Source organism: Cupriavidus sp., from assembly GCF_057315035.1.
This window is the reverse complement of the sequence record NZ_DBHKYV010000046.1, coordinates 1-57,178: the sequence shown is the minus strand read 5'-3', so window position 1 is coordinate 57,178 and position 57,178 is coordinate 1. Positions and strand designations below refer to the sequence as shown.

General features: G+C 63.9%; 52 protein-coding genes and 1 pseudogene (1 of these 53 cut by a window edge). 43 read left to right on the top strand and 10 right to left on the bottom strand.

Annotated elements, in window-relative coordinates:
- The 8 genes from ACO550_RS34205 to ACO550_RS34170 form a co-directional block, all read left to right on the top strand.
- Positions 1-402, top strand: partial view of a mandelate racemase/muconate lactonizing enzyme family protein gene (locus ACO550_RS34205; protein WP_485995097.1) — the 3' portion only. It extends 783 nt beyond the left edge of the window; 402 of the gene's 1,185 nt are visible here — the last part of the coding sequence; the start codon falls outside the window, past its left edge; the stop codon is at positions 400-402.
- A 77-nt stretch (positions 403-479) separates the two neighbouring features.
- Entirely contained in the window at positions 480-1,469 is a 990-nt protein-coding gene (locus tag ACO550_RS34200; protein WP_315596858.1) for a tripartite tricarboxylate transporter substrate-binding protein, read from the top strand.
- A gap of 130 nt (positions 1,470-1,599) precedes the next feature.
- On the top strand, positions 1,600-3,063 hold the full coding sequence (locus ACO550_RS34195; RefSeq protein ID WP_315596859.1) for an aldehyde dehydrogenase family protein: 1,464 nt from the start codon (positions 1,600-1,602) through the stop codon (positions 3,061-3,063).
- A gap of 60 nt (positions 3,064-3,123) precedes the next feature.
- On the top strand, positions 3,124-4,095 hold the full coding sequence (locus ACO550_RS34190; RefSeq protein ID WP_315596860.1) for a tripartite tricarboxylate transporter substrate-binding protein: 972 nt from the start codon (positions 3,124-3,126) through the stop codon (positions 4,093-4,095).
- Between the two features lie 52 nt (positions 4,096-4,147).
- On the top strand, positions 4,148-5,395 hold the full coding sequence (locus tag ACO550_RS34185) for an alpha-hydroxy-acid oxidizing protein (RefSeq protein ID WP_315596861.1): 1,248 nt from the start codon (positions 4,148-4,150) through the stop codon (positions 5,393-5,395).
- The gene (locus tag ACO550_RS34180) at positions 5,385-7,067 is read left to right on the top strand and encodes a thiamine pyrophosphate-dependent enzyme (RefSeq protein ID WP_315596862.1); all 1,683 of its coding nucleotides are present in this window, start codon (positions 5,385-5,387) and stop codon (positions 7,065-7,067) included. The genes ACO550_RS34185 and ACO550_RS34180 overlap by 11 nt, the downstream gene beginning before the upstream one ends.
- Before the next feature lie 51 nt (positions 7,068-7,118).
- Entirely contained in the window at positions 7,119-7,877 is a 759-nt protein-coding gene (locus ACO550_RS34175) for an FAD-dependent oxidoreductase (RefSeq protein WP_315596863.1), read from the top strand.
- A gap of 32 nt (positions 7,878-7,909) precedes the next feature.
- A complete protein-coding gene (locus ACO550_RS34170) occupies positions 7,910-8,704 on the top strand; it encodes an alpha/beta fold hydrolase (RefSeq protein WP_315596864.1) in 795 nt (264 codons plus the stop codon).
- Positions 8,705-8,730: 26 nt separating this feature from the next.
- Here the strand turns inward: ACO550_RS34170 and ACO550_RS34165 are convergent, their stop codons facing one another.
- From ACO550_RS34165 to ACO550_RS34140, 6 genes are all read right to left on the bottom strand, one after another.
- Positions 8,731-8,844 carry a PAAR domain-containing protein gene (locus ACO550_RS34165; RefSeq protein WP_315596865.1) on the bottom strand — a complete coding sequence of 38 codons (114 nt, stop codon included), beginning with the start codon at positions 8,842-8,844 and terminating at the stop codon, positions 8,731-8,733.
- Between the two features lie 10 nt (positions 8,845-8,854).
- Complete coding sequence (locus tag ACO550_RS34160) at positions 8,855-9,973, bottom strand: porin (RefSeq protein ID WP_315596866.1); 1,119 nt, start codon at positions 9,971-9,973, stop codon at positions 8,855-8,857.
- 145 nt (positions 9,974-10,118) lie between these two features.
- Positions 10,119-11,540, bottom strand: coding sequence for an amino acid permease (locus tag ACO550_RS34155; RefSeq protein WP_315596867.1), 1,422 nt, complete (start codon positions 11,538-11,540; stop codon positions 10,119-10,121).
- Positions 11,541-11,575: 35 nt separating this feature from the next.
- The gene (kynU, locus tag ACO550_RS34150) at positions 11,576-12,805 is read right to left on the bottom strand and encodes a kynureninase (RefSeq protein ID WP_315596868.1); all 1,230 of its coding nucleotides are present in this window, start codon (positions 12,803-12,805) and stop codon (positions 11,576-11,578) included.
- Between the two features lie 105 nt (positions 12,806-12,910).
- Complete coding sequence (locus tag ACO550_RS34145; RefSeq protein ID WP_315596869.1) at positions 12,911-13,435, bottom strand: 3-hydroxyanthranilate 3,4-dioxygenase; 525 nt, start codon at positions 13,433-13,435, stop codon at positions 12,911-12,913.
- Positions 13,436-13,609: 174 nt separating this feature from the next.
- On the bottom strand, positions 13,610-14,587 hold the full coding sequence (locus ACO550_RS34140) for a LysR family transcriptional regulator (RefSeq protein WP_315596870.1): 978 nt from the start codon (positions 14,585-14,587) through the stop codon (positions 13,610-13,612).
- Positions 14,588-14,961: 374 nt separating this feature from the next.
- Between ACO550_RS34140 and ACO550_RS34135 the strand changes: the two genes are divergently transcribed.
- The 3 genes from ACO550_RS34135 to ACO550_RS34125 all read left to right on the top strand — a co-directional run bounded on the left by ACO550_RS34135 (position 14,962) and on the right by ACO550_RS34125 (position 18,336).
- On the top strand, positions 14,962-16,002 hold the full coding sequence (locus ACO550_RS34135; RefSeq protein WP_315596871.1) for a porin: 1,041 nt from the start codon (positions 14,962-14,964) through the stop codon (positions 16,000-16,002).
- Between the two features lie 73 nt (positions 16,003-16,075).
- A complete protein-coding gene (locus ACO550_RS34130; RefSeq protein ID WP_315596872.1) occupies positions 16,076-17,902 on the top strand; it encodes a hypothetical protein in 1,827 nt (608 codons plus the stop codon).
- 86 nt (positions 17,903-17,988) lie between these two features.
- Positions 17,989-18,336, top strand: coding sequence for a c-type cytochrome (locus ACO550_RS34125; RefSeq protein ID WP_315596873.1), 348 nt, complete (start codon positions 17,989-17,991; stop codon positions 18,334-18,336).
- 43 nt (positions 18,337-18,379) lie between these two features.
- On the opposite strand, the gene ACO550_RS34120 is transcribed toward ACO550_RS34125, so the two are convergent.
- On the bottom strand, positions 18,380-19,318 hold the full coding sequence (locus tag ACO550_RS34120; protein WP_315596874.1) for an NAD(P)-dependent oxidoreductase: 939 nt from the start codon (positions 19,316-19,318) through the stop codon (positions 18,380-18,382).
- 212 nt (positions 19,319-19,530) lie between these two features.
- Here ACO550_RS34120 and ACO550_RS34115 point away from each other — a divergent pair, with 212 nt between their 5' ends.
- From ACO550_RS34115 to ACO550_RS34050, 14 genes are all read left to right on the top strand, one after another.
- Positions 19,531-20,466 carry a fumarylacetoacetate hydrolase family protein gene (locus ACO550_RS34115; protein ID WP_315596875.1) on the top strand — a complete coding sequence of 312 codons (936 nt, stop codon included), beginning with the start codon at positions 19,531-19,533 and terminating at the stop codon, positions 20,464-20,466.
- A 75-nt stretch (positions 20,467-20,541) separates the two neighbouring features.
- Positions 20,542-21,183 carry a VOC family protein gene (locus ACO550_RS34110; protein WP_315596876.1) on the top strand — a complete coding sequence of 214 codons (642 nt, stop codon included), beginning with the start codon at positions 20,542-20,544 and terminating at the stop codon, positions 21,181-21,183.
- Positions 21,180-22,139, top strand: a complete 960-nt coding sequence (locus ACO550_RS34105) for an alpha/beta hydrolase (RefSeq protein ID WP_315596877.1) — start codon at positions 21,180-21,182, stop codon at positions 22,137-22,139. Before ACO550_RS34110 ends, ACO550_RS34105 begins: the two co-directional genes overlap by 4 nt.
- Positions 22,140-22,199: 60 nt before the next feature.
- Complete coding sequence (locus ACO550_RS34100) at positions 22,200-23,102, top strand: dihydrodipicolinate synthase family protein (protein WP_315596878.1); 903 nt, start codon at positions 22,200-22,202, stop codon at positions 23,100-23,102.
- A complete protein-coding gene (locus ACO550_RS34095; protein WP_315596879.1) occupies positions 23,099-23,539 on the top strand; it encodes a Rid family hydrolase in 441 nt (146 codons plus the stop codon). Before ACO550_RS34100 ends, ACO550_RS34095 begins: the two co-directional genes overlap by 4 nt.
- Positions 23,536-24,129, top strand: a complete 594-nt coding sequence (locus tag ACO550_RS34090) for a malonic semialdehyde reductase (protein WP_315596880.1) — start codon at positions 23,536-23,538, stop codon at positions 24,127-24,129. The genes ACO550_RS34095 and ACO550_RS34090 overlap by 4 nt, the downstream gene beginning before the upstream one ends.
- A gap of 79 nt (positions 24,130-24,208) precedes the next feature.
- On the top strand, positions 24,209-25,201 hold the full coding sequence (locus tag ACO550_RS34085; protein WP_315596881.1) for a tripartite tricarboxylate transporter substrate binding protein: 993 nt from the start codon (positions 24,209-24,211) through the stop codon (positions 25,199-25,201).
- A gap of 110 nt (positions 25,202-25,311) precedes the next feature.
- Positions 25,312-26,775, top strand: a complete 1,464-nt coding sequence (locus tag ACO550_RS34080) for a 2-hydroxymuconic semialdehyde dehydrogenase (RefSeq protein ID WP_315596882.1) — start codon at positions 25,312-25,314, stop codon at positions 26,773-26,775.
- Between the two features lie 19 nt (positions 26,776-26,794).
- Positions 26,795-27,616 carry a fumarylacetoacetate hydrolase family protein gene (locus ACO550_RS34075; protein WP_315596883.1) on the top strand — a complete coding sequence of 274 codons (822 nt, stop codon included), beginning with the start codon at positions 26,795-26,797 and terminating at the stop codon, positions 27,614-27,616.
- Between the two features lies 1 nt (position 27,617).
- A complete protein-coding gene (locus ACO550_RS34070) occupies positions 27,618-28,562 on the top strand; it encodes an acetaldehyde dehydrogenase (acetylating) (protein WP_315596884.1) in 945 nt (314 codons plus the stop codon).
- 10 nt (positions 28,563-28,572) lie between these two features.
- On the top strand, positions 28,573-29,610 hold the full coding sequence (dmpG, locus tag ACO550_RS34065) for a 4-hydroxy-2-oxovalerate aldolase (protein WP_315596885.1): 1,038 nt from the start codon (positions 28,573-28,575) through the stop codon (positions 29,608-29,610).
- Positions 29,607-30,371 (top strand): 2-keto-4-pentenoate hydratase, encoded by a 765-nt coding sequence (locus tag ACO550_RS34060; protein WP_315596886.1) that lies wholly within the window; start codon positions 29,607-29,609, stop codon positions 30,369-30,371. Before dmpG ends, ACO550_RS34060 begins: the two co-directional genes overlap by 4 nt.
- Positions 30,372-30,421: 50 nt before the next feature.
- A complete protein-coding gene (locus ACO550_RS34055; protein WP_315596887.1) occupies positions 30,422-30,859 on the top strand; it encodes a Rid family hydrolase in 438 nt (145 codons plus the stop codon).
- Positions 30,856-31,890, top strand: coding sequence for an amidohydrolase family protein (locus ACO550_RS34050; RefSeq protein WP_315596888.1), 1,035 nt, complete (start codon positions 30,856-30,858; stop codon positions 31,888-31,890). Before ACO550_RS34055 ends, ACO550_RS34050 begins: the two co-directional genes overlap by 4 nt.
- 62 nt (positions 31,891-31,952) lie before the next feature.
- On the opposite strand, the gene ACO550_RS34045 is transcribed toward ACO550_RS34050, so the two are convergent.
- Positions 31,953-32,600 carry a GntR family transcriptional regulator gene (locus ACO550_RS34045; protein WP_315596889.1) on the bottom strand — a complete coding sequence of 216 codons (648 nt, stop codon included), beginning with the start codon at positions 32,598-32,600 and terminating at the stop codon, positions 31,953-31,955.
- Between the two features lie 206 nt (positions 32,601-32,806).
- Here ACO550_RS34045 and ACO550_RS34040 point away from each other — a divergent pair, with 206 nt between their 5' ends.
- Positions 32,807-33,280, top strand: a complete 474-nt coding sequence (locus ACO550_RS34040; RefSeq protein WP_315596890.1) for a VOC family protein — start codon at positions 32,807-32,809, stop codon at positions 33,278-33,280.
- Positions 33,281-33,508: 228 nt separating this feature from the next.
- Here the strand turns inward: ACO550_RS34040 and mqo are convergent, their stop codons facing one another.
- The gene (gene mqo, locus ACO550_RS34035) at positions 33,509-35,224 is read right to left on the bottom strand and encodes a malate dehydrogenase (quinone) (RefSeq protein WP_315596891.1); all 1,716 of its coding nucleotides are present in this window, start codon (positions 35,222-35,224) and stop codon (positions 33,509-33,511) included.
- Positions 35,225-35,595: 371 nt separating this feature from the next.
- Here mqo and ACO550_RS34030 point away from each other — a divergent pair, with 371 nt between their 5' ends.
- The 17 genes and pseudogenes from ACO550_RS34030 (at position 35,596) to ACO550_RS33950 (ending at position 54,077) form a co-directional block, all read left to right on the top strand.
- The gene (locus ACO550_RS34030; RefSeq protein ID WP_315596892.1) at positions 35,596-35,892 is read left to right on the top strand and encodes a hypothetical protein; all 297 of its coding nucleotides are present in this window, start codon (positions 35,596-35,598) and stop codon (positions 35,890-35,892) included.
- A gap of 161 nt (positions 35,893-36,053) precedes the next feature.
- Positions 36,054-38,696, top strand: coding sequence for a bifunctional diguanylate cyclase/phosphodiesterase (locus tag ACO550_RS34025; RefSeq protein ID WP_315596893.1), 2,643 nt, complete (start codon positions 36,054-36,056; stop codon positions 38,694-38,696).
- 208 nt (positions 38,697-38,904) lie between these two features.
- Positions 38,905-39,285 (top strand): annotated as a pseudogene (locus tag ACO550_RS34020) (hypothetical protein).
- A 133-nt stretch (positions 39,286-39,418) separates the two neighbouring features.
- Entirely contained in the window at positions 39,419-40,429 is a 1,011-nt protein-coding gene (locus ACO550_RS34015; RefSeq protein WP_315596894.1) for a CAP domain-containing protein, read from the top strand.
- Between the two features lie 462 nt (positions 40,430-40,891).
- Positions 40,892-41,572, top strand: a complete 681-nt coding sequence (locus tag ACO550_RS34010) for a methyl-accepting chemotaxis protein (protein ID WP_315596895.1) — start codon at positions 40,892-40,894, stop codon at positions 41,570-41,572.
- Positions 41,544-42,380 carry a type IV pili methyl-accepting chemotaxis transducer N-terminal domain-containing protein gene (locus ACO550_RS34005; protein WP_485995096.1) on the top strand — a complete coding sequence of 279 codons (837 nt, stop codon included), beginning with the start codon at positions 41,544-41,546 and terminating at the stop codon, positions 42,378-42,380. The genes ACO550_RS34010 and ACO550_RS34005 overlap by 29 nt, the downstream gene beginning before the upstream one ends.
- Before the next feature lie 174 nt (positions 42,381-42,554).
- On the top strand, positions 42,555-43,817 hold the full coding sequence (locus ACO550_RS34000) for an ROK family protein (RefSeq protein ID WP_315596897.1): 1,263 nt from the start codon (positions 42,555-42,557) through the stop codon (positions 43,815-43,817).
- Positions 43,804-45,363 carry an ATP-binding cassette domain-containing protein gene (locus tag ACO550_RS33995; RefSeq protein ID WP_315596898.1) on the top strand — a complete coding sequence of 520 codons (1,560 nt, stop codon included), beginning with the start codon at positions 43,804-43,806 and terminating at the stop codon, positions 45,361-45,363. Before ACO550_RS34000 ends, ACO550_RS33995 begins: the two co-directional genes overlap by 14 nt.
- Before the next feature lie 68 nt (positions 45,364-45,431).
- Complete coding sequence (locus ACO550_RS33990) at positions 45,432-46,454, top strand: ABC transporter permease subunit (RefSeq protein WP_315596899.1); 1,023 nt, start codon at positions 45,432-45,434, stop codon at positions 46,452-46,454.
- 76 nt (positions 46,455-46,530) lie between these two features.
- Entirely contained in the window at positions 46,531-47,442 is a 912-nt protein-coding gene (locus ACO550_RS33985) for an ABC transporter substrate-binding protein (RefSeq protein WP_315596907.1), read from the top strand.
- Positions 47,443-47,489: 47 nt separating this feature from the next.
- Positions 47,490-48,971 carry a glucose-6-phosphate dehydrogenase gene (zwf, locus tag ACO550_RS33980; protein ID WP_315596908.1) on the top strand — a complete coding sequence of 494 codons (1,482 nt, stop codon included), beginning with the start codon at positions 47,490-47,492 and terminating at the stop codon, positions 48,969-48,971.
- A gap of 50 nt (positions 48,972-49,021) precedes the next feature.
- A complete protein-coding gene (gene pgi, locus ACO550_RS33975; protein ID WP_315596900.1) occupies positions 49,022-50,653 on the top strand; it encodes a glucose-6-phosphate isomerase in 1,632 nt (543 codons plus the stop codon).
- Between the two features lie 35 nt (positions 50,654-50,688).
- A complete protein-coding gene (locus ACO550_RS33970) occupies positions 50,689-51,612 on the top strand; it encodes a PfkB family carbohydrate kinase (RefSeq protein WP_315596901.1) in 924 nt (307 codons plus the stop codon).
- Positions 51,613-51,694: 82 nt separating this feature from the next.
- Positions 51,695-52,063, top strand: coding sequence for a hypothetical protein (locus ACO550_RS33965; protein WP_315596902.1), 369 nt, complete (start codon positions 51,695-51,697; stop codon positions 52,061-52,063).
- A gap of 286 nt (positions 52,064-52,349) precedes the next feature.
- Entirely contained in the window at positions 52,350-53,021 is a 672-nt protein-coding gene (gene nthA, locus ACO550_RS33960) for a nitrile hydratase subunit alpha (protein ID WP_315596903.1), read from the top strand.
- Positions 53,018-53,689: a nitrile hydratase subunit beta gene (gene nthB / locus ACO550_RS33955; RefSeq protein WP_315596904.1), complete on the top strand. Its 672-nt coding sequence runs from the start codon at positions 53,018-53,020 to the stop codon at positions 53,687-53,689. The genes nthA and nthB overlap by 4 nt, the downstream gene beginning before the upstream one ends.
- A 1-nt stretch (position 53,690) precedes the next feature.
- Positions 53,691-54,077, top strand: a complete 387-nt coding sequence (locus tag ACO550_RS33950; protein ID WP_315596905.1) for a nitrile hydratase accessory protein — start codon at positions 53,691-53,693, stop codon at positions 54,075-54,077.
- 33 nt (positions 54,078-54,110) lie between these two features.
- Here ACO550_RS33950 and ACO550_RS33945 read toward each other — a convergent pair whose 3' ends face one another.
- On the bottom strand, positions 54,111-56,396 hold the full coding sequence (locus ACO550_RS33945) for a DNA/RNA non-specific endonuclease (RefSeq protein WP_315596906.1): 2,286 nt from the start codon (positions 56,394-56,396) through the stop codon (positions 54,111-54,113).
- Positions 56,397-57,178 lie beyond the last annotated feature (782 nt).

Below are 57,178 nucleotides of genomic sequence, written 5' to 3'. Positions count from 1 at the left end.
GCTGGCGAGAACCACTACGCAAGCCACGAGTTCGTGCGACTGATCGAAGAAAAGTCCGTTGACATCCTACAGCCCGATCTGTCGAAGAGCGGGGGCATAACCGAGTGTCTGCGAATTGCCGCCATGGGGTCGGCGTGGCGTTTGCCAGTTCACCTGCATACCTCGATGACGGGTATCAACATGGCGGCTTCCGTTCACTTCATGTCCGCACTGTGCAACGGCGGATACTTCGAAGCGGACGTATCCCAGAACAACCGTTTCCGCGACGAGCTCGTAAGTACCCCTTTCCGCGTCGACGCCGAAGGCCTGGTCAGTCCGCTTGAGGCGCCAGGCATCGGGGTCGATGTCGATGAAGACTTTCTGGCTGCGCACCCTGCAATCGAAGGGCCCGCCTACGTGTAACGCAGCGAGAAATTTCAGAACACGCGTCGCGGCAACGTACCGCGGCGCAAGACAATTGAGAAACAGGAGACAACCCCATGCGCCTTCCCACTTCCTTCCGCGTTGCCATTGGTTTGATGCTCGGTGCCCTGGCACTGACCACCCACGCTGCCCCCTCCGATACCGCGAGCCACTATCCTGCAAGCACTGTCCGCATCGTGGTGCCTTACCCTCCAGGGGGATTCAACGACACCCTCGGCCGTGTGGTCGCAAACGAGCTGACGAAGGCCTGGGGTAAGCCAGTCATCGTCGACAACAAGCCTGGCGCCGGAACAATTCTCGGTACGCAAGCCGTTGCGCGAGCACCCGCCGATGGTCTGACGGTCCTGGTCGTGCAGTTTCCATTTGCGGCAAATCCGTGGCTCTACAGCAAGCTCCCTTATGACAGCATCCGCGACTTCACACCCGTCGTGCTTGCCGGCCACTCCCCTATGCTGCTCGTCGTCAATGCCGGGTCCAAGCTCCGTTCCGTCAATGACCTTGTGACGGCTGCCCGGGCGGCGCACGGAAACCTGGCCTATGGCTCGTCCGGTAGCGGATCTTCCAACCATCTTGCCATGGCCCTGTTCGCACGGATGGCAGGCGTGGAAATGAACCAGGTTCCCTATAAGGGAAGTACGCCGATGCTGACAGACCTCGCAGGCGGCCAGGTTGAGGTGGCATTCGATGCATTGCCGCACGCGCTTCCGTTCATCCAGTCCGGCAAGCTTCGGCCCATTGCCATTGCTGACGAGAAGCGGTCTCCCTTGATGCCGAATCTGCCAACCGTAGCCCAAAGCGGTGTAGCCGGATACGAGGTGTCTTCGTGGCATGGCTTCATGGTCCGCACGGGAACGCCTCAAGCGATCATCGACAAGCTGAACGCCGATATCAATGCAATTCTTCGACGACCCGATATTCAGCAGCAGTTCGCGACCCATGGCGTTCAGGTCGACGGCGGCAACCAGGCGCAGTTCCAGAGCTTTATCGCCAAACAGATGGCGCTCTGGAAACAGGTAGTGGCCGAGGCGCGCATCCCTCCGCAATAGCCCGACCAGTTAGCCGACCAGTAAGCCAACGCAGTAACCCAACATAGCGCAGCCACCGACTCTGCCAGCGGCCCCTCCCCGCTGGCACTGGCGGCGCTCGCCCAAAATTTCCCGGACTTTCAAGAGCACTATGACCGAACTTCACGCCCCGAACCTGATTGGCGGCCAATGGCAGGCAGCAGCCACGGGCACTCGTGCGCCCAGCCTCAACCCGGCCGACGGCACCTGCGTAGGTTATCTCGCTGATAGCAGCGGAGTGGATGCGCTCGCGGCAATCGCGTCGGCGCGCGAAGCGTTCGAACGCCCGAACTGGGCGCAGAATCCGCGCCTGCGGCAAATGGTGTTGCTGCGGTGGGCGGACCGGGTAGAAGCTCGCGGCGCAGCGCTAGCGGAACTCCTGACCCGCGAGAACGGCAAGGTGCTCGCTCAATCCAAGGCGGAGATCGCAGGCGCTGTTTCCGAGATTCGCTACTACGCCGGGTTGGCGCGCCACATTCCTGGCCACGCACTGGAAGTCGAACCGGGCGTTTTCTCCACCATGCTCAAAGAGCCGGCAGGCGTTGCTGGCCTGATCATTCCGTGGAATGCCCCGGTAGTGCTCCTCGTTCGCGCGCTGGCACCCGCCTTGGCCGCAGGTTGCACTTGCGTGGTCAAGCCCGCCGCCCAGACCGCACTCATCTCGACAGAGATCCTCCGCGATCTGGATGCTGACGCCGACCTGCCGTCGGGCGTAGTCAATCTGGTGCACGAGACTGGCAGCGACGTAGCACGATGCCTGGTCAACTCGTCGGATGTCGACGTGATCAGCTTTACCGGATCCAACGCGGTGGGCCAGCGCATCATGGCCGATGCCGCACCGACCATGAAAAAGCTGTCACTGGAACTCGGCGGAAAATCCTGCTGCCTCGTGTTTGAAGACATGGATGCCCACAGCGTCGCACCACAGCTTGCGCGCGCAGCGACCGTAATCTCCGGTCAGCAATGTACCGCCGCCCGGAGGGTACTGGTTCACAGCTCCCGGTACGAAGAGATGAAGCAGGCGCTGTCACACGCGCTGCGTGCGATGGAAGTCGGACCGGGACTGTCCGGCAGCGCAACCATCGGCCCCTTGATCGACGCCGCCTCCGCAGCGCATGTGTCAGCACGGATGAACGCCGCCATGGACAGTGCAGACGACGTGATTCTGCGCGGCGGACTCCTCGGCGGGTCGCTTGGCGCCGGACATTTCGTGAGTCCGACGCTTGTCGCACATCGCGATCCCGGCGCCTTCTTTGTACAAGAGGAAATCTTCGGACCCTTTGTGGTGCTGGAGAAGTTCGACGATGAGGCCGAAGCCGTGGCACGCGCGAACAATACCGAGTACGGACTATCCGCAAGCGTGTGGACCCACGATGGCGCACGCGGATTGCGGGTTGCACGTGCACTACGGAACGGCACAGTCTGGCTCAACGACCACAACAAACTGTTCGCCGAAGCAGAGACAGGCGGATACCGGCGTAGCGGCATTGGCCGGCTGCATGGTTATGACGCCCTCATCGACTTCGTCGAGATCAAGCACGTATATCAGAACGTCGGAACGATCCAGGCAAGGTAGCCCGCAAGGCCGGTGACAACAACCATATCCGTACCAGACCACCAAGGAGACAACATCACAATGAAATCGACCCCCCGCATTCTGGCCTTCGTCGCCGGCGCCCTCGCCGCAGTGGCTGTCCATGCCCAGCCCGACAACTATCCGTCGAAGCCGATCACCGTGGTCGTTCCCTATACGCCTGGTGGTTTCAACGACAGCATGGCGCGCGTGTTGGGGCGCAAGCTGAACCAGGCTTTGGGACAACCGGTCGTCGTTGAGAATCGGCCGGGCGCAGGCACCGTTATCGGCACCGAGTATGGCGCCCGCGCAGCGCCCGACGGCTACACACTCACCGTGGTCGGCTTTCCGCTGGTGGTCAACCAGTATCTCTACAAGAAACTGGGCTACAACGCAGAACGCGACTTTGCGCCGATCATCCTTGTTGCCCAGACTCCGAACTTGCTCGTCGTTCGCACGGACTCTCCCTACAAATCGATGCGAGAACTGATCGACAAGGTGAAGGCAACGCCTGGCAAGGTCAACTACGCGACTGCTGGCAATGGCACCTCAAACCATCTGACCATGGAGTACTTCAAGAGCTTGACCCACACCGACATGCAGCAGATTCCCTACAAGGGCAGTTCGCCCATGGTCAGCGATCTGCTGGGCGGTCAGGTGGACGTCATGTTCGACAATACACCGAACGTCCTGCCACATCTGAAAGCTGGAAAAATGCGCGCCCTGGCCGTTACCAGCACCCAACGCTCGACGCTGACGCCCGACGTCCCCACCGTGGCCGAGCAAGGGTATCCAGGCTTCAACGTCTCGGTCTGGTATGGGCTGGCAGCGCCAGCCGGCACGCCACCGGCGATTGTGACGCGGCTCAATGCGGAATTGAACAAGGCGCTCCAGTCGGAAGACGTGCGTCAGGTCTTCGCACAACAGGGGGTGGTACCCATGGGCGGCTCAACCGCCGACTTCAAAACGTTCTTCCGCGCCCAGTCGCAGCTCTGGGAGAAGGTAATCAAGGACAACCGCATTACGGCAGAGTAATCGGCATGCAAACCGTGGACACCACTCTCGACACCAACGCGGTGGAGACAAAATGATGAGCCGCACACCAATACTTGCCTTGGCCGACCTGGAACTCGCCGCAAGGCGGTGTCTGCCAGCGAGCGTGTTTGGCTACGTCAGCGGCGGCAGCGAAGATGGCGCCTCACTCGCACAGAACAGGCAATCGTTCTCCCGCTGGCAGTTCCTGACTCACCCGCTGGTTGATGTTTCCGAACGTTCTCAGGCAGTTGAACTGTTTGGCACCCGCTATAGCGCGCCGATCGGCATCAGCCCGATGGGCGCCAGCGTGTTGTGCGCGTTTGATGCCGACCGTGCGCTCGCAGCGGCCGCGCGTGCCGCAGGTGTCCCGTTCGTGCTGAGCGCGGCCTCGACAACTCCGCTGGAACGCGTGGCTGCCGTGAATCCCGACCTGTGGTACCAGGCGTACTTGCCCGCGCGCATGGAAGTCATCGATCCGTTGCTGGAGCGACTCCGACGCGCAGACATTCGTGTGCTGGTCGTTACCGCCGATGTACCGATCGCTTCCACCAGAGAGCATGAGATCCGCAATGGCTTCAGCCTGCCGTTGCGACCCAGCCGGAAGCTGATCCTCGGGGGCCTCGCGCGCCCGCGCTGGCTGGCAGGGACCTTTGCACGGACCCTGCTTAGCCAGGGAGTCCCCCATTTCGAGAACTTCGCGGCCACACGTGGCGGTCCCATCATTACTGCGCTCAAGAATGACCACCGCGCCGGCCGAGCGGCATTCACCTGGGACCACATCCGGAAAATCCGTGCGGCATGGCCCGGCACGCTGCTAGTCAAGGGCATCCTCCGACCGGAAGACGCGCTTGCCGCTTTTCGTGCCGGTGCCGATGGCATCTTTGTTTCAAACCATGGAGGCCGACAGCTTGACGGTTCACTTGCGCCACTCGATGCACTCCCCGCCATCGCGCAAGCCGTTACGGGAACCGGCTTGAAGCTGATCATGGATGGCGGGATTCGCCGCGGCACCGACGTGCTCAAAGCCCTGGCGCTTGGCGCGGATGCTGCATTCTGCGGCCGCCCTCTTCTCTATGGCCTCGCTACTGGCGGGCGGAGTGCCGCGCAAGAAGCGCTGGAAGTGCTGAAGCGCGAAATCGACATCAATCTGGCTCTCCTCGGGTGCCCGGATGTGGCGAGACTCAGCCCTGCCTACCTGACTGCGACCGGTGTATCGGCAATCCAGGCGCCGCTACCGGTGCCGGCCACAGACCCACACGATCATTCACAAGATCAATCGGAGATGTCACATGCAGCATGAACGCAAAGACCGCACCGGCGGCCAGATTCTCGTAGATGCCCTGCTGGCACAAGGTTGCGACACCGCGTTCTGCGTGCCGGGCGAAAGCTTCCTTGCGGCGCTGGATGCCATGCACGACGCGCGTGATCGGTTGCAACTGATCGTATGCAGGCAGGAGGGCGGCGCCGCCCACATGGCAGAAGCTTACGGCAAGCTCACGGGCAAGCCCGGCATCTGCTTTGTCACGCGAGGTCCAGGCGCAACGAACGCAAGTATCGGCGTTCATACCGCCAGCCAGGACTCCACCCCCCTCATTCTTTTCGTCGGCCAGGCCGCTCGCGGTCACCGCGGTCGTGAAGCGTGGCAGGAGATCGAGTTCCGACAAATGTTCGGTCACATCGCCAAATGGGTGGAGGAGATCGATTCAGCAGAGCGCATCCCGGAACTGGTCAGCCGCGCTTACCATGTGGCCATGTCCGGGCGTCCGGGACCCGTGGTCCTCGCCCTGCCCGAAGACATGCTTGAGGACATCGCAAGCGTCATTGACTGTCCACCCGCCAACATCTCCCACGCTTGGCCGGACGACGAGGCGATAGCTCGCATGGAAGCGCTGCTGGCCAAGGCGCAACGTCCTCTCATGGTGCTAGGCGGCGGCGGATGGACCGAACAGGCCTGTGCAGACATTGCTTCGTTCAGCGAGAAGTATTCGCTTCCGGTGGCCTGCGCGTTCCGCCGCCAGAGCCTCTTCGACAATCGTAATGCGCGGTACGCAGGCGAGGCTGGGTTGGGGATGAATCCTGGCTTGGCCCGTCGTATCTCCGAAGCCGACCTGATTCTCGCAGTCGGCGCCCGCCTGGGCGAGACCAGCACCAACGGATACACCCTGCTACAGGTTCCGCGGCCCTCCCAAACCTTGGTACACATCCACGCCGATGCAAATGAGCTCGGCCGTGTGTATTGCCCGGAGTTGGCCATCAACGCCACCATGCCGGCATTCGCCCGCGCAGCAGGCAAGCTGAAGGGCCCGGCGGCGGCGCCCGCGTGGTTGGCGTGGACCGAGGCCGCCAATGCCGACTACCAGGAGTTCCTGCGCCCGACTTCCATGCCCGGGGACGTCAATCTCAGCGAAATCATGGGTTGGCTGCGCCAGAAACTGCCCGCTGACAGCATCATCACCAACGGCGCTGGCAACTATACCCTTTGGGTTCAGCGCTTCTACCAGTATCGCGGGCTGAATACGCAACTGGCACCCACCAGCGGCACGATGGGCTACGGCCTCCCAGCCGCCATTGCGGCCAAGCTGCGCCATCCCGATCGTACGGTAGTCTGCTTTGCAGGAGACGGATGCTTCCTGATGAACGGCCAGGAGTTTTCCACCGCGATGCAGTACGGCGCCAACGTCGTGGTTGTAGTCGTCAACAACGGCATGTACGGAAGCATCCGCATGCATCAGGAGCGTCACTACCCGGGGCGCGTTTGCGGCACTGACCTGATCAACCCTGACTTTGCCAGGCTCGCCGAATCATACGGCGGCCACGGCGAGGTCGTAGAGCGTACCGCCGATTTTCCGGCCGCATGGGAACGCGCCATGCAGGCTGGCCGGCCGGCGCTCATTGAGCTGCGTACCGACCAGCAAGCGCTGACGCCAAGATTGACGATCGCAGACCTGCATAAGGCGGGGTCGCCTCGCTGACTGCACACCGCCCCCAAGCATTACTTCATCTCTTGTATCACGGAGCCTTCCATGTCCGAATTCGATAGCTTTACCGCCCGCATTCTCGCCACCCAGGCGATTGCCGAACATACCGTTGCTTTTCATCTGGAGCGCCCCGCCGGCTTCGAATTCGAGGCCGGTCAATTCCTCAGCGTCCAGATCCCTGGCTTTACGCCCACCGAGGAAGATGATGGGGAGCGCATGCTCTCCATTGCGAGCGCCCCACACGATGCGCATTTGATGGTTGCGATGCGCATGCGCGACTCGGCATTCAAGCGCCATCTCTCCCAAAGCGAGCCCGGCGTTTCCACCTTGATCATTAGCCCCGCCATGGGTGACTTTGTGCTCCAGGAAGAAACCCGGCCGGTGGTCTTCGTGGCCGGCGGCATCGGTATCACCCCGTTCTACAGCATGCTCCGTCATTTGCAGCAAGCCAGTGCGAGCGCGCCCGCACGTCGAGTCACGCTGCTCTATGGCAACCGCAATGCCGCCTCCGTCGCCTGGCAGCAGGAACTGAACGCACTCACGAACGCGTTGCCTGGCTTCGAGCTGGTTCACGTGTTCAGCGAAGACAGTGCTGGAACCCACTGCACCAACGGCAATGCAAACGTGCGCAGTCGCACGGGCTTCATCGACGCCGACTGCATCCGCAAGGAGATCCCGGATTGGCGTGACAGCATCTTCTACGTTGTGGGGCCGCCCGCGATGGTGGCTTCGCTACAGGATTCACTCGATGAGTGTGGCGTCCCGGCCGAACAGGTTGTGGCCGAGTTCTTCGCCGGTTATTAATGGAAATTCAAATGCCAGGTTCGATATCCAAAGTGTCCACCGTCACACTGCCCAAGCGCGGCCGCATCCATGTGGTGCGCGAAGGTGATCCTGCTGCGCCCGCGGTCTTCCTTAGTCATTCGATCCTGTCCAGCCAAGCGATGTGGGATGGGCAGGCATCGTTTCTCGTCGATCATGGCTGGCAGGTAGTGCGCGCAGATATCCGCGGCCATGGCGACTCCACTGCGGACACACCCCCAGGTAGCATGGATGAACTGATGGCGGACACCGTGGCCGTATGGGATGCACTGGATCTCGCACGCGTGCACTATGTTGGCCTGTCACTCGGCGGCATGATTGGCTTTGGCCTTGGCATCCACCATGCATCACGCTTGCACACGCTCTGCCTTTGCGACGCCCGCGCCGACGCGCCTCCTGAAGTCGCGGCGCCGTGGGACGCCCGCATCGAGCAAGCGCGAACCGCCGGCTGCAGTGCCTTGGCCGATGCCACACTGGAACGTTGGTTTGGCCTGCCGTTCCTGACGCGCGAGCCCGAGATTGCGGCGCGGCTTCGTTCCATCGCCGCGTCGACCTCCGTCATCGGATTCGAAGGCTGCGCACGGGCGATTCAGGGACTGGGTTTTCTTCCCGATTTGTCCCGGATCCACACTCCCACAACACTGCTGGTGGGGGCCAACGATGGCGTACTACCGGAGGCGAACACGGCGATTCAGCGCATCATTCCACATAGTCGGATGGAAGTCATTGAAGGCGCCGGGCACCTGCCCAATATTGACCAGCCGGAGCACTTCAATGCTGCCTTGCTGCGGCATCTGGCTCTTGGGTAGCCGGTGCGCCCCGGGGAAACTCACGCTCAGCCCCCGATCAGCACGCTTGGCAGCCCCATCACGATGCTGCCGCCGTGGGCAGTCTGGTCGCCCACGCGCGCAGCGGGTCGCCCGCCAATAAGCACGGTGGCGGAGCCCATGCCTCTCCGGTCAAAAACTGTGAGTGATACCCAGGCCGAAACCGCTCATTGCATCGCCCGCCATCACGCCGGGCACGGAATTGGCCGACAGGTTGTAGGCGGCGGTGGCATGGTTGACCAGCCGCGTGAAGGCGGCCCAGAGTTCGGTACGCTTGGACAGCGTGTAGCCATAGCCCAGCGATACCTGCCACGCGCCCGAATCGGTCCCCGGCAGGCCGATGCCGCCCACGCGCTGGATGGTGTTGCCTTGGGCATTGCCACCTTGCGTGTACGACGCGCGGAAAATGTGGGGCCCACGGTTGTACGTCGCCGCGGCCTGCCAGGCATCGCGCCGCACCGAAAGGCCCGGCGCGGGCTCGTAGCTGAGGCGTTCATAGGCGGCGCGCAGCTTGACGCCACCGATGGCGTAGACCAGGCCGATGCGGTCGGCATGGTCGCGCGAGCCGTTGTAGTAGTAATCGCCGTGGAACTCGTGGCCCCAGGCCGCGTACCACTGGCCGGACTCATAGCTGACCAGACTCGACCAGGCGATGGGATTGGTCGTAGGCGTGCGGTCCTCGGGCATGGCTACCGCGATGCGCGCCGACACGCCGCCCCATTCCGGCGTGGCGTACTGGACCAGGTTGGGCTGGCGACGGTCGAACGACTGCGGCGAGACGCCATTGGTGGCGGTCACGAAGCCATTCCCCATGATCGAGTTGGACGCGAAGATCCCCGCCGTGAACGGGTCCACCTTGTAGACCGACACGTAGCGCAGTGGCATCTCCCACTGCCCCATCCAGAACTGCCCCCAGGGACCGCTCAGGCCCACGGCGGTATTGCGGTCACCGATCTGCGAACTGCCGGTGCCGTCCATGCGCAGATTCGTCTCGATCTGAAAGAACGCGCGGTTGCCGCCGCCCAGCGATTCGCTCCCGCGAAAGCCGAGCACCGACAGATCGTTGGACAGTCGCGCCAGCGACTGGCTGCGCCCGTTGCCGGAAAGGTGGATCGACTCGACGTTCTCCTTGATGAAGCCGTAGATCTGCACGCCATCGGTCTGGGCTGAGGCCTGGGGCGACGCTGCGCACAGCAGTGCAGCGGATGCGGCAACAAGTGGTGCAAAACGCACCCGATCCAGCGCTTTCATTATGCCTCCATGTCGTTATGCGTACAGTTTCTTACAAACGAACTCATTTTTCAGTTCGTGTATACACCAATAAGAAAAAGTACTTTTTCGCATGGAGTACATCGAGCCCCAGAGATTGGGTCCGGCCGCGAGCGTGGCCGGGCAATCAATAGCCGCTGGGCACCTCGGCGTGCCGGCCATCCTCCCCTTGCACGACACCGCGGCGCTTGCGGTACCAGAGCCAGTACACGGCCGACAAGGCCAGCATGAATGGCACGCCCACGACCAGCGTCATCCTGAATTCCGGCGTGAACCACGTCGTCGCCAGCGTGGCGGCCATCAACCCGGCGCCCAGCAAGGTCGTCACCGGGAACCCCCAGATCCGGAAAGCCAGCGGCCGACCCCGGTAATGCCGGCGGAAGAAGAGATGCGTGATGAAGATCATCAACCAGGTGAACATGGCGCCGAACATCGAGATCGCCATCATCAGCATGAACGAGGCATCCGGATACGCCACATTGAGCACGCCCGCGAAGGCAATGCCCACGGTGGACAGCAGCAAGGCCGCCATCGGCACGCCACGGCCGTTGACGCGGCCCAGCGCCTTTGGGGCATAGCCCGCGCGGGACAAGCTGAACATCATCCGCGTGGTGATATAGAGCTGGCTGTTCATGGCCGACAGCGCCGCCACCAGAATCACGAAGTTGAACACCGCCGCGGCGGCCGGCACGTCCGTGGCGGCCATCACCTTGACGAACGGACTTTCCCCCGCGCCGGCCGCCGTCCACGGCACGATCATCAGCGTCAGCGCAAGCGTCAGCAGGTAGAAGACCACCAGCCGCACCATCGTCGCGCGAAAGGCGCGCGTGATGGCGGTCTGCGGATCGCGCGCTTCGCCTGCCGCCACGGCAATCATCTCGATGCTCAGGTAGCTGAAGATGGACACGATCACCGCCACCCAGGTGCCCCACGGCCCCTTCGGGAAGAAGCCGCCATGCGCGGTGTAGTTGGCCAGTCCAATGCCGGAGCCGGCCGGCGCGCGCGCCACCACGTATGCGCCGAGCAGGATGAAGCCGACGATGGCGGCGATCTTCAGCATCGAGAACGCATACTCGACCGCGCCGAAAATCTTGACGCTGGCGGCATTGATGCCGATCAGCGCGGCCGAGAAGCCGACGATCCAGTACCACCCCGGCACCGTCGGAAACCAGTACTTCATGTAGACCGCGATGGCCGTTACTTCCGTGCCAACCGCGAAGACGATCGACGACCAGTACGCATAGCGCACGAGGAATCCGGCCATCGGCCCGATGTATTGCTCCGCGTTGGTGCCGAACGAGCCGGACGTCGGATGGGCCACCGTCATCTCGGCCAGGCAGCCCATCAGCAGCAGGGCAATCAATGCCCCGATGGCGTAGCTCACCAGCACGCTCGGGCCGGCCAGGCCAATGGCAAACCCGCTGCCGAGGAACAGGCCGGTCCCGATGGCGCCGCCGATGGCGATCATCGAAAGCTGCCCGGTCGTCAGCCCCCGATGCAGCCCCTGCTCCCGCTCGACGATCGCGTCGAATCCCTGCTGCTGCGTCATCGCTTGTCTCCTTGTTATGGTTCTGGCCGTTGCGCTCAGGTCACCGACTTGCGCGTGCGGAACGCTTCCGTGTTCCATGCCCCGCTCGTGACGATGTCCTTCAGCGCCGCGATGGTGTCCCAGATATCGACATGGCGAACGTAGAGCGCGGCAAAGCCAAAGCGCAGGATGTCCGGCGCGCGGAAGTCGCCGATGATGTTGCGCGCGATCAGCGCCTGCATGATGGCGTAGCCTTCCGCGTGCCGCAGCGATACCTGGCTGCCACGTTGCGCCGCGTCACGCGGCGTGGCCAGCGTGAAGCCCAGTCCCGCCAGTTCCTGCTCGGCCAGTGCGATGAATACGTCGCCAAGCGAAACGCTCTTCTCGCGCAATGCCTCCATGTCGACGCCGTCGAATGCCTCCAGCGCACTCTCCAGCGCGATCAGCCCGAGCTGCGGCGCGGTCCCTGTCAGCATCCGGTCGATGCCTGCATGGGGCGCGTACTCATGCGTGAACGCAAACGGCTGGGCGTGGCCGTGCCAGCCCGAAAGCGGCTGGCGCACATGCTCCAGGTGCCGCGAGGCGACGAACACGAACGCCGGCGCACCGGGTCCGCCGTTCAGGTATTTGTATCCGCAACCCACCGCGAAATCGGCCGCGCATTGATTGAGGTAGACCGGCATGGCACCCGCCGTGTGGCAGAGATCCCAGACCACCAGTGCGCCGGCCTCGTGCGCGCGGCGGGTCACGGCTTCCATGTCGTAGCGCTTGCCCGTCTTGTAGTTCACGTGGGTCAGCGACACGATGGCCACGTTCTCGTCGATGGCCGACATCACCGCTTCCGGATCGACGCATCGCAGTTCGCGGCCCGTCATCTCCGCCACGCTCTCCGCGATATAGACGTCGGTCGGGAAGTTGGTGCGCTCCGCCAGGATCACGCCCCGGCCGGGCCGCATCCGGGTGGCCGCCACCAGTACCTTGAACAGGTTGACCGAGGTCGAATCGGCGACGATCACTTCCCCCGGTCCGGCGCCAATCAGCCTGGCAATGCGGTCGCCGGTGCGCTGAGGAGCGGGATACCAGTCGGCATCGTTCCACGAACGGATCAGGCCCTCCGCCCATTCCTGTTCGATGGCTACCTTCATGCGCGCCGGCACATTGGCGGGCATCGCACCCAGGGAATTGCCATCGAGGTAGATGGTGTCGGCCGGCAGCGCGAATCGTGCGCGGCAGCCAGCCAGTTTGTCCGCCGCGTCCAGGGCGGCACAGTCTTCGCGAATCATCATGGGTTGGTGAATGCTGCTAGATAAAAAGGTGGGAATGCCAGCGCCCTGCCAGGACGCCGGCCAGGTGTATCAGGCGTGTCAGGCGTGTCAGGCGTATCAGGCGTGTCAGGCCGCGCGGCCGGGATGAACCTGTCCGCAATGCGCGCAGCGGCGCTTGTCCTCCGAGGCGTAGAAGCCTTCGAAGAGCGGCGGAAGGTCGGTGACAATGCTCTTGAGCTGCACCTCGACGCGATGCACCAGATGGCCGCAGGCGTCGCAGTACCATTCGAACCCGTCCAGCATCCCGGCGGGCCGCTGCCGCTCGATCACCAGGCAGGCGCTGCCGGCCTCGGGACGCTGCGGCGAATGGCGAACGTGCGGGGGCAGCAGGAAGATGTCCCCCTCTTTCAGGTCGACGCGCTCGCGGCGGCCATCGACCCAGAGATTCAGGTACGCGTTGCCGCGCAACTGATAGAAGAACTCCTCGAGCGGATCGTCGTGATAGTCCGTGCGATGGTTGGGCCCGCCCACCACCGTCACGATGAAGTCGCTGTCCTGCCATACCTGCCGGTTGCCGACGGGCGGCTTCAGCAGGTGCGCGTGCTCGTCGATCCAGCGGGGAAAATTGAAAGGCGCTCCGTAGGTCAGCATCTGTGTCTCTCTTGCGTCGGTGCCGCGTCGCACGTTGTCACCGGACGCTTGTCTTGAATGGCTCGACCGGAGTCTAGGGGAGCCACGTCGGCCTCGATAATCAATCATCGGGCGCTGGCTATCCCGAACAGGAATACCAGATCGCGCCGGCGTCTCGATGCGGGAATGCTCGCCTCAGCAAGCCTGTGGCGCGTCGGGCACGCTGGCCTGCGCGGCCTCTCGCAGGCACGCGATGAATGCACGACCCGCGGCGCTCTGCGGCTTGTTCGAGCGCACCGAGAATCCGACCGTGCCGAAGGCGCAGGTCTCCGGCAAGTCCAGGATGCGCAGCAGGCCGGCGCGCGCGAACTGCTTCGCTGCCACGCTTGGCATCAGCGCGATGCGCGGCGTCTCCATCAACAGCCCGAGATTGGTCAGCAGCGACAGCGATTCGACGACGTCTCCGGGCAGCGGCAGGCCGGCGCTGCGAAACAGCTGCTCCGCCGCCAGCCGCGCCGGCGAGTCGGACGTCGGAAGTATCCATGCCGAATCGGCCAGCTCGGAGAGATGCGTCACGCGATCCGGTGCGTCGCCGTAGCCCTTGCCCACTACCGCACACAGCGACTCCTCGAACAGCACCTCATGCGTCAGCGGGAACGCCGTGGCCACCGGCAGTTCGCGCTCCGGGAGACGGCCGACGACAACGTCGAGGTCCCCCGTGGCCAGCGCCGGGAACAGATGGGCCGTGGTGCCCTCGCGCACGGTCACCAGTACGTTGGGCGTGCGCGACTTCAGCATCGAGATGGCCAGCGGCAGCAGTCGCGCCGATGCCGAGATCAGTGTGCCGACGATGACATGCCCGCTGGTGCCCAGTCGGAAATCGTTCAGCTCGTCGGTCATGTAGCGCAGTTCGGCCATCAGGGACTTTACGCGCTGCCCGAGCAGCAGCCCAAGCTCGGTGGGCACCACGCCGCGGTTCGAGCGCAGGAACAGTGCGCCATCGAAACACGACTCCAGCTCGTGGATCACCTTGGTCACGGCCGGCTGGGTCAGACGCATGTCGTTGGCGGCACGCATCACCGAGCATGTCTGCAGCACGCGCTCGAAGATCATCAACTGGTTCAGCTTCAGCCTGCGGATCAGCGAAATCTCGCTGAGAGGATTGACGGACATTTGCGCCTCGGAATCACGATGTTGGGAACACCTGTGCGGGGCCACAAGCCATTTCCCCGCCATCCAGGTATGCCATGGATCACACACCTCACACACACCACATACACATTCGGGTCAACCCGCTATTACCAAATGGCCATTGTGTATAAGAAAATAGTCATCGGAATACAAATAACATCATACGTATAATTTACTTCAACCGAGTATACACGTAGGTGAAATGCCCGGGAGAAAGGAAGACGCCGCCGGGGGAGGTCTTCCGCAAGACGGCACAGGGAGGTGCCCGCGGCGATGACCGGCGACCCACGCCGGCCGCGCCGCCTTGCGGAGAGACCGCGTCCGCGACACAAGAAACGAAAAGATTCGGAGACACAATGAAAAGGAAGCTGCTAGTGCCGGGCGCCATGCTGTTCGCATGCGCCGGTGCCTATGCCGAGAGCGCGGTATGGCTGTCGGGCTATGTCGACCTGAACATCGAGCACCTGATCCAGTCGGGGCCGGCCAGCGTGACGCGCATGACCAGTGGCGGGCTGAACAACTCGCGCTTCAACCTCAGCGGCGTCGAGGAGTTGGGTGGCGGCTACAAGGCCGTGTTCACGATCGAGCCGACGTTCTCCGCCGACACCGGCGTGCAGGCGGCGCAGTTCCGCCAGTCCTTCGTCGGCCTCAAGAGCGCGGACCTGGGCGAGGTGACGATGGGGCGCCAGTTCACGCCTTCGTACTGGATCGCCGGCTACGCGGACCCGAGCTGGGCGGCGGCCTACAGTATGGTCAACAACATGGAGTTCTTCTACGCGTCCTATCGCGTGGACAATGCCATCCAGTACAAGACGCCCACGCTCTACGGCTTCACCGGCCGCGTGATGTATGCGTTCGGACTGGAGGACACCACGCGCGCGGGGCGTTTCCTGAGCATCGGCGTGGACTACCGCAACGGCCCGCTGTTCCTCGGCGCGGTCACCGAGCAGCAGTACACGCGCGACATCCACCAGGCGTCGCAGATCCCGTCGTCGCGCGACAACTATTTCTCGGCGGTCTATCGCATCGGGGGCTTCGAGCCGACCGCCATCTTCCATACCTACAAGGGCTACTACGCGTATCCACCCTATGTCGCGTTCAACTCCAGCGGCTGGGATGCCCAGATCGGCGCGCGCTGGAACATCGACGGCCGCAACCGCGTATATGGCAGCGTGGTCTACCGGCACGACGACAACAACAAGAGCATCACCAGCGCTACCGGCTTCGTGATCGGCTACCTCTATGGCCTGTCCAAGCGCACCGATCTCTATGCCACGTACGCGCACGTCCACAACCAGAACACCGTACCGATCGCGTATCCGGTGACCTTCCAGTCAAACCCGAGTCCGGGACAGAACCCTTCCGGCTTCCAGCTCGGTATCCGCCACGCCTTCTGAACACCCATCCGCCGCCGGCGTCGCGGATGTGACGCCGGCAGGAACCCATCGCCTGATCAACAAGGAGTCAGTCATGCATCGTCCCCAACGCCGGCATCGCCGCACAGCCCTGACCAGGGGCTGCGCCCTGGCGATCGCCCTGATGTCCACCGCCCTGCCGCCGCTGGCCGCACGGGCCGCCGGCGCCGAATCCACCTCGCCAGCCTCCGTGTCCCCCGCCGCCACGCCGAACGCCGGCCCGGTCACGCCCGGCACGCCCAACGTCAAGGACCCCTGGCTGGCAGGCTGGCTGCGCCTGACCCCGGATCGCCGGCCCGCCGCGCTCAAGGCCGGCGTCGACTACGGCATGGACCCGGCCACCGGCGAGTTCGTCTGGCCCAAGGCCGCACCCGAAGTCCACAACGGCCAGCGCTTCCCCGGCGAGATGACCACGTGGGACAAGAACACCTACGCGAAGAACGTCAAGGTGGTGGCCTTCTATCCGGGCGTCGGCTCGCCGTTCCACGCCTGGAACAACATCGTCGACTTCGATGGCAAACGCTACCTGTACATCCATGATCGCGACTACCTGCGCATCATGGACGTGACCGACCCCGCCCACGGCAAGGTGGTCTACTCGCAGGGCGGCGTCTGGGGGCCAAAGGGATCGAGCGAGAAGTACGACCCGAACACGGTGCAGGACTACCTCGGCGGCGCCACCATCGCGTGGAGCAAGAAGCTCGGCAAGCCGGTCATGGTGGCCTCGTACGAAATCGGCCGCTACGGCCTGATGCGCGAGAAGATGGAGCAGCCCGACAAGGTGGCCGCGCAGCGCAACTACAACTCGCTCAAGGGCTTCAAGGTGTTTGCCATGGACGGCCCGCTGCCGAACCAGTGGAAGCTGCTGGCAACCCGGACCACGGACCGGCAGCGCCCGGACGCGCCGGTCGGCCAGCAACAGGGCTCCGGATCGCTGGACGCGCCGGAGTACTACGGCGGCAAGTACATGATCGTCGCCGCCGCGCCCGACGACAGCTACGCGCTGACCGAATACCCGAACTACCTGTATTCACCCGGCTATCAGGTCTGGGACATGTCGGACCCCGCCAATCCCACCTTCGTCTCGCAGGTCGCGGTGCCAGGGCAGATCCTGGGCAACGCGGAACACGAGCAGACCTACCTGATGAACCCGCGCGCGGGCAACCGCACGTCGTGGATGGGCGCGCGCAATCCCATCTTCCTGCCCAAGTCGCTCGAAGCGGGCGGCAAGATCGGCTTCGGCGCAATGGGGGGCCTGGGCTTCTATGCCTTCGACCTGTCCAATCCCGCCAGGCCGAAGATGCTCGGCAACGTCAACACGCCGCCCAGCTTTGCCGGCACGGAGTTCGATAACGCGGACGTGAGCCAGTACGATCGCACCGGCTTCGTGTTCACCAACGGCTATCCCATGAACCGGGACTGCTACGAACCGTACAAGGACATCTTCGTCGTCGATGCCCGCGATCCGGCGCGCCTCAAGGTGGCCGCCAAGCTGCCCCAACCGGCAATCCCTCCCGGCGCGCCGTTCACGAGCTTCTGCCAGCGCGGCGGCAATTTCGGTCCCAAGCGTGCCAACGCCATCGGCCAGCCCGGCGGCTGGCGCCAGGGCGTGGTGCCCTACTCGTTCTACAACGCCGGCGTGCAGATCTACGACGTGAAAGACCCGACGCGACCCACGATTGCCGGCTACTTCATCCCGCCGCTGGCCGACGAGACGCAGCTCCCGTCGTACACGCTGGGCAAGGGCGTGTTCGCCATCTACACGGAGTACGACCGCAACATCATCTGGGCCTTCACGGAAGACGGTGCCTATGCCCTGTCGACACCGCTGCTGGGCGAACCCGTCACCGGCGCGCCGGCCAAGCCCTGGCCCCGCCGCTGATTCCCATCGGCCCATCGGACATCGGCCCGCCAGCGTCCCATCCGGCGCCGGCGGGCCGGTCCGCAACGTCTCACGAGACTTCCGCGATGTCGAAGAAAGCGCTTCTCCTTTGCCTGCTCTTCACCGGGGCGGCCCTATCCCCATGCGGCCCGTCGGTGTCGGCCGCGCACGCCGCCACATCGTCGAGCGAGGAAACCTGCCGTGCCTGCCATACGCTCGATACCGCGAAGATCGGCCCGCCATTCCGTGCGATCGCCGCGCGCTATCGTGACGATGCCAGCGCCGTCGACACCCTGACCAAGAGCATGCTTCAGGGCAGCAGCGGCAAATGGGGGGCGACGCCCATGCCACCCAATGCCATCTCGCCCGCCGAGGCCGTGCGCTTCGCGCACTGGGTCCTGCAACTTGCGGCGCCCGGCCCGCGCACCCCGTGACAGGCGACGCGCCGGACGCCCAGGCGTGCCGGCGCGGTCGCGCTCAGTCGTCCAGATCGACCGGATGGGCCGGCGCGGCATTGCGGAACCATCCCTCCAGATTGCGCAGCAGCGCCTCGTGCTGGGCCACGCGCGTTTCCGGCGAGCGGCCCGCCATGTGAGGCGTGAGGATGACCTGATCCATCTGACGCAGCGCCTCGGGCACCAGGGGCTCGGTCTCCAGCACATCGAGCGCGGCGCCACCCAGCTCGCCGCGCCGTAGCGCCTGCACCAGGGCCTCCGTATCCACCACGCTGCCGCGCGCCACATTGACCAGCAGGCCGTCGGGACCGAGCGCGCGCAGGACCTCCGCATCGACGAGGTGCCGCGTGGCCGGACCGCCCGGGCACGTCAGCGCCAGCACGTCGCAGGCGGCCGCCAGCGAGCGGACATCGCCGTAGGGCTCGCGGCCCGGCTGCGGCGCGCCGCTGCGGCGCAGGTAAGCCACGTGCATGCCCACGGCCTCCGCCAGTGCCGCCAGTCGCTGGCCGATATTGCCGAGCCCGACGATGCCCAGCGTCTTGCCGCGCACGCCCGGCCGCGGCGCACGCAGGGTATCCCACTGCCCCGCCTTCACGCCGCGATCCAGCGTTGCAATGCCACGCGACCACGCCAGCATCATCGCCAGCGCATGATCCGCGACGATCTGGCTATTGGTATCCGGCGCATGGCACACGCGCACGCCGCGCGCACGCGCCGCGCCACGCTCGATGTTCTCGTAGCCGGCACCGAAGCTCGCCACCAGCTCCAGCGCCGGCAACGCCGCCATTTCCGCGCCGGTCAGCCCGGTGGACCCATTGGTCAGCACCGCGCGTGCCCGCACCCGCTGCGCCTCATCCACCGCCGTCCACGGCACGAAACGGTAGTGCGGCGCGCGCGCCCGCAACCAGTCGTGGTCCAGCGGCAGCCGCGTCAGCACGACCACCTCCCCTTCGTTTTCCATGCGCTCGGCAGGCATCGTCCCCGCTCCTTTGGCTTGTGATTGATTGGTTCCGCGTAGATACACGGCATCGACGAAAAGTATCACGCACGGCTTGACATGTATACACATGGAACATAGAGTATCCACAAACGCGGATGTGCATAAAACGAGACGGAACGTCCGGAGACGACTTGCACGCCGGTTTTGTCCGACAACACCACACAGGAGACACGGTGAATTGGTATAGCCTCGCCACATTTGAATTGGCCGGCCGGCAGCAGCCCGGACTGGTCGTCGACAACACGCTCTACGCCCTGGCCGACGTGAGCCTGGCATGCGGCATCGAGGCATCGCGCCTGCCGCAGGACCTGAACGCGGCACTGGCGGACTGGTCGCGCCATGCGCCGCTGCTGGCCGATATCGCCGCGCGGATTCCGGCATTGCGCACCGCCGGCAAGATCGCCGCCGTCGATGCGGCCGCCACCTACGCGGCGCCCTATCGCCCGCGCCGCATCTTCGGCACCGCCTCGAACTTCTATGAGCACGCCGACGAGATGGGCACCAAGCTGGCCGCCCGCAGCGAAAGCCAGCCCTACATCTTCATGAAGGCGGAAACCAGCGTGGTGGCCACCGGTACCACGGTGCTGATGCCGCCCGAGACGAAGAAGCTCGATTGGGAAGTGGAGCTGGGCGTGGTGATCGGCCAGACGTGCCGACACGTCAGCGTGGAAGACGCGCTGTCGGTGATCGCCGCCTATACGGTGTTCAACGACATCAGCGCGCGCGACCTGAACCGCCGCACCGACTATCCGTTCACGCACGACTGGTTCCGCGGCAAGAGCTTCGACACCTTCGGACCGATGGGCCCGTGGCTGGTCCCCGCCGCCTGCATCCCCGATCCGCAGAACCTGCGCATGACGCTGCATGTCAACGGGGAGACCATGCAGAACGGCAACACCTCGCAGATGATCTTCTCGGTGGCCGAACAGATCGCCTACCTGTCGCGTATTCTGACGCTGCAACCTGGCGACCTGATCGCCACGGGCACGCCGGACGGTGTCGGCATGGGACGTGGCGTCTTCCTGAAGCCCGGCGACAGCATGACGGCCTGGGTGGAGCAGATCGGCACGATCGAAAACCGCGTCGCGCTGGAGCCCGCCGCGCGCTAGCACCGACCGCAGCCCGCTTCGCCAGGCCACACGGAAAACCAGGCAGAACACGCAGAACAGGCAGGAGACAAGCACATGACCCCTATTCGAACCCGCAAGCTGGGCCACCTCGTCCTGATGGTGCGCGATCTCGAAGCATCGACGCGCTTCTACACCGAGGTCATGGGCCTCACGGTGTCGGACCGCATCGCCGACCAGATGGTCTTCCTGCGTGCCGGCGAGGACCACCACGACCTGGCGCTCTCGCGGCTTGCGCCCGACGCGCCCGAGCGCGACAGCCCGCCCAGCTACACGCGGCCGGGGCTCGAGCATTTCTCGTATTACGTGGAATCGCTCGATGAAATGCAGCGCGCGGTGGAGGTGGCACGCAGCCACGGCGTCACCATCGAGCGCGGCATCGGCCAGCACGGCCCCGGCGGCAACTGGTTCCTCGTCTTCAAGGACCCCGATGGCAACAACGTCGAGATCTATACGGAGATGGAACAGATTCCCGCCGAAAGCGCGCGCAAGGCGCAGACGTGGGAGCGCAATCTGGAATCGTTCGACCGCCATCGCCTTGCGCACTTCGTGGTGCCGCCCGCGCCGGGCCTGCTCGCTGCCAAGCAGCGCAGCGAGCAGCAGCCGGCTCCGGCGCAGGACGAAGATGCCAGCCAGGAGAGTGGCAAGGAGAGCGGCAAAGGCAGCGGCAAGGGCAGCGACACCGGAGCCGGCGCATGAACGGCAATGCCATGCTGGCGGCATCGGCGTTCCCGGGACTCTCGCCGGCGCAGGCGGACGCCATGCTGGCTCTCGGACCACGCTGGGCCGACGACATCCAGGGCAATCGCCGGCAGGTATGCACGATCTACGACAGCGTGCACGCTGCGCAGCCAGCCGTTGGCATCCGCAGCCATGCGGACATTGCCTACGGCCCGCACGCGCGGCACCGCCTCGATCTCCATCTGCCCGAGGACGCCGCAGCCGGCCATGACCGGCCCGTGGTGGTCTTCGTGCACGGCGGCGCTTTCATACGCGGCGACAAGGATTCCAGCCCGTATATCTACGCCAACGTGCCGCGCTGGTGTGCCCGGCAAGGCTACGTCGGAGTCAACGTCGAGTATCGGCTGGCGCCCGAGGCGCAGTACCCGGCCGGGGCCGAGGATGTGGCGATGGCGCTGGCGTGGCTGCGCGCGAACATATGGGCCCACGGTGGCGATCCGCGCCGCATTGTCCTGATCGGACACTCCGCGGGCGGAAGCCACGTGGCGAGCTGCCTCAGCGATCCGACCTGCGGAGAGAACGACGAAGGCGTGGCCGGCGCCGTGCTCGTCAGCGCGCGCCTGCAGACCGACACGCTGCCGGACAACCCCAACGCCAATGGCGTCGCCGCCTACTTCGGCAGCGATCCGGCCCTGCAAGCAGCGCGCGCGCCGATGCCCTTCGCGGGGCGCCTGCGCGTGCCGCTGATGGTGGCGTTCGCGGAGTTCGAGAATCCCTACCTGGACCTGTACGCGCTGCAGTACGCGGCACGCGTACGCGAGGCCCAGCGACGCAGCCCGCGCGTGGTGCAGGTGGCACGCCATAACCACACGTCGATCGTCGCCCACCTGGGCACGGCAGACACCGCCTTCAGCCTGGCCCTGGGCGAGTTCCTGGCCGCCGTCACGCACCCCGTTACGCAAACCGTCCCGTAGCGCGGCGCCCATCGCCCCTGCCGCCAGGCAGGCATCCCAAACAACAATGGATACAACACCATGCTCACCCAACAACTTCGGGGTGTGTTCGCCCCTGTCGTCACGCCGTTTCATGAAGACCTGTCGATCAACCTGCCGGCCTTCGTCGCGCACTGCCAGGGGCTGATCGCCGACGGCGCCGGTGTCGCCATTTCGGGCACCAACAGCGAAGCCTGCTCCGAGACGTTCGAGGAACGCATCGCGCTCGTCGACGCCGTGATCGATGCCGGCATCCCCGGCGAGCGCGTGCTGGTGGGAACCGGCTGCTGCGCCATCGACGACGCCGTCGCGCTGACGCGCCACGCCATCGATCGCGGTTGCGCAGGCGTGCTGGTGCTGCCGCCGTTCTTCTTCAAGAACGTGAGCGAAGACGGTGTCTTCGCCTACTATCGCGAACTGATCGCGCGCGTGAACGACCCCGCGCTGCGCATCGTGCTGTATCACATCCCGGCGATGTCCGGCGTGCCCATCTCGCTGTCGCTGATCGAACGGCTGGTGCAGGCATTCCCGACGCATATCGTGGGCATCAAGGACAGCAGCGGCAACTGGGAAAATCTTGTCGCCATGCTGGAACGCTTTCCGTCGCTGTCCATTTTCCCGGCCTCGGAACTGCTGATGCTGCGCAGCCTTCCGCTGGGCGCCGCCGGCTGCATTTCCGCCACCAACAACATCAACGCACGCGCCATTGCCCAGGCGTTCGCATCCGGTGCCGATGCTGCGCGCCTGCGCGATGCCATCGCGGCCGTGCGTACCACGGTGGAACGCTTCCCGATGGTGGCCGCCGTCAAGCACACGCTGGCACAACTGACCAGCGACCCCGGCTGGCGTCACGTACGCCCGCCGCTGGTGCCGCTCGCGGCGGAGGCTTCCGCCGAGCTGCTGCAGGCACTGGCCGGCATTCCACGCGCGGAGGCCCGCGCATGAATCCCCCGCCACTCGCCGCATACTCACCCGCGCGTCGGGCTGGCGGCCATGTCCACCTGGCCGGCATGAGCCCGCGCACCCACGACGGTTGCACGGGGGTAACGACCGGCGCCGACGGCGAGCGCGTCTACGACATCGGCGTCCAGACCGCGTGTGTGCTCGACAAGATCGACCGCGCCTTGCAGGACGAAGGGCTGGACCTGGCCCATTGCGTGACCATGACGTGCTATCTGGTCGACATGCAGGACTACGCCGCCTTCAATGCCGCCTACGATGCCATCTGCAAACCACGCTTCGCCAGCGCGGGCCAGCCTTTGCCGGCACGCACCTGCGTGGCCGTGGCGGCACTGCCGCACCCCGACATGCGTGTGGAAATCACCGCCACGGCCTGGCAGGACACGCCGCAAGGCCCACGCCACACAGGAGGTCAGGCATGAGTGCGCCCCTCGCCGCCGATGCACTCGACACGCTGTTCCTGACAGCCCGCAGCCACAACGGCTGGCTTGACGCGGAGGTGCCCGACGCCACCCTGGCCCGGCTTTACGCGCTGGTCAGCCAGGGGCCGACCAGCGCCAACTGCTGCCCGATGCGCGTGGTCTTCGTGCGTTCCGACGCCGCCAAGGCGAAGCTGCTGCCCACCCTTTCGCCGGCGAACGTCGACAAGGTCAGGCACGCCCCCGTCACGGCCATCGTGGCCTATGACACCGCCTTCCACACGCTCGGTGCAACGCTGTTCCCGCACCGGCCCGCCATGTTCGACATGTTCGCCGCGGACCCCGCCCTGGCCGCGGAAACGGCCGTGCGCAACGGGTCGATGCAGGGCGGCTACCTGATCCTGGCGGCGCGCGCGCTCGGTCTGGACTGCGGGCCGCTGTCGGGTTTCAATTCGGAAGCGGTGAACCGTGCCTTCTTCCCCGACGGGCGCTGGCGCGTCAACTTCCTCTGCAACCTGGGCCAGGGCGACCCCTCGCGGCTATTCGGCAAGCTGCCGCGACTGCCGTTCGACCAGGCCTGCCGCATCGAATAGCGCTGCCGCCCGCCACCCATCACAATATCCCCCTGCACACAGAGCCAAAGACCGGTGTAGGCATTCCGGAGGAGACACCATGAAGATATCCCTGCTGCGCGCCCGCCTGGGCGCCATCACCCGCGGCACCTTGCTGGCGCTGTGCGCCCTGGCCGCCGCCCCTGGCCATGCCCAGGAGCCGTGGCCCTCGCGGCCCGTGACCATCGTCGTACCGTTCGCGCCGGGCGGCAATACCGACATGATCGCGCGCCTGATGGCCGAGCGGCTGGGCAAGGTGTTCGGCAAGCCATTCGTCGTCGACAACCGTGGGGGCGCGGCGGGCCTGATCGCCGCCGAATACGTCGCGCGCGCTCCCGCCGACGGCTATGTGCTGTTCATGTCGACGATGACGCAGATCGTCACTGCGCCGATGACCAACAAGATCCGCTATGACCCAGTGCGCGACTTCGTTCCCATCGTCAACGTCGGCGGCAATCCGTTCGTGCTGACGGCCAGCACGCGCAACAACTTCAAGTCGCTGGACGATCTGGTGCGCTACGGCAAGGCCCACCCGGGCGCCCTCAACGTGGGCCATGCCGGCAACGGTGGGCTGACGCAGCTCTCGGCGCTGCTGTTCCTGAATCGTGCCGGCATCCAGGCCACCATGGTGCCCTACCGTGGCGGTGCGCCGGCGCTTGCCGACGTGCTCGCCGGCCAGATCGACCTGTACAGCGCCAGCGTGTCGGAAGTCATGCCATACCAAGGCACCGGCAAGGTGTCATTGCTGGCGGTTTCCAGTGACAGGCGCCTGCCCGTGCTGCCGAACGTGCCCACCATCGCGGAAACCTTCCCGGGCCACGAGGTGGACACGTGGAACGGCCTGGTGGGACCGGCGAAGATGCCGCCGGAGGTCGTCGATCGCATCGCCGCCGAATCCAGGAAGATCATCGCCGACCCCGAGTTCCGCGTGCGGCTGGAGAAGGCCGGCATCGTACCGCTCGGCGAGACCCGCGACGCGTTTGCCCAGCGCATCCGGCAGGACCGCGCGAAGTGGAAACCCGTGATCGAGGCGGCGGGAATCCAGCCCGAATAGGAAGCGGCACGGGTATTCCGACATGGAATAGCCGACGGCGAAGGATTCAATTTCCAGCGGTGGGAGCGCTGCCTACACTGCGTCTCAGACCATCGCCCGGAGACTGCAACGTGTCGCTCCCTTCCGTCCTCTATCGGAACTACGTGAATGGCCGCTTCGAGGAAGCGGCCAATCTTTTTCCCAACATCTCACCGGTCGACGGCAGCACCGTCGGCCACGTCTGCGAAGCCGATGCCAGCCAGGTGGACCGGGCGGTGCGCGCCGCGCGCGCCGCGCTGGAAGGCCCCTGGGGCAGCACCAGCCCCGCCGAGCGCGCCCGCATCCTGCACGCCATTGCCGACGGCATCGAACGACGCTTTGACGAGTTCGTGGCCGCCGAGGTCGCCGATACCGGGCGTACCGAACAGCAGGCACGTGCGCTCGACATTCGCCGTGGCGTGCAGAACTTCCGCACGTTCGCGGATCTGGCCAGCCAGGCCGGCGGCGACTGCTTCGACATGCGGACGGCTGAAGGCGACGTCTTCAGCTACACGGTGCGCAAACCCCACGGCGTGGTCGGCATCATCTCGCCGTGGAACCTGCCGATGTTGCTGATGACGTGGAAGGTGGCACCTGCGCTGGCCTGCGGCAACGCCGTCGTCGTCAAGCCGTCCGAGGAAACGCCGGGCAGCGCCACGCTGCTGGCCGAGGTCATGCACGAGTGCGGTATGCCGGCGGGCGTCTTCAATCTCGTGCACGGCTTCGGCGGCAGCTCGGCCGGCGAATTCCTCTCGCGGCACCCCGGCATCGACGCCCTCACCTTCACCGGCGAATCCCGCACCGGCAGCACCATCATGAAAGCGGTGGCCGAAGGCGTGAAGGAGATTTCGTTCGAGCTGGGGGGCAAGAACGCCGCCGTGGTGTTCGCCGACTGCGACTTCGACAAGGCCGTGGCGGGCGTGATGCGTTCCAGCTTCACCAACACGGGACAGGTATGCCTGTGTTCGGAGCGCGTCTACGTCGAGCGGCCGATCTTCGAGCGTTTCGTGGCGGCGATGAAGGCGCGCGCGGAAGCGCTGCGCATCGGCTATCCGACTGCGGAGGGCGTGGAGATGGGCTCGCTGATCTCCCGCAATCACCGCGACAAGGTGCTGGCCTACTTCGCGCTGGCCCGCGAGGAAGGCGCGACCGTCGTCACCGGCGGCGGCGTTCCCCACTTCGGCGACGCACGCGACAACGGCGCCTATGTGCAGCCGACCATCTGGACCGGCCTGCCCGATTCGGCGCGCTGCGTGCAGGAAGAGATCTTCGGACCAGTCTGCCATATCGCGCCGTTCGACAGCGACGCCGAGGTGGTGAAGCGCGTCAACGACTCGCGCTACGGACTTGCCGCATCGGTGTGGACGCGCGACCTCACACGCGCACACCGCGTCACGCGGCAGTTCGACGTGGGCATCGTCTGGGTCAACACCTGGTTCCTGCGCGACCTGCGCACGCCGTTCGGCGGCACCCGGCTGTCCGGCATCGGCCGCGAGGGTGGACGCCATTCGCTCGATTTCTATTCCTCCCTGACCACCATCTGCGTCAATCCCTGACGCGCTTGCGAGAGACCGCATGCTGAATCCCGAACTCATCCCGGTAGCCGACCAACTCCGGTTCGCCGCCGAGCATGGCCAGCCCTGCCCGCCGGTGCGCGAGGCCATCGCGCTGGCCGCCCGCGACGGCGCCGATCCGATGGCGCTGGCCTACGCCATCCAGCAACACAACACCGCGCACGCGCTCGCCGCCGGACGCCGGCTGGTCGGCCGCAAGATCGGCCTGACGTCCGTCGCCGTGCAGCGGCAACTGGGCGTGGACCAGCCCGATTTCGGCATGCTGTTTGCCGATATGGCGCGCCAGGACGGCGAGGAGATCGACTGCGCCGATGTGCTGCAACCGAAGGTCGAGGCAGAAATCGCGCTGGTACTGGAGCACGACCTGCCGCATGCCGTGCACACCGTCGCCGACGTGATCCGTGCCACCGCCTTCGCGCTGCCGGCCATCGAGATCGTCGGCAGCCGGATCGCCAACTGGGATATCCGGCTGACGGACACCGTCGCCGACAATGCATCGTCTGGCCTCTACGTGCTGGGCACGCGGCCCGTATCGCTGGCCTCGCTGGACCTCGTGCATTGCGGCATGGTCATGGAACTGGCCGGCGAGCCGGTCTCGGTCGGCAGCGGCGCTGCCTGCCTCGGCAATCCGCTGAACGCGGCGGTCTGGCTTGCCAACACGATGAGCCGCGTTGGCGCGCCGCTTCGCGCCGGCGACACCATCCTGACCGGCGCGCTCGGTCCCATGGTGGCCGTGCAACCCGGCCACGTCCTTACCGCCAGCATCGAGGGCCTGGGCAGCGTCAGCGCGTCGTTCCGGGCCACCACACAAGGAGACGCCTGAGATGAAACCCTGCAAGGCAGCCATCATCGGTTCCGGCAACATCGGCACCGACCTGATGATCAAGATCCTGCGCCACGGCAAGCATGTCGAGATGGGCGCCATGGTGGGGATCGATCCCGCTTCCGAAGGACTGGCTCGCGCGACGCGCCTCGGCGTGCCGGTCACCGCCGCCGGCATCGACGGCTTGCTGGCCATGCCAGAGTTCGGTGAGATCCGCATCGCCTTCGATGCCACCAGCGCTGGCGTCCACGCCCGCCACAACGCGGCACTGCAGGCGCACGGCGTGCGGGTGATCGACCTGACGCCAGCCGCCATCGGTCCTTACGTGGTGCCCAGCGTCAACATCAGTGCCCATCTCGATGCGCCGAACATCAACATGGTCACCTGCGGTGGCCAGGCCACGATCCCCATCGTGGCGGCCGTATCCAGCGTGACGCCGGTCCATTACGCCGAGATCGTGGCCTCGATCGCGAGCAAGTCCGCAGGACCGGGCACGCGAGCCAATATCGACGAGTTCACGGAAACCACCTCGCGCGCCATCGAGTCCGTAGGCGGTGCCCGACGCGGCAAAGCCATCATCGTTCTCAACCCGGCCGAGCCGCCGTTGATCATGCGCGACACGGTGTGCTGCCTGATCGACGAAGCCGACACGGCGGCAATCGAAGCGTCCGTGCACGCGATGGTTGCGCGTATGCAGGGCTATGTGCCCGGCTACCGCCTGAAGCAGCGCGTCCAGTTCGACCGCATCGACAACCCGGTGAACGTGCCCGGCCTGGGACCGATGACGGGCCTGAAAGTCACCGCCTTTCTGGAAGTGGAAGGCGCCGCGCACTACCTGCCCGCCTATGCGGGCAACCTGGACATCATGACGAGCGCCGCGCTTGCGTGCGCCGAACGTGTCGCGCAGGCGCTGGGCGACCGGAATGTCCTCTCGGTCGCCAGCTAAGGAATCTGCCATGATCGACAAGAAACTATATATCTCCGACGTGACGCTGCGCGATGGCAGCCACGCAATCCGCCACCAGTACTCGGTGGCGCAGATGCGCGCCATTGCGCGCGCACTCGATGCGGCAGGCGTTGATTCGATCGAGGTGGCGCACGGCGACGGCTTGGCGGGCTCCAGCTTCAACTACGGCTTCGGCGCCCATGCAGACGTGGAATGGATCGCGGCCGTGGCAGAGTCCGTGCAGCGCGCGGCGGTGGCCACGCTCCTGCTGCCCGGCATCGGCACCGTGCACGACCTGCGCGAGGCCTACGCCGCCGGCGCGCGCGTCGTCAGGGTGGCCACGCACTGTACCGAGGCCGACACGGCGCGGCAGCACATCGAGACCGCGCGATCGATCGGCATGAACGTGGCCGGCTTCCTGATGATGAGCCACATGATTCCGGCCAGCGAACTGGCCCGCCAGGCAAAGCAGATGGAAAGCTACGGCGCCCATTGCGTCTACGTGGTGGACTCCGGCGGCGCCCTGACCATGGACGGCGTGCGCGAGCGATTCCGCGCATTCAAGGACGTGCTCGATCCTGCGACTCAGACCGGCATGCATGCGCACCACAACCTCGGCCTCGGCGTGGCCAACAGCATCGTCGCGGTGGAGGAAGGATGCGACCGCATCGACGCCAGCCTGGCCGGCATGGGCGCTGGCGCGGGCAATGCGCCGCTGGAAGTATTCATCGCCGCGGCCGAGCGCATGGGATGGCATCACGGCTGCGATCTCTACCAGTTGATGGACGCCGCCGACGACATCGTGCGCCCGCTGCAAGACCGCCCCGTGCGCGTGGACCGCGAAACGCTGGCGCTGGGCTACGCCGGCGTGTACTCGAGTTTCCTGCGCCACGCGGAAAGCGCGGCGGCCAAGTTCGGCCTGAAGACCGTCGATATTCTCGTGGAACTGGGACGTCGCCGCATGGTGGGCGGCCAGGAAGACATGATCGTCGATGTGGCACTCGACCTGCAGCGATCGCTCAACGCGAAAAGCCAGGAGGCAGCATGAGCCAGCACGCCGCCATCGCCAGCGCCCTGGACGCCGCCGCGCGCGACGCCACAGCGATCGGCCAGTTCAGTTCGGCCTCGCCGTTCTCCATCGACGATGCCTACGGCATTCAGGCCAGGTCGATCGAACACCGCTGCCAGCGCGGAGAACGGCGCATCGGCATCAAGCTGGGATTCACGAGTCGCGCCAAGATGGTTCAGATGGGCGTAGATAGCCTGATCTGGGGCTGGCTCACCGATGCAATGATCGAGGAAGACGGCGGCCGCGCGGCCATGGCGCGCTATATCCATCCACGCGCCGAGCCGGAGGTCTGCTTCCTGACCCGCCGCGACATCACCGGTCCGTTGACCCTGCTGGAGAGTGTCGACTACCTGGAGGCCGTGGCACCGGCGATCGAGATCATCGACTCGCGCTACCAGGACTTCCGCTTCACGCTGGAAGACGTGGTGGCCGACAACTGCTCGTCGGCGGGACTCGTGGTCGGACCCTGGTCGCGCAACTTCGATGCACTGGCCAATCTCGGCGTCGTGCTGCGCATCGACGGCCGCATGCGGCAATCAGGCTCGACGGCCGCCATTCTGGGCCATCCGTTGCGCAGCCTCGTCCAGGCATCGCAGGTACTGGCGCGCGCCGGCACGGTGCTACCGGCCGGCAGCCTGGTCATGGCGGGAGCGGCCACGGCGGCGGAACCGTTCACGCGCGGCAACCATGTCTCGGTATCGATCAGCGCGCTGGGCCGCGCTTCCTTCCTGGCGGCATGACGCCATGCCTGTCCGACGGTCGGGCAGGCTTCACAATGAAAAGAGCAAGCATGCAGGCAAACTCCGCTTCATCCGTGGTAGCCGGAAAGGCCACGCCACGCGGCACCTTTCCCCATGTGCGCCGCGCCGGCGACTTCCTGTTCGTCTCGGGCACCAGTTCCCGACGCGCCGACAACAGCTTCGAGGGCGTCGAGGTAGATGCGATGGGCACGACCGTGCTCGATATCCGCCAGCAAACCCGCGCCGTGATCGAGAACATCCGCGACATCCTGCGCAGCGTGGGCGCGGACCTGGAGGACGTGGTCGAGATCACGTCCTTCCTGGTCGACATGAACGACTTCGGCGGCTACAACGCCGTGTATGGCGAGTACTTCGGCTACGACGGGCCAACCCGCACGACGGTGGCCGTGCACCAGTTGCCCCATCCCCACCTGCGCATCGAGATCAAGGCCATCGCCTACCGTCCGCTCACTTCCCAGGCAACATGAAGAAGATCGATATGCACGCCCACTTCTTCCCGCGCATCACGCAGGAAGAGGCCGCCGCGCTGGACGCGGACAAGGCACCCTGGCTCGCCGTCGATGACGACGGCGAATCGGGCCACATCATGGCCGGCGACAAGAAGTTCCGGCCGGTCTACCGCGCGCTATGGGACCCCGCCCTGCGCATCGAGGAAATGGACCGCAACGGGCTGGACCTGCAGATCGTCTGCGCCACCCCGATCATGTTCGGCTATAGCTACGATGCGCGCGCCGCCGCGACGTGGGCGCGCCGGATGAACGACCTGGCGCTCGAACATTGCGCCTATCGCCCTGAGCGCCTGAAGGCGCTGGCGCAGGTGCCCCTGCAGGACCTGGAGATGGCTTGCGCCGAGGCTTCACGCGCGAAGGCCGATGGCCATGTTGGTGTGCAGATCGGCAATCATCTCGGCCCGCACGACCTCGATGACGAACGCCTGGTCAGCTTTCTGGTGCACTGCGCGAACGACAACATTCCGGTGCTGGTTCATCCGTGGGAGATGATGACCGACGGGCGCATGAAGAAGTGGATGCTGCCGTGGCTGGTGTCGATGCCGGCGGAAACGCAGCTTGGCATTCTCTCCCTGATTCTTTCTGGCGCCTTCGAACGCATTCCGCGGACGCTACGGCTGTGCTTCGCGCATGGCGGTGGTGGCTTCGCGTTCCTGCTGGGCCGCGCGGAAAACGCCTGGCACTGCCGGGACATCGTCCGGCAGGACTGCCCGCATCCGCCTTCCCACTATCTGGATCGCTTCTCGGTGGACAGCGCAGTCTTCGACGATCGGTCGCTGCGGCTGCTGGTGGAAGTCATGGGCGCCGAGCGTGTGATGCTGGGCTCGGATTACCCGTTCCCGCTCGGCGAACAACAGATCGGCAAGCTGGTAGCCGATTGTCCCTATCTCGACGACACGTCGCGGCAGCAAATCATGGCGCGCAACGCCATGCGCTTTTTCGGATTGGCTTCGGATTGGCTTCGGGCTGACTTCGGTTCGACTGGTTGAGTGCACCACGGCACCCCAGGGTGCTGTTATGCCGTGGTGCCGTGGCGCCGTGTCCGGCGCAATCAGCTGACGCGGTTCGCCTGGAGCAGTTCCATGACATGGAGCGTGAGCCGTGTGGTGTGGCTGCGCATGGCCAGGTACGCCTGCTCAGGCTGGCCACCCAGCACCGCCTCGACGATCTGCTGGTGTTCCCGATGCGAAACCTCGAAACGGCGTTCGACGCCCGATTGCGCGGCGCGGAACGGGGCCAGCCGCTCGCGCAGGTTTTCCACCGCCGATACCAGGGTTGCGTTCTGGGTGCCCTGGCAGATCAGTTTATGGAAGCGGTGATTCAGTGCCAGATAGGCCTCCGTGTCCTGCTTTTCGGCGGCGGCGATGGCCTCTTCGTGCAGCAGTTCCAGCTGCCGGCGCTGCATCGCGCTCATGCGCTGCGTGGCAATCCGGCAGCACAGCGACTCCAGCTCGCACAGTGCTTCCAGCATGTCGGCAAGCTGTTCCGGGCTGGTATTGATCACCACCCCGCCGCGACGCGGCACCAGTTCGATCAGGCCCCGGGCATCGAGCAGGCGCAACGCCTCGCGCACGGGGGTGCGTGATACCTGAAAACGCTCGGCCAGCGCGGGCTCCTCGAGCTTCGCGCCGGGCGGCAGCGCGCCCGAAATGATCTCCTCGGCCAGTTGCTGGCCGATTTGGGAAGCGATGGTGGTCACGATGTCCTCAGGTTTTGTACGCGCTGGATGCGACGCAATTATACGCGATGGAAACTGGTTATTCGCAGCTACTAATCTGAGTACTTTTTTCTTTTATTGAACACACTTTAAGTGTAGTGTATACACATAAGCCGGGAAGCCGGGGCACATTCGCCCCAGCCCGGCTTCAATACGTGGATAAAACATTGACCAAGAGGAGCACATCCATGAGCAGCAAACTGCGTCACATCGCCTTGTCCGTTCCCGATCCATGGGCTACGGCCGAGTTCTACCAAAAGGCCTTCGGATTCCGTAAGGTCGGCGAGACCGACTCGTCGCTGGCGCGCGGGGTCTATCTGACGGATGGCACGATGAGCATCGCCCTGCTGAACTACAAGAGCGACGAGGCGGCCGGCGAAGATCGCGGCAAGGACTTCGTCGGATTGCACCACATCGGCGTGTGGGTCGACGACATCGTGGAAGCACGCAAGTCGGTGGAGGCCGCGGGCGGCCGCTACTACATGGGCGAAGTGCCCGTGAAGGGCAATATCTTCTATGAAGTGAAGTATCGCGATCCGGACGAGATCATCATCGACCTGACCGATCACGGCTGGGGCGGCGCCTCGAAGGACGCCAACAGCGGCGACCAGGGTCCGGCCATGCGCAACCCGGACCTGAAGGCAGACCGCGGAGGGATCTGATCGCAGGCATCTCGGGGGCGCCCGCCTTGAGAACGGAGCTTACCGGCCGCGACAACTGGCTCAACGTAGCTGCCCAGATCGAATCTGGGCGGAAGCCAGTCGTCGAGGCCACTGGTTTTACGGCGTCGGGATAGCCAGCTCTGTCTCTCAAACTGGCGGCGGTTTGAACTGCCAGCACCCACGCGCACCTGCGCGCGCCGGGGGCCACCCCAGCGCGCAGCGCAGGCCTTACAAAGCCATATCCGGCACCTTCTTCACCACGCCCGGGTTCGTCATCGGGGCAGTGGCCGGGACAACGCCGTCGAGGCTTGGCGGCGCGATGGCCAATTGCAGCGTTTCGGCCGTGGTCGCCCATTCCGTTGCCAGTAGCTGGGGATTTTCGTTGAGCTTCTTGCCGTAGCTGGGCACGATCTCACGAATCTTTTGCTGCCAGGCCGGCGTTTTCATCTGCTCGGGGAAAACGCGTTCAAGCAATGACAGCATGATCGCCGGCGACGTCGATCCACCTGGCGAAGCGCCCAAGAGCGCTGATACCGAACGGTCGCCAGACACCACAACCTCCGTGCCAAGCTTCAGTACCCCACCCTTCTCCGGGTCGTTCTTGATGATCTGCACGCGCTGCCCAGCCTCCCACAGACGCCAGTCCTCGTCCTTCGCCTCGGGCATGTAGTGGCGCAATGCCGCCATCTTTTCTTCGCGGGACAGAGCCAATTGCTGCGCAAGGTACTTCACGAGTGCAAATTCGTGAGCGCCGACCTGCAACTGGGGAATGACATTCGACGGCGTCGTCGCCTTGGCCAGGTCGAAATACGAGCCGTTCTTGAGGAACTTGCTCGACCACGTGGCAAACGGCCCGAAAAGGATCACCTTCTTGCCATCGAGCACCCGGGTATCCAGATGGGGAACCGACATCGGGGGCGAGCCGGTATCGGCAAGACCGTAGACCTTCGCCAAATGGCGCGAGGCGATCTCAGGCTTGTCGGTGACCAGGAACTCGCCGCCAACCGGGAAGCCACCGTATTGATTCGCCTCGGGAATGCCGGACAGTTGCAGCAGCGGCAATGCAGCGCCACCCGCGCCAATGAACACGTTGCGTGCGTCCACCGTCTGGATCCTGGAACTGTCGTTCGTGTCGAAGGCAGACACGCGCCAGGTGCCGTCCTCATTACGGGTAATCGAACGCACTTCATAGCCGGTGGAGACCTTCACACCCGCATTGCCGCTCAGGTGCTTGTAGAACTGACGAGTGATTTCGCCCAGATTCACGTCGGTACCAAGCGGCGAACGCGTGGCGGTGACCATTTCGTCGGGCTTGCGACCTTCCATCATGATCGGGATCCACTCGGCAATCTTCGCCGGGTCGGTCGTCATTTCCATGCCGGCGAATAGTGGTGAAACCTTCAGCGCCTCGACGCGCTTGCGAATGAACTCCCGATTCTCCTTTCCGAAGACCAGGTTCATGTGCGGCGTCGAGTTGATGAATCCGCGCGGATTACCCAAAACGCCCTTGCGCACCTGATGCGCCCAGAATTGGCGTGAGATCTGGAAATTCTCATTGATGTTGATGGCCTGGGCGATATGGACATTGCCCTTATCATCCATCGGCGTGTAATTCAGTTCGCAAAGCGCCGAGTGTCCGGTGCCGGCGTTGTTCCAGCCGTTCGAGCTTTCTTCCGCGACTTTGTCCAGGCGCTCGAAAACCTCACACGTCCAGTTCGGTTCCAACTCTTTCAGATAGACGCCGAGCGTCGCACTCATGATGCCGCCGCCGATCAGCAGCACATCGACCTTGCGATCCGCCTTCGCGGCACGGTACTGGCTGCCGGAAAAGTACGAGTAGCCGCCCCATACGGCTGCGGCACCGATAGCAGCAGCAAGGAATTTACGTCGGGTGAATGGCTCGCCGCCGCGACCGGGCGCCGTCTTGTTGTCCATTTGAGTCATGGGAGTCACTGTCTAGATTGGCGTGTGACATCGTCAGACTGATCAAGCCCGGGCTTGCCGGCGTTGATGCAGACTGGGGGCGCTGTCGTGTTTGTGCGCTGCAGGCTGGAAGCAATTCCACATGCCGAGCGATACGAAAGCGCGGATTGTAACGCACGCCGAACAAATCGTAGGTGAAAACCCTAATATGGCTGCGGCGACCGTCAACTTACGGGCATCCCAAAGAAACCCATGTTGGCAAGTAGATGCCAGAAGGCTACTTTACTTAGGGGCTGATTACCCTCGCCCCTTCAGGAACGACTTTGGCGGCGAATAAAGCCACCACCACCGCATTCGCGCCAACTCCAGGGCATCAAAGGGAGTGACATATCATGCACACTGTAATCAGGGCATATTCGGGAGCAGGCACCAAGGAACTCTTCGATTTGTTGGAGGGGCGCACTCCCGATATTGAATCGCTGATGCGCACGGTCCAAGGCTTTGTCAGCTACACACTGGCCCGAAGCGAGGATGGTGAATTTGGCTTCTCAGTTACCGTTTGCAACGACAAGGCGGGGATTGATGAAAGCAGCCAGAAGGCCAAGGACTGGATCGCAAGGAACGCTGCAGGCAATAGCGCAAGTGCCCCAACGATCTCGGAGGGACTCGTGATCCTGCACGTCAAGTAGCGGCAATACGTGCTGCCCGATTCGAGCGCAGGGTTGGAGGCCCCTGCCATCGCGCGGTGGAAATCGACGCGGGACTGGCGTGCGTGATGCTTGTCGGCTTCGCTGACCTCGGCTAGCCTGCTACCGATGCCGATTCTTCGCTGCGCTGCGATACCCATTTGATGCCAGAACGCTCGACCAACCGAAATGGCAAGGCGCTTCAGCGCCTGCGCCGGGTCTTTTCCCCGCTGAACCTGGCGGCGGCGGCGTGGTTGATCGCAACATGGGCGTTCGCGACGTTTCAGCTCGTGAGCGAGCGAGACCGCTTGCTGCGAGACGCCGCTGCGCGTACGCAAGCGGAGGCTGCGGCGTTCGGCGCTTACTCGAAATCCAGCATCCTGAGGCTGTCCGAGTTCCTCCTCGATCTGCGGGCCAGTTGGCTGGTAGGCCAGACCGGCTTCATCGACATGGTGCGTGAGCGGCAGAACCTGGTCGTAGACCTGTCGTTCCAGGTGGCAGTGATCGACAAGCATGGCCTGCTTGTCTACTCGTCCATCGCCCCGCCCGCACCCGGCGAAAAGGTCGACCTGAGCGGCCGCGAGCATTTCCGGGTCCATCAGAATGCGGGCGGGCGCGACATGCTGTTCATCAGCGACCCGGTGAAGGGCAAGGTTTCCGGCAAATGGTCGATCCAGTTTACGCGCCCCATCCTGCGTGCGGGCAGCTTCGACGGGGTCATCGTGGTCTCGGTCAGCCCGGAGCAGTTTGCCAGCTTTGCGCAGACATTCGCAAACCGTGATGGCGAAGTGGCGTCGGTCATCAAGACTTCCGGGCAGGTCATTGCGCGCGTGCCGGCCCTTGAGGGCTCGCTGGCAAGGGCAGTCAGCAACAGGCCGTACCTCGCCAGCAACTCGCCCCAGTCTGGCAGTTATCGGGCGGTGTCGGGCTCAGAAAACGTGGAGCGGGTCTTCGGTTATTACCGTATGCCGGACTTCGGGCTCAATTTCGTGGTGGGCGAGTCAGTCGGCCTGGTGCTGGCACCCTACGAGGGCCATCGTCGCGTTGCTTTCGCAGGAGCCATTGCCTCCACGCTGCTGCTTGGCCTGCTGTACTACAGCCTGCGCCGCTCCATGGCGGAGCGACGGCGCCATATGGAGGAGATGCGGCTGGCTTCGCTGGTCTACTCGTCCAGCAGCGAGGCCATGGTAGTGACGTCGCTAGATGGCACCATTATCGACGTGAACCCCGCCTTTGCCATCGCCACCGGCTATACGGCCGAGGAAATCAGGGATCGCTCGGGCAATAGCATCAGCGGGACCGGCAATGCGGCCGGGCTGGTCGAGCGCCTGCGGGCCACAGTGAAAGCCAAGGGCCGATGGAGCGGCGAATTTTCGATCCTCCGCAAGGACGGCAGCGAATTTCCTGCCTACCTGACCGTGGATACCTACCTGCCCCACGCGCATGGCGAGCGGCGTCGCGTCGCGCTGATCCACGACATGACCGAGAAGCGCCAGGCGGAGGAAGTCATTCGGCACCAGGCGAACTTCGACGCGCTCACGGACCTGCCCAACCGCCGACTGTTCTTCGAACGGCTGGAGCAGGAGATCGAGCATTCGCGCGACACGCAGAATGTGCTGGCTCTGCTGTTCATCGACCTGGATCGCTTCAAGGAGGTGAACGATACCCTCGGCCACGATCAGGGCGATGCGTTGCTACTGGAGGCGGCACGGCGCATTGCGGGATCGGTGCGCGCGTCGGATACCGTGGCACGGCTGGCCGGCGACGAGTTCACCGTGATCCTGCCCGAGGTGGGTGATGCCGGCGTCGCAGAGGGCATCGCCGAGGCGATCCTGAAGCAGATTGCCGCGCCTTACCGCCTGGCCGGCGAGCTGGTGGTGGTGTCGGCGAGCATCGGTGTGGCCACCTTCCCCAAGGACGCCGACAACGCCGAGGCCCTGCTGGTGTACGCCGACCACGCGATGTTTGCGGCCAAGCAGGAGGGCCGCAATCGCAGCAAGATCTTCTCCCAGGCGCTGCTGCAAGCCGAGAGGGAGCGCCTGCGCATCACGCAGGACCTGCGCACGGCGCTGGCGTCCGGGCAGTTCGCGCTGCACTACCAGCCCATCGTCGATCTGCGTACGGGCAAGGTTTGCAAGGCGGAGGCCCTGATTCGCTGGAACCATCCGGTGCGCGGGCCCATCCATCCGGCCGACTTCATTGCCGTTGCCGAGGAATCCGGCCTCATTATCGACATCGGTCGTTGGGTGCTGACCGAAGCGCTGGACCAGCTGGTGCGCTGGCAGGTGCTGCTGGGCAAGGACTTCCAGATATCCCTCAACAAATCACCCATGGAGTTCTGCGCGCCTGCGAGCGGGCCCGAGTCCTGGTCCAGCATGATCGAGCGCAGGAACGTGCCAGTGGGAGGCCTTGTCATCGAGATCACCGAAGGCTCGCTGATGGAGCAAAGCACCGATGTCATGGATCAGCTCTCTCGTTTCCAGGCGGCTGGCATCGAGATCGCGCTCGACGACTTCGGCACCGGCTACTCGTCCTTGTCGTACCTGCGGCGCCTGGACATTGACTACATCAAGATCGACCGGTCTTTCATCCGCTCGCTGACACGGGGTCCGGACGACGTGGCCTTGTGCCGCGCCATCATCAGCATGGCGCATGCACTGCGTATCCGGGTGATTGCCGAGGGGGTCGAGACCGAGTCGCAACGCGACATCCTGGTGGCTGCCGGATGCGACTACGGCCAAGGCTACTTCTTCTGCCCGCCGGTAGAGGCCAGCGCCTTCGAGGCGTTTGTGAGTGCCGTGACTTGAGGGGAGCGGCGGAACGGTGGCGTCATCCTTTGCACCGCATCGCGCCTACTTCAGCACATTTCGCGCAGCCCGATGGCCCGTGCGCTGCGCTCATAAGCGCTGGGTCAACAATGATTGGTGAAGGTACTATCCTTGAAAGACGGGATAGCAGGCCGGCGCCACGGTCTCTGGATTTTGGTCAGGCCATGAAAACGATGGCAGTGACGACATGAAGCTCATTCGCACGCTGACCGTGCTGTGCGCCATGCTGACCGGTTGCGTATCAACCGGTGTCGACATAAGACCCGAGCAGTTGTCGAACTTCCTGCTTGGTTTCTCCACTATCGACGACGTGACCAGCCAGCTTGGAACGCCGTGATCCCAGGTCTCGCTGAAAACAGGATCAACCATCCTGATCTATTCGTTTGCGAAGTCCCAACCGCATCCTGAGAGTTTTATCCCGTTCATTGGTCCGCTCTTCTCCGGAGGCAAGATCCGGTCGTCGATGGTCTTGCTTGAATTTGATGAGAACGGCATTCTCAGAAGTGAACGTCGAACGGAGTCGAGCGGGACTTCCGGCCTGAGCGTAATGCCCTCTAACTCAATGTAGTCAGGGCTGCCGCCGCGTCTGCTCCTGTCCACGACTCCTGCCACCTTTGCGTTAAGCCTCCGGCAGCGGACTTGCCAGTGTCACCCACGGACCCTTGGCCCCGCTTGTACAGACCTAAAATTACCGGAAAAACGTGAAGCAGAGCCTTTTCGCAATCGCCGCGATAACTTCCTTCGTCGCGGTCTGCGCCAGCATTGGTAGTGCTGGCGCAACCCCTTTAACAATTGCTTCAAACCTGCCACGCAAACCGTCCATCAGGACAAAGCCGTCTTCCGCAGCCCAGACCGCGATCGCGCTTACCTCCACTTACTCCAGAACCGACCCACGCCACGAATTCTTCAATGCGCTCAACGCGCTGCGCACCGCAATGGGTGTAGGGGCGTTGCGCCAGGATTTCGCCCTGGATGCCGCAGCCGAAAACCACCTGGAATACATGAAGCTCAACGCGGTGATGAGCCACACGGAGATCCCTGGCAACCCTGGTTTCACCAGCCCCGATCCGTACCAGCAAGTAGTCTCCATGGGGGGCTCGCACACGCAATGGGTTGGACAGAATGCTTACAGCGGCGAACTTGGCCGCTGCCTTGCCTCGATGGCAAACTCGGTTTACCACTTGCAAGGGATTACCAGCAACCAGGAGACGATCGGCCTCGCCATGCGTGACAACTACTGCGTGATGAACTTTGGGGTGGTGACCGCAGCGGGAGCCGGCGGGTATGGCCTCGCCCAATGGGGCGGCCAACAACTGCATCCCGGCACGGGCGCCCACTACCCAGCCGACAATGCCCACGTCCACGGCACATTCACGCCTGGCGACGAGATCCCGAATCCAGCGCCCGACCTGACCAGAGCCGGCCCCCCGATCATGTTCCGGGTCAACGTTGAAAAGCCGTCTGACGTGCTGACGGTCTCGAACTTCATCCTGACGGGGCCCGGCGGCAGCCGGGTGCCGGCCCGCATCCTGGTGCCTACCCAATCCAAGACCGGTTCGGTTGCTTCGGCTATCGAGGACATGAACCTGTATCGAGGCGTGGTGTTCCTGCTCCCCACGCAGCCCATCGCTGCTGGCACATACACCGCAACGTTCGCCGGCGCACGCAACGGTGTATCGATCAGCAAGTCCTGGAGCTTTACGGCTTACTGATCTGTTTCGGTCAGGTCAGGTCAGGTCAGGTCAGGTCAGGTCAGGTCAGGTCAGGTCAGGTCACAACTTCTCAGTTCTTCGCCTCAGACGCTCGATCAAGCCGTCCTGGCGCTCGCTACGCGTCAGCCGCTACTGCAGCGGTGCATCTGTATGGCGCACCTGGCACTAGATCAGTGCTTGGGCCCGATCTCACGGCGCTATATCCCTGAGGCCAGTGCCTGATGCAATTTTAGTGAGCCGTGGCATATATATTGCATTGAGGACCTAGCCAACGCTGTCCTTAAGACAACCTGGCAAATCACGATTACACGCTTCGAAAAGGAGCGTCCCGGGCAATGGCGCCCCGAAGCGAGATCACCGAGAACCGAACAAACGGTTTGCGGGTATCTCGCTTCGGGGCGCTTTTTATTTGCCGACACAGCGCGCTGCGTGCCCGCGTCGGCTATTTCTTCAAGGCATGACATGAACGCTTTTTCTGGGCAGCTAACTGAGGCCGAGGTGTCCGCTGAAACCATCGGCGCCTTGATCAATCTTTCCGGTAGGCAGCGCATGCTGTCGCAGCGGATCGTCCTGCAAATGTTGCTCGCTTCGCGCGGGGACACTGCCGCGCTCGATATCGCGCGCAAAAGCCTGTCCTTGTTCGAGTCAGCACACCTGGATCTCGTGACTGGCAATGAGCGCGTGCCAGGCCCCTTCTCTGACGCCTTGCGGCAACTGTACTTCGGCAATCCGCGCGCTGACGCGCGTATCCGTGAATTCATCGCCGAGGTCAAAACCGTCATAGACGCACTACCAGCCAACACCAGTCGGCACGCGTCCTCGCTCGATTCACTCGTAGCTCAAGCCACCCCAATGCTTGAACTGCTGCAGAGCGTGACACAGGCCTACCAGGAGGAAATGCACCGTTGCGAAGTCGCTGCACGCAAGCGCCAGATCGACCTCGTCGAGCGTCTCAGCGGCATTACGATGCAAGCGAACATCGTCGCCATGAATGCCCGCATCTCGGCAGCACGGGCCGGAGAGCATGGCAGGGAGTTTTCCGTCATTACGCAGGTGCTCGCCGACATCATCAAGGAGATGGATCAACTGATCCGCCACGTCGTCGGTACGGGCGATGCGCCCAAAGGTTCCACCAGACTTTGATTCGGAGACGCCCTTGCAACGTTACCGCTATTTCTCGTGCTTGATCGTCTGCATCGTCCTGGCGCTGAACCTGACCGGGACCGCTTCCGCCGGAACGCTGACAATAAATGAGGCAATCAACAAAGCGGGCCGACAGCGCATGCTGTCTCAGCGCATGGCAAAGGCTTACTGCGAGGCAGGCCTCGGCGTGGAAACCGAACGGTCGAAGAAGATCCTCGAACAGTCGGTGGCGCTCTTCGACAAGCAGCTTCTGGAGCTAAGGACGTTCGCGCCCACGCCGGAGATCAAGGATGCCTACACCAGGCTCGAGCAGACATGGACTCCCTATAGGCAATTGCTGTCCAGCGGTACCCCCAACCTCGAGAATGCGAAAACCATCGCAAGAATGAGCGAGGACGTGCTGACACTCTCGCAACTCGGGACCGTCCTCCTTGAGAAACACTCCGGTACCACGACAGGCAAGCTGATCAACGTTGCCGGCCGCCAGCGGATGCTCTCGCAGAGAATCGCCAAGATCAGCATGTTCCGCGCGTGGGGTATCACTTCTCCCCAGACGATGCAGGACCTGACCGCGGCTACCAGAGAGTTCACAGCCGCGCAGGCACTACTGACCTCCGCACCGCAAAACACGGCAGCCATCCGCGACGCACTGCAGCTTGCCGGCTCTCAGTGGCTATTCTTCGAAGAAGCGGTCAATCAGACCGGAGTCGGTCGCGCGGAACAGCTGAGGAACATTGCCACGACCAGCGAGCGAATCCTGCAAGTCATGGATGACGTCACCGGCATGTATGAGCGGTTGACCCAATAACCGGCGCATTCCGATCAGAACGGCGCCGCGAACATCAGCCGCCCACCTACTCTCCATGTGATGAATCTGTCTCGCGGGTTTTCCCGTGATTGAACTTTTCCTCCCCCTATCATTTAATTCAGCATGAATTAATTAATAGCGCTCCCGAACTGGAGCCGATCGGACGGAGACAAGATGACCGCATCCAAGGCAGGCCGTGGCGTGAACTCTGCCAGCTTGCGTCTTTACAACGAGCGTGCCCTGCTGCTGGCGTTGCGCCGCGCCGGCGAAGCGTCCAAAGCAGACCTGGCCCGCATGGCGCAGCTGACCAATACGGCAGTTGGCAGCATCGTGCAGACGCTGACCGATGAAGGCCTGATCCAGCTTACCGGGCGGCGCGTGGAAGGCCAGCGCGGGCAGCCTGCCAGCCTGATCCGTCTACAGCCCACGGGGGCCTTCGGCGTCGGCGTGCGGCTTGACCGCGGCAGCATCGAGGTCGTCATGGTCGACTTTGCCGGGCATATCCTGGCCAGCAGTGCGCACCAACTGGTATTGCCCCACCCCGAGCAAGCGCTGGAGTTAGTGCGCCGCGACATCGAGGAAATGCGCGCCCAGCTCACCCCAGCCGAGCAGAAGCGCGTCCTGGGAGTCGGTGTTGCCCAGCCCTACAATCTTGGCGCGTGGCTGCGCGAACTCGACGTGCAGGGCGAAGCCTCCCTCGCCACCTTTCGCGCCTGGGACGAAGCCGATTTCCCCTCGATGCTGGCGGAAGCAACGAACCTGCCGGTATTCAGCGAAAACGACGGTACCGCGGCCGCAGTGGCAGAACTCTTCTACGGTCGCCACCACGCGCAGCACTTCCTTTATGTCTTCCTTGGTCCGGCGATTGGCGGCGGCGTGGTGCTCAACGGCGACTGCGTGCGCGGTGTCTCCGGCAATGCCGGCGACATTGCGATGATGCCGGTGCCGCCCAGCACGCTGGCTTCTGCTCCGTCAGTGCCGGGCCGCCGGCTGGACATCCTGATCTCGCGCGCCTCGCTCAACGCACTGACGCGCCACCTGCGCCACCACGGCGTGACAGTGCAAGGCCATGCCGACCTGCAGCGGCAGGTGGAGTCAAAGCACCCGGCCGTGGCGGAATGGGTGGATGACTGTGTCGATGCGCTGGCTCCGTCGCTGCAATCAGCGCTGGCCGTGCTGGACGTGCCACTGGTGATCTTTGATGCCGATATCGACGGCGGCCTGGTGGCCACGCTGATCGAACGCCTACAGCAGACGCTGGATGACGGCGCCCCGGAGGCGCGTCCGGCCGCCCGCATCGTGCGCGGCTGCTTTGGCGCCAATGCGGGCGCGGTCGGTGCCGCTTCCCTGCCGATGTTCATGAACTTCTCGCCGCGCGCCGAATTGCTCAAGGGCGCGTCCGCCATCGTTCCGGAGGCCAAACATGCCACTGTCTGAAGCCACCGCCGCACTGACACCGATGCTGGAAATGCGCAATATTTCCAAGACCTTCCCAGGTGTCAGGGCACTCAGCAATGTCCAGCTCACGATCTATGCCGGCGAAGTCCATGCACTGATGGGTGAAAACGGGGCGGGCAAGTCGACGCTGATGAAGATCCTCTCCGGCGCCTATGTCGCCGATGACGGCGCCGAGTGCCACATCGCTGGCCAGCCGGTGGTCATCGACGGCCCGCTCGCCGCCCGCTCGCAAGGTGTAGCGGTGATCTACCAGGAGTTGAGCCTGGCGCCCAACCTGAGCGTGGCCGAAAACATCTATCTGGGACGCTTCCTGCACCGCCATGGCATGGTGGACCGCGCCGCCATGGCACTTGCCTGCGAAGGCACGCTGGCCCGGCTGGGCGCTGACTTTACTCCGCAGACTCTGGTTGACCGCCTGTCGATCGCTCAACGCCAACTCGTCGAAATTGCCCGCGCCGTGCATTTCGAGACCCGCATCCTGGTGATGGACGAGCCCACCACTCCGCTGTCCACCCGCGAGACCGACCAGCTGTTCGCGCTGATTCGCCAATTGCGGGCCGGTGGCATGGCCATCATCTACATCAGCCACCGCATGGCCGAGATCGACGAACTGGCGGATCGCGTCACCGTGCTGCGCGACGGCTGCTACGTTGGCACGCTGGAGAAGGCTGACCTCACCCAGGCGGCACTCGTCAAGATGATGGTTGGCCGCGATCTGTCGGGCTTCTACACCAAGACGCATGGCCAGACGCAAGTGGGCGACATGGTGCTCTCGGTGCGCAATATGTCCGACGGACGACGCGTGAGGGATTGCAGCTTCGACCTGCGCGCCGGAGAGGTCCTTGGCCTGGCTGGCCTTGTCGGGTCGGGCCGCACGGAACTGGCACGGCTCGTGTTTGGTGCCGACACGTGCAGCAGCGGCGCGGTGTACCTCGCCGACCGGCCACTGGCTATCAGCCATCCACGCCAGGCCATCGACGCGGGTATCGCCTACCTGACGGAAGACCGCAAGCTGCAGGGCCTGCTCCTTGACCAGAGCGTGCACGAGAACATCAACCTGATAGTTGCCGCGCGCGACGCGCTGCGTGGCGGCCGGCTCAACCGTGCCAGCGCGCGCCGGCGCACGGCCGCCGCCGTCAACTCGCTTGGCATTCGTGTGGCGCATCCGCGCGTCAATGTTGGCTCGCTGTCGGGCGGCAACCAGCAGAAGGTGATGCTATCGCGCCTGCTTGAAACGAAACCGCGCGTGCTGATCCTGGACGAACCCACGCGTGGGGTGGACATCGGCGCCAAGGCCGAAATCTACCGTGTCATTGACGAGCTCGCCCGCTCGGGCGTAGCCGTCCTTCTGATCTCCAGTGAACTACCGGAGGTGGTCGGCCTGTGCGACCGCGTACTGGTAATGCGTGAAGGCCGGCTGGTTGGCGAGGTGCACGCCTGCCAGGATGCCGCCGCCACGCAGGAACACATCATCGCGCTCGCCACGGGTGTAGACGCCCCGACACCGACCACCGTACTGCACTGACCCCACATTCCACTGAGACCGCGCAGACGGTCGGCAGCAAGTGCCGCCATACAGAATCAGGAGACAACATGCGCAATTCCATCCAACCAGCCGCACACGCTGTTGCTTCACACGGCACCGCGCGCACGCTTACCCGCCGCGGCGGCGCCACCAGGCAGGAGCGCCTGCGAGCACTGGGCATGCTGCCCGTGCTGGTTCTGCTGTGCGTCGGCTTCACGCTACTGACCGACAACTTCGCCAGCCTGCAAAACCTTTCAATCATCGCGCAGCAGGCGTCGATCAACCTGGTGCTGGCGGCAGGCATGACCTTCGTCATCCTGACGGGAGGAATCGACCTGTCGGTTGGCTCCATCCTGTCGATCTCGGCCGTGGCGGCAATGCTGACCTCGCTGACGCCCGAGCTTGCCGCGCTCAGCGTGCCTGCCGCCCTGCTATGCGGCCTGCTGTTCGGCCTGGTCAATGGCGCGCTGATTGCCTTCATGAAATTGCCGCCCTTCATCGTCACGCTGGGAAGCCTGACTGCAGTCCGCGGACTGGCACGGCTGGTCGGGCATGACGGCACGATCTACAACCCCGACATCGGCTTTGCCTTCATCGGTAATGGCGACGTACTGGGCGTGCCCTGGTTGGTGATTATCGCCTCGGCCGTGGTCGCGGTGTCCTGGGTCGTGCTGCGCCGGACCGTGTTGGGGCTGCAAATCTACGCCGTGGGTGGCAACGCCGAGGCGGCGCGGTTGTCAGGCATCAAGGTGTGGGTGGTGCTGCTGTTTGTCTATGCGGCATCCGGCCTGCTGGCAGGGCTCGGTGGCGTGATGTCTGCCTCGCGCCTGTACGCGGCCAACGGTCTGCAGCTCGGGCAATCTTATGAGCTGGACGCGATCGCCGCGGTGATCCTCGGGGGCACCAGCTTTGTCGGCGGGGTCGGCTCGATCGGCGGCACGCTGATCGGCGCGCTGATCATTGCTGCGCTGTCCAATGGCCTGGTGCTGCTGGGGGTGTCGGACATCTGGCAGTACATCATCAAGGGCCTGGTGATCATCGGCGCGGTGGCGCTGGACCGTTATCGCCAGAAGGGCTCGGCCCGCACCTGAGCACGTACAGGAGATAAAAGTGATCAAGCAATTCCTGACGGCAGTTGCGCTTGGTGCGTGCTGCACTGCCGGCGCCATGGCACAAACCGCGGCCACGGAAGGCGCCATGGCCACCGCGCCGCGGCAACTGAAGAAGATGGGGGTCACGTTGGGCTCGCTCGGCAACCCCTACTTCGTGGCACTGGCCCGCGGTGCCGAAACGGCCGCAAAGCAGATAAACCCGCAGGCCAAGGTTACCGTGCTGTCGGCCGACTATGACCTCAACAAGCAGTTCTCGCACATCGACAGCTTTATCGTGGCCGGCGTGGACCTGATCCTTATCAACGCGGCCGATGCTCGCGCCATCGAACCAGCCGTGCGCAAGGCGAAGAAGGCGGGCATCGTGGTGGTGGCGGTGGACGTTGCCGCAGCCGGCGCCGATGCCACGGTGCAGACCGACAACATCCAGGCCGGCGAACTGGCCTGCGGTTTTCTTGCCGAACGACTCAAGGGCCGCGGCAACCTCATCATCCAGAACGGGCCGCCGGTATCGGCCGTACTGGATCGCGTCAGGGGCTGCAAGACGGTGCTGGCCAAGCACCCTGACATCCGCATCCTGTCCGACGACCAGGACGCCAAAGGATCGCGCGAAGGCGGCCTCAACGTCATGCAGCTCTACCTCACGCGCTTTCCCAAGGTGGATGCGGTCTTCACCATCAATGACCCACAGGCCGTCGGGGCCGACCTGGCCGCCCGGCAGCTCAACCGGCGCGGCATCGTGATCGCATCGGTCGACGGAGCACCCGATATCGAGGCGGCGCTGAAGTCTGACACGCTGGTGCAGGCCTCGGCGAGCCAGGATCCGTGGGCCATTGCACGCACTGCGGTGCAACTGGGGGTGGGCATGATGAACGGTCAGCGCCCCGCCAAGCCGGTGATGTTGCTGCCCTCCACACTGGTCACGCGCGCCAATGTCCACGACTACAAGGGTTGGGCAGCACCAAGGTAGCGCCCCTGCCATACCCGAATACCTTTCAGACCTTACCTGGTGAGATGATGGATAGCCCCAAGACCGGCGCGCAGGCCCCGGAGTTCGATTTCGTATTGTTCGGCGCCACTGGCGACCTCGCCCGCCGCAAGCTCCTGCCAGCCTTGTTCGACGCGCATGCGGCAGGTGCGCTGCATCCGCGCGGGCGCATCCTCGCGCTGGGCAGTCAGCCGCTGGCCCACGAGGCCTACCTTGCCATGCTAAACGACGAGGTACTGCCCGCGCTGGCCGGCAATGCCGTGGCCTCGTCCTGGCCGGGCTTCCTGGAACGCATCGTCTACCTGCAGGTGGACGCCAATACGGAGCCGGGATTCGACGCATTGGCCGAGCTGGTGAATGCCCGGGCCGCGCCGGTGGTGGTGTGTTACCTGGCCACCGCGCCGCACCTCTTCGTCAAGATCTGCGAGCAACTGGCGCGCGTCGGCCTCACCAGCCAGCGCAGCCGCATCGTGCTGGAAAAACCGCTGGGCCTTGACCTGGAATCATCCGAGGCAATCAATTCGGCAGTGGCGAGGTTCTTCGCCGAAGAGCAGATCTATCGCATCGACCACTACCTGGGCAAGGAGTCCGTGCAGAACCTGATGGCGGTACGTTTCGGCAACGTGCTGTTCGAACCGTTGTGGCGACGCGAGTGGGTGAAGGACGTGCAGATTACCATCGCCGAGGAGCTTGGCGTGGAGCGGCGCGGCAACTTCTATGACGGCATCGGCGCGCTACGCGACATGGTGCAGAACCATCTGCTGCAGTTGCTGTGCATGGTGGCGATGGAACCGCCCACCAGTTTGTCCGAGGATGCAATCCGTGACGAGAAGCTGAAGATCCTCAAGGCGCTCAAGCCGATCCGGCCCGAGGAAGTCGCCGAGAAAGTCGTACGGGGCCAGTATTGCCGCGGCGCGGCCGGCGGCGACCCGGCGCCCGGATACGTGAGCGAGCCCGGCATTCCAGCCGAAAGCCGGACCGAAACCTTCGTCGCCATCAAAGCGGAGATCGCCAACTGGCGCTGGGCCGGCGTGCCCTTCTACCTGCGCACGGGCAAGCGCATGCAATCGCGCGTGGCGGAAATTGTCATCCAGTTCCACGAGGTGCCCCACGCCCTGTTCGCGCGCCCGCTTGGCACACCGGCGGGGAACCGGCTTGTCATTACGCTGCAACCGGAAGAAAGCATTCGGCTTTATTTCCTGACCAAGCAGCCCGGTGACACGCAGGCCCTGGTGCCAGCTTCACTAGACCTGCAGCGCCCCGGGGCAGGCACGGGCCTGCGCCGCATGGGCGCGTACGAGCGCCTGCTGCTGGATGTCATTCGCGGCCGACTCGACCTCTTCGTACGGCGGGACGAACAAGCCCAGGCCTGGCGCTGGGTCGCACCCATTCTCAAGACTTGGGAGACAACCAACGTCCCGCCCAAGCCATACACAGCCGGCTCCTGGGGACCAGCGGCCTCCAGCGCGCTGCTGTCGCGCGACGGCATGGCCTGGCATGAAGAGATGTAGTCCAAATTTGCAGTCAATGATTTGCCGATCACCGCATAGGAGTAGCCCCGATGTTGACGTCCCTCCCCGCCTGGCAAGCCTTGCGTCATCATGCCGCCAAGATTCGCCAAACCCATATGCGTGACTGGTTCGCGGGTCCGCACGGCCAGGCCCGTTCCGAGCGCCTGACGGCTGAGGCTTGCGGCCTGACCCTTGATTACGCCAAGAACCGCGTCACCGAGGAAACCCTGAACCTGCTGTTTGAGCTGGCCCGTCAGGCGCGCGTGTGCGAGCGGCGCGATGCCATGTTTGCCGGCGAACCGGTCAACACCACCGAGCGCCGCGCGGCCCTGCACATGGCGCTGCGTGCCCGCCCCGGCGATGACTACCGCGCATTGGGCGTGCCGGTAGAACCCGATGTGTCAGCCGTTCTGGCCCAAATGGAACGGTTCGCGCATGAAGTACGCAGCGGCACGTGGACAGGTTTTGACGGTCGCGCCATCACCGATGTGGTCAACATCGGCATCGGCGGATCTGACCTTGGACCACGCATGGTGTGCCGCGCGCTGGCGGAGGATGGTGAACCCGCGCCACGCGTGCATTTCGTCGCCAACGTGGACGGCTATGACCTCGCCCGCAAGCTGGCCCGCCTGGATGCCGCTACCACGCTGGTGATCGTCTGTTCCAAGACGTTCACCACGCTGGAGACGATGGCCAACGCCCATACCGCGCGCGACTGGTTTCTGCGCCATGGCGCAACGCAGGCTCACCTGGCGCGCCACTTCGTGGCCGTGTCGACCAACCGGGACGCCGTGGAGGCGTTCGGCATCGACCCTGCCAACATGTTCCCGTTCTGGGACTGGGTGGGCGGACGCTTCTCGCTGTGGTCGGCCGTGGGCCTGTCGATCGCAGTGGCAATCGGCTTTGACAGGTTCCGTCAGTTGCTCGACGGCGCCAGGGCCATGGACCGGCACTTCGCCAGTGAGGCACCGGAGCAGAACCTACCGATAATTCTGGGTCTGCTGGACGTCTGGTACCGCAGTCTGCTCGGAGCAAGCAGTCGCTGCATTGCGCCCTATTGCGAGCCGCTGGAATTGCTGCCGGCCTTCTTGCAGCAACTGGAGATGGAGAGCAACGGCAAGTCGGTGCAGCACAACGGTGCGGCGCTGGAGGTCGGCTCGGCCGCGGTGATATGGGGCACCACCGGTACCAATGGTCAGCATGCCTATTTCCAGATGGTGCACCAGGGCTCGCAACTGGTGCCGGTGGATTTCATTGCCTGCCTGGAACCGCATAGCGATCTACCCGGCCACCATACCAAGTTGCTGGCTAATTGCTTTGCGCAGGGCGAAGCACTATTGCGCGGGCGCTTCGCCGATGAGGTACTGGCCGACGGACAGACCGATGAGGCACTGGTGCCGCATCTGGTGTTCGACGGCAATCGCCCCAGCAACACCCTGTTGCTGCAGCGCCTGGATGCATTCCACCTGGGCGCCCTGCTTGCCATGTCCGAGCACCGCACATTTGTGCAGGGCGCACTTTGGAACATCAATCCCTTCGACCAATGGGGCGTGGAACTTGGAAAGATGCTGGCGCGCCCTATTGAGCGCGAACTGGAAGGCGCACCGGAGCAGCCACATGACGCCTCGACGGCAGCGCTGATCCGCCGCGCGCGCCGCACCAAAGCGATGGCGCCGGCCTGACTTACGCCATGCAAGCACAGATTCAGGAGTCATCAATGTTCAAGCCTTTGCCCCGCTACGTCGTGTTCGGCGAGGCGCTCACCGACATGGTTCGCCAGGCCGATGGAAGCTGGCTCGGCCTGCCAGGCGGTTCCTGCTGGAACGTGGCACGCGTCGGCGCGCGCCTGGGCATCGACACGGCCTTTGCCGGCGCCGTCAGCCAGGACCTGCTTGGCGATGAACTAGCCAGCGCCAGCGAGCAAGCCGGACTAGACATGCGCTTCCTGCAACGTGTCGCACGCTCGCCCTTCCTGGCGTTTGTCGCTTTGCGCCATCCCCCCCAGTACTTCTTCGTGGGCGACGACAGTGCCGACCTGCATTTCGACCCATCCCGGCTGCCGGAGGGCTGGCGCCAGGCGGCCGAAGTCATTCACTTTGGCTCGATCAGCCTGGCACGTCAGCCGCTTGCCGCGCGCCTGTGCGAAGAAGCCATGCAGGCCGCCGAAGCCGGCAAGCGGATTGCTTTCGACCCGAACTACCGCGAGCTGATGAATGCGCCGGGCTATGGCGAGGTACTTGCGCACATGCTGCGGCTGGCGTCCTACGTAAAGATTTCGGACGAAGATCTGGCGGGCCTGTTTCCCACGTTGGCCATGGACGCCGCGTTAGCACACGTGCGGTCCATGGCGCCGGACGCCACGATCATGCTCACGCGCGGGGCCGACGGCCTCACCCTGTTCCAGTCTGACAGCGTGGTGGAGCAAGCGGCATTTCGGGTAGACGTTGTGGACACCGTAGGGTGCGGGGATGCCGCCATGGGCGGCTGGATGTCCGCGGTGCTGGCCGAACCATCATCGAACCTTGCGACCCAGGCGTGTTTGGCCGCCGCCGCAGCAGCAGTGGCGGCCAGCCATGCCGGTGCATACGCCCCCTCCCGGCAAGAGCTGGAAAATATGGCCGGCCACGGCCATGACTCCTGAAATATTCGCCTAGTCTTGGAGTACTGAAGCCAGGACATGCGTCCATCCCATTGTTGCCCACCCTTTTTTGGGAGTTCAGATCATGAAGATGCGCCACATCCCCATGCTTGCCCTATCGCTCTCCGCCGCGCTCACGACGCTGGCCCAGGCCGAACCTCCAGCCAAGATGGCAGACGGTGTACTGGTTAACGCCAGCGGCATGACGCTCTATACGTTCGACAAAGACGTGCCCGGCAAGAGCATGTGCAATGACGCCTGCATCAAGCTGTGGCCGGCCGCCACTGCCGCCGCAAATGCCAAGCCCGAAGGCAGCTTCACTGTGATTAGCCGTGACGACGGGTCCAAGCAATGGGCCTACAACGGCAAGCCGCTCTACACCTACAGCGCTGACAAGCAGGCCGGCGACAAGAACGGCGACAACTTCAGGGACGTATGGCACGTCGTCAAGTGAGCGTATTTCACTGGCCGCGCCAGGCCGCGCTTGTTGTACGTACTGCCTGCAACCAGGGCGCAACCCGCCAGCGTTCCAGCCGGAGGAACCAGGAGATCACTCATGGCCTTCAATTCCCTCGCCCGCTGGCGGACAGACGAAAATTATCCGTAGAGTGCCCCCAAGATCTCGGAGGGACGCGTGATCCTGCACGTTAAGTAATGGCTCCACACTTCGCGCCACCGTTTTGCGTTTGCATCGATCCCGAACCATACTGCGTTCATCACATCCTCCAGGACGAACGTCGATGAGTCACGACGATCACCATCACGGCGGGCCGGTCCGACCTCACGCTGACACAGACGATCATGAAGGCAGCGTATTGTCCGCGATGGACCTGCGCGTACGCGCGCTCGAAACCCTTCTGATAGAAAAGGGCTATGTCGATCCCGCTGCGCTTGACATCCTCGTCGAGACGTATGAACACAAGGTCGGGCCGCATAACGGGGCGCGAGTCGTTGCAAGGGCCTGGAGCGATCCCGGCTACAGACAATGGCTTCTCGACGACGCCACCGCGGCAATTGCGTCCCTCGGCTACACGGGCAGGCAAGGCGAACATATGGTGGCCCTGGAGAATACGCCGGCTGTGCACAACATGGTGGTTTGTACCCTATGCTCGTGCTATCCATGGCCTGTGCTCGGGCTACCGCCTGTCTGGTACAAGTCGGCACCGTACCGCTCGCGCGCGGTCATCGATCCGCGCGGCGTACTGATGGAATTCGGCTTCGAACTTCCGCCCGACGTGGAAGTTCGTGTGTGGGATTCCACCGCCGAGATCCGCTATCTGGTGTTGCCAATGCGTCCACCCGGCACCGACGGCATGGGCGAGAACGCGCTCGCTGAACTCGTCACGCGCGACTCGATGATCGGCACTGGGTTGCCAAAGATGCCTGACGATCGGAAACAGGACCCCACATGAACGGCGCACAGGACCTTGGAGGCATGCAGGCATTCGGCCCAGTCCAGCCAGAGACCGATGAGCCGCCGTTTCACGCCAACTGGGAACGTCGCGTGCATGCCTTAACGCTTGCCATGGGGGCGACCGGCAAATGGAACCTCGACATGTCCCGCGCTGCTCGCGAGAGTCTGCCGCCCGTGCAATACCTCGCGAGCAGCTACTACGAGATCTGGTTCGAGGGCCTCAGGAAACTGATGCTGGCTACCGGTCTAGCCACTGCCGAAGAAATCGATAGCGGCGCATCAATGACCCCAGCGGCACCAATTCCGCGAGTGTTGGCGGGCGACCAGGTGGCTGCTGCGCTCTCGAGAGGCAGCCCGGTTGATCGTCCACCTTCCGGCGAAGCACGCTTCGTGGTCGGCGACATCGTACGGACCCGCAAGTTGCATCCGCTCACGCACACCCGGCTGCCGCGCTATTGCCGAGGCAAGCGAGGCCTGATCGTCGCACGGCATGGCGCGCATGTCTTCCCCGACACGAATGCGGTGGGAGAAGGCGAGCAACCTCAATGGCTATATACCGTGCGCTTCGAAGCTGCCGAATTGTGGGGCGCAGATACGACCGCATCGTCGGTATGCGTTGATTGCTGGGAGCGGTATCTCGATCCTGCAAACGCGCTGGCAGCCTGATATGTCCTCGACCGGAAAGACTCAGTTCATATTCCGTAGCAGCCCACAGGAGACGGCTCGCGAGGATGACGAGCCCGTCTTCGATGCACCTTGGCAGGCAGCGACCTTCGCGATAACGCTTGCGCTGCATGAGCGCGGTCTGTTCACTTGGACAGAATGGGCGGCATACCTGAACATTGCGATCCAGGACGCGCAAGCGTCTGGTGACCCGGACCACGGCGATACGTATTACACGCACTGGCTGACAGCACTCGAACGGATCGCGACGACGAAAGGTTGGGTGACAACGGACGGGTTGTTGAAATGTCGCAACGCATGGGACGAGGCAGCCCGGCGAACACCGCATGGCACGCCGATCGAACTGCGACAACCCCGGTCCGCGCCTTGACCTGTACGCGCTATCCGGAGGGGTAGCTGCCGATCACCCGCGAACGACGTCTTCAAGCGATTCCAGAAGAACGTAGTCAATTGGCACGTCGATGCCTGCCGCCTCCTCCGCGCCTGGGCGACGCCGACGTGCACCCGGCCTGCGTTGCGCGCCGCTTTTCAATGGGTCGAATTCGCTTAGGCGAACCTTCTTACCGTCCACCTGTGCGTGAAATAGCAGATTCGTCAGGCGCTCGACTTCGGTGATCGGCACCTGAAAAGTCTTGAACGCTGTGAACGGCACCACGGGTACGGCCTCGATACCGAACTGGTCAACGACCTCCGATTGGTCGAGCAGATATGCTGTCGCGAATAGCTGGTTGTTGCCGTTGATCGCCGCGACGACCTTCCAGAACTTCAAGGGGTACTGAATCTCCTTGAAGCGCTCCCAGACCGGATCGTCCTCCTGCAGCACCGGACCCGTGATGACCTGGGCCTTGACATCATCGGCCTCTATGGAGGCTTCCAGCACGTGTCTTTCCACACCTTGCCACAGTTCCTTGTTCTGATTGAATTTGGCGTGCTGCGGCGTGCAGTTGGTCCAGTGGCATGTATCTGCGGCGGACTGCAGCGCAATCTTGCGCGATCTGCCGAACTCCAGATCTTCACGCCGCGTCAGATGTCCGCGGTCGAACTGGTTCTTCTTGTAATAGAAGCCGGAAACCTGGGACTCCAAAGGAATGCGTGGATCCTCTCTCCACTGATCCGGTGGGCGGGACATGTCAAAGCGGCCGCCGAAGTCGACGTTAGCTGCGGAGTAGATGGCAAATCGCCGTTTGCTGTGCATCACGACACTGTAGTTGTGGTACTTCAGCACTTGCGGGTCGGCATTCGCCGCCGGCTTGATCAACCTGGTGGCAACCTGAGCGAGCGCTGGCTGCATTTCGGGGAGATAGACCTTATTGCCGCCACCAAGAAAGTCTTCGTCATATCCTTTGCGAGATGCATATGTGGCATCGAACGGCACATCGAATGGTGCCTGCGCCTGCTGCGTTTTGCGCGCTTCGGCAAACGCGGCGGCTTCAAGCGAGGACTCGCCGCCAGCCACGACCCTCGCCCCTCCTGCCCGGTCGATTTCCAACGTCACCGTCACGGTGCGACTGACTTCGAAGTCCATGTTTGCTACTCCTTCCATGTTGGCGGCCGCATGGCGGGCATTCGTGGTGGCGCGCGCAAGACGCGCGACTGGTGCGATTGGTGCGACAGGAGCGGATGTATTGCGAAGCGCGTCCACCGAATCCGGCAGGATACGAGCACTCGCAGGCGTCGCCCGGAAGATTGGCTGCAGTAACGGATGCGTTGGCAGTGCCTGACTCAACGTTTCGACGATTCGCGATACCCGGATGCCTTCGTTCGCAATCCACTTGATATCCTGATCACCATGCCGGGCAGGGTCATAGTCCTGTCCGCTGATGGTCTGAATGCGACCGTCCTTTTGCAGCGGAACTCCACTGTGATGTAAAGCAACGACGTACCAGTCGTTATTGAAGGTGGGGGAGCCGGATGAACCACCAAGCGTGTCGGTCGAGTACCAGAGCACGTCGGTGTCACGCTTGATGAGCTTGTTCTCCCGTACGCAAACCTGCTTGCGCTCCCCATTGGGATGCTGAATGATGGTCAGCCACTCGCCGTCGACCACTTTGCCCGTGCTCCCGACCAGTGGCAGGCATCCATATTCCGAAAGTGGCGTTTGCCCGATGTCCGGGGTTGGCGCCACTGCTACCACGGTGAAGTCAAGCTGCGCGGAAGTGAAAAACAGTTGGGTTGGCTCCAGCGAGAAGCTCACTGCTTTCAGCGGCTGGCCGTCAATGTCTGCCTCGTATTCGAACTGCGCCGTTGACCGCGCGGCAGCGCCGGCATTCTCCAGCACATGGTGATTGGTGATGATGACCCGCGGCGCGATCAAGAATCCCGTTCCATAGCCGAAGAGTTGCCCGGAAGCCGTGCGAATGACAATCCGCGAAACTGCGCGCGCGGCTCGCGCGCCGCGCGCAAGGTAATTGACGCTTTGCAGTTCATTGCCGGCGATGATCCGCTCGAAAAATTCCTGCGACTCCTTGGGGTCGCGCAGGCTTTCGTCAAGAAACTGCTTTCTCTCGGCAAGTTGCTCGGGGGTGCTGAGTTGAGCGGGCGTCTTGTCACGCGCATAGTCAGCGAGTGCCCGCAGATCCAGGCCAGCGCTTCTCTCTTTCGCCTTCTGGATCTCGTTTAACCACAATCCCATTTGCGCCTCCCGCCTGAAAAGTTCGACGCCTCGTTTGTGCTCGCGCTCATTGCTCATTGTGATGAACTGCGATGACGGAAATCTGACAGCGTAAGGCGCGCACCTACGCCGAAGCCGCCGAACGATGGTCTGCGGCCTGCCGTGATACAGCCAAAGGATAGATCCACGCCACCGTCAGGAATGTCATCCAGAAGTAGGAGACTTGTTCAAAGTCTTTTAACCGCGATTGAAGCAATGTCAAAGAGCATTACCGGCCAATCCAGCCCTTTAGGCCAGCCGTGCCGGCGGCTCCGGACAATAATCTGAACCGCGATGCTGGATGCCGATTCAACCGGGGATACGGTACTGATCGCCCCCCCCTGATCTTGCATCGACGCGGAGCGCGTCAGGGTGGCGTGGGCCAAAGGCTTGCGATCGAAAGACACGGCACTGTTGCTGCAAGGTAGGCGTGTCCTGAAGGCCGTCGGTTCACATGGGATTACTTAGGCATTCTGATTCCCACCAGATCTGGTGAGAATCAGAAGAATGGAAGCACGTGCACGAGGGCGGCGCCCGGGTTCGATGAACTACTCCAGGGTGTTTCGGGCGATGGTTGTCTCCGAGCCCCCTTATCGTGCAACGCTCCCCAGGCGTTGCCAGGTCCCCAACACCTGACAATATTCTGTTGGCAACACCCCACCACTCGCCGCACTACCGGCAACACCCCGCGCGCCGGCGCACCCCTCCCCCCACCCGCAAACCCAACCCCATCAAGGCTTTCCAGATTCTTTCGAAAATCTGCCCTGCGCTGGCACGCTTGCTGCGATATCAGTACCGAGCGCAACACTAACCCGGTGCTC

Excerpts from the sequence above, each read along its gene's own strand:
- pgi (WP_315596900.1), top strand. The coding sequence starts at position 49,022 with ATGTTGACGTCCCTCCCCGCCTGGCAAGCCTTGCGTCATCATGCCGCC.
- ACO550_RS34125 (WP_315596873.1), top strand. The coding sequence starts at position 17,989 with ATGTCGAAGAAAGCGCTTCTCCTTTGCCTGCTCTTCACCGGGGCGGCC.
- ACO550_RS33985 (WP_315596907.1), top strand. The coding sequence starts at position 46,531 with ATGGCACAAACCGCGGCCACGGAAGGCGCCATGGCCACCGCGCCGCGG.
- ACO550_RS34055 (WP_315596887.1), top strand. The coding sequence starts at position 30,422 with ATGCAGGCAAACTCCGCTTCATCCGTGGTAGCCGGAAAGGCCACGCCA.
- ACO550_RS34140 (WP_315596870.1), bottom strand. The coding sequence starts at position 14,587 with ATGTCCGTCAATCCTCTCAGCGAGATTTCGCTGATCCGCAGGCTGAAG.
- ACO550_RS34075 (WP_315596883.1), top strand. The coding sequence starts at position 26,795 with ATGCTGAATCCCGAACTCATCCCGGTAGCCGACCAACTCCGGTTCGCC.
- ACO550_RS34180 (WP_315596862.1), top strand. The coding sequence starts at position 5,385 with ATGCAGCATGAACGCAAAGACCGCACCGGCGGCCAGATTCTCGTAGAT.
- kynU (WP_315596868.1), bottom strand. The coding sequence starts at position 12,805 with ATGATGATTCGCGAAGACTGTGCCGCCCTGGACGCGGCGGACAAACTG.
- ACO550_RS34025 (WP_315596893.1), top strand. The coding sequence starts at position 36,054 with ATGCCAGAACGCTCGACCAACCGAAATGGCAAGGCGCTTCAGCGCCTG.
- ACO550_RS34100 (WP_315596878.1), top strand. The coding sequence starts at position 22,200 with ATGCTCACCCAACAACTTCGGGGTGTGTTCGCCCCTGTCGTCACGCCG.
- ACO550_RS34195 (WP_315596859.1), top strand. The coding sequence starts at position 1,600 with ATGACCGAACTTCACGCCCCGAACCTGATTGGCGGCCAATGGCAGGCA.
- ACO550_RS34120 (WP_315596874.1), bottom strand. The coding sequence starts at position 19,318 with ATGGAAAACGAAGGGGAGGTGGTCGTGCTGACGCGGCTGCCGCTGGAC.
- ACO550_RS34070 (WP_315596884.1), top strand. The coding sequence starts at position 27,618 with ATGAAACCCTGCAAGGCAGCCATCATCGGTTCCGGCAACATCGGCACC.
- ACO550_RS34050 (WP_315596888.1), top strand. The coding sequence starts at position 30,856 with ATGAAGAAGATCGATATGCACGCCCACTTCTTCCCGCGCATCACGCAG.
- ACO550_RS34030 (WP_315596892.1), top strand. The coding sequence starts at position 35,596 with ATGCACACTGTAATCAGGGCATATTCGGGAGCAGGCACCAAGGAACTC.
- dmpG (WP_315596885.1), top strand. The coding sequence starts at position 28,573 with ATGATCGACAAGAAACTATATATCTCCGACGTGACGCTGCGCGATGGC.
- ACO550_RS34135 (WP_315596871.1), top strand. The coding sequence starts at position 14,962 with ATGAAAAGGAAGCTGCTAGTGCCGGGCGCCATGCTGTTCGCATGCGCC.
- ACO550_RS34005 (WP_485995096.1), top strand. The coding sequence starts at position 41,544 with ATGCGCCCAAAGGTTCCACCAGACTTTGATTCGGAGACGCCCTTGCAA.
- ACO550_RS33945 (WP_315596906.1), bottom strand. The coding sequence starts at position 56,396 with ATGAGCAATGAGCGCGAGCACAAACGAGGCGTCGAACTTTTCAGGCGG.
- nthA (WP_315596903.1), top strand. The coding sequence starts at position 52,350 with ATGAGTCACGACGATCACCATCACGGCGGGCCGGTCCGACCTCACGCT.
- ACO550_RS34110 (WP_315596876.1), top strand. The coding sequence starts at position 20,542 with ATGACCCCTATTCGAACCCGCAAGCTGGGCCACCTCGTCCTGATGGTG.
- ACO550_RS33970 (WP_315596901.1), top strand. The coding sequence starts at position 50,689 with ATGTTCAAGCCTTTGCCCCGCTACGTCGTGTTCGGCGAGGCGCTCACC.
- ACO550_RS34095 (WP_315596879.1), top strand. The coding sequence starts at position 23,099 with ATGAATCCCCCGCCACTCGCCGCATACTCACCCGCGCGTCGGGCTGGC.
- ACO550_RS34085 (WP_315596881.1), top strand. The coding sequence starts at position 24,209 with ATGAAGATATCCCTGCTGCGCGCCCGCCTGGGCGCCATCACCCGCGGC.
- ACO550_RS34165 (WP_315596865.1), bottom strand. The coding sequence starts at position 8,844 with ATGGGCTCCGCCACCGTGCTTATTGGCGGGCGACCCGCTGCGCGCGTG.
- ACO550_RS34200 (WP_315596858.1), top strand. The coding sequence starts at position 480 with ATGCGCCTTCCCACTTCCTTCCGCGTTGCCATTGGTTTGATGCTCGGT.
- mqo (WP_315596891.1), bottom strand. The coding sequence starts at position 35,224 with ATGACTCAAATGGACAACAAGACGGCGCCCGGTCGCGGCGGCGAGCCA.
- ACO550_RS34155 (WP_315596867.1), bottom strand. The coding sequence starts at position 11,540 with ATGACGCAGCAGCAGGGATTCGACGCGATCGTCGAGCGGGAGCAGGGG.
- ACO550_RS34090 (WP_315596880.1), top strand. The coding sequence starts at position 23,536 with ATGAGTGCGCCCCTCGCCGCCGATGCACTCGACACGCTGTTCCTGACA.
- ACO550_RS34060 (WP_315596886.1), top strand. The coding sequence starts at position 29,607 with ATGAGCCAGCACGCCGCCATCGCCAGCGCCCTGGACGCCGCCGCGCGC.
- ACO550_RS34185 (WP_315596861.1), top strand. The coding sequence starts at position 4,148 with ATGATGAGCCGCACACCAATACTTGCCTTGGCCGACCTGGAACTCGCC.
- zwf (WP_315596908.1), top strand. The coding sequence starts at position 47,490 with ATGGATAGCCCCAAGACCGGCGCGCAGGCCCCGGAGTTCGATTTCGTA.
- ACO550_RS33950 (WP_315596905.1), top strand. The coding sequence starts at position 53,691 with ATGTCCTCGACCGGAAAGACTCAGTTCATATTCCGTAGCAGCCCACAG.
- nthB (WP_315596904.1), top strand. The coding sequence starts at position 53,018 with ATGAACGGCGCACAGGACCTTGGAGGCATGCAGGCATTCGGCCCAGTC.
- ACO550_RS34175 (WP_315596863.1), top strand. The coding sequence starts at position 7,119 with ATGTCCGAATTCGATAGCTTTACCGCCCGCATTCTCGCCACCCAGGCG.
- ACO550_RS33965 (WP_315596902.1), top strand. The coding sequence starts at position 51,695 with ATGAAGATGCGCCACATCCCCATGCTTGCCCTATCGCTCTCCGCCGCG.
- ACO550_RS33995 (WP_315596898.1), top strand. The coding sequence starts at position 43,804 with ATGCCACTGTCTGAAGCCACCGCCGCACTGACACCGATGCTGGAAATG.
- ACO550_RS34010 (WP_315596895.1), top strand. The coding sequence starts at position 40,892 with ATGAACGCTTTTTCTGGGCAGCTAACTGAGGCCGAGGTGTCCGCTGAA.
- ACO550_RS34040 (WP_315596890.1), top strand. The coding sequence starts at position 32,807 with ATGAGCAGCAAACTGCGTCACATCGCCTTGTCCGTTCCCGATCCATGG.
- ACO550_RS34105 (WP_315596877.1), top strand. The coding sequence starts at position 21,180 with ATGAACGGCAATGCCATGCTGGCGGCATCGGCGTTCCCGGGACTCTCG.
- ACO550_RS34130 (WP_315596872.1), top strand. The coding sequence starts at position 16,076 with ATGCATCGTCCCCAACGCCGGCATCGCCGCACAGCCCTGACCAGGGGC.
- ACO550_RS34000 (WP_315596897.1), top strand. The coding sequence starts at position 42,555 with ATGACCGCATCCAAGGCAGGCCGTGGCGTGAACTCTGCCAGCTTGCGT.
- ACO550_RS34160 (WP_315596866.1), bottom strand. The coding sequence starts at position 9,973 with ATGAAAGCGCTGGATCGGGTGCGTTTTGCACCACTTGTTGCCGCATCC.
- ACO550_RS33990 (WP_315596899.1), top strand. The coding sequence starts at position 45,432 with ATGCGCAATTCCATCCAACCAGCCGCACACGCTGTTGCTTCACACGGC.
- ACO550_RS34190 (WP_315596860.1), top strand. The coding sequence starts at position 3,124 with ATGAAATCGACCCCCCGCATTCTGGCCTTCGTCGCCGGCGCCCTCGCC.
- ACO550_RS34145 (WP_315596869.1), bottom strand. The coding sequence starts at position 13,435 with ATGCTGACCTACGGAGCGCCTTTCAATTTTCCCCGCTGGATCGACGAG.